The organism is Corynebacterium tuberculostearicum (assembly GCF_030229345.1).
GTDB classification, from domain to species: domain Bacteria; phylum Actinomycetota; class Actinomycetes; order Mycobacteriales; family Mycobacteriaceae; genus Corynebacterium; species Corynebacterium tuberculostearicum_G.
Genome location: NZ_JASPGP010000011.1, coordinates 56,271 through 98,278, shown reverse-complemented (window position 1 = coordinate 98,278; position 42,008 = coordinate 56,271). Strand labels below are relative to the sequence as shown.

General features: G+C 60.2%; 38 protein-coding genes (1 of these 38 only partly in view). 16 read left to right on the top strand and 22 right to left on the bottom strand.

The genetic code is table 11. From position 1 onward, the window contains the following. Positions 1-122 precede the first annotated feature (122 nt). From secA to QP884_RS08780, 8 genes are all read right to left on the bottom strand, one after another. Positions 123-2,708, bottom strand: coding sequence for a preprotein translocase subunit SecA (gene secA / locus QP884_RS08815; protein ID WP_225745817.1), 2,586 nt, complete (start codon positions 2,706-2,708; stop codon positions 123-125). Positions 2,709-2,933: 225 nt separating this feature from the next. After that, entirely contained in the window at positions 2,934-3,578 is a 645-nt protein-coding gene (gene hpf, locus QP884_RS08810; RefSeq protein ID WP_049378762.1) for a ribosome hibernation-promoting factor, HPF/YfiA family, read from the bottom strand. Positions 3,579-3,722: 144 nt separating this feature from the next. Beyond that, on the bottom strand, positions 3,723-4,349 hold the full coding sequence (locus QP884_RS08805; RefSeq protein WP_225745818.1) for a ComF family protein: 627 nt from the start codon (positions 4,347-4,349) through the stop codon (positions 3,723-3,725). 36 nt (positions 4,350-4,385) lie between these two features. Continuing rightward, entirely contained in the window at positions 4,386-6,119 is a 1,734-nt protein-coding gene (lpqB, locus tag QP884_RS08800) for an MtrAB system accessory lipoprotein LpqB (protein WP_269954198.1), read from the bottom strand. Positions 6,120-6,121: 2 nt separating this feature from the next. Further along, a complete protein-coding gene (gene mtrB / locus QP884_RS08795; protein ID WP_350309249.1) occupies positions 6,122-7,900 on the bottom strand; it encodes an MtrAB system histidine kinase MtrB in 1,779 nt (592 codons plus the stop codon). 68 nt (positions 7,901-7,968) lie between these two features. Further along, positions 7,969-8,661, bottom strand: a complete 693-nt coding sequence (gene mtrA, locus QP884_RS08790; RefSeq protein WP_284766737.1) for an MtrAB system response regulator MtrA — start codon at positions 8,659-8,661, stop codon at positions 7,969-7,971. A 3-nt stretch (positions 8,662-8,664) separates the two neighbouring features. Next, positions 8,665-9,279: a dTMP kinase gene (locus QP884_RS08785; RefSeq protein WP_284821750.1), complete on the bottom strand. Its 615-nt coding sequence runs from the start codon at positions 9,277-9,279 to the stop codon at positions 8,665-8,667. A 66-nt stretch (positions 9,280-9,345) separates the two neighbouring features. Further along, complete coding sequence (locus QP884_RS08780) at positions 9,346-9,699, bottom strand: DUF4259 domain-containing protein (protein ID WP_034667825.1); 354 nt, start codon at positions 9,697-9,699, stop codon at positions 9,346-9,348. Positions 9,700-9,947: 248 nt separating this feature from the next. On the opposite strand from QP884_RS08780, the gene QP884_RS08775 reads away from it, so the two are divergent. Further along, on the top strand, positions 9,948-10,736 hold the full coding sequence (locus QP884_RS08775; protein ID WP_284821749.1) for a hypothetical protein: 789 nt from the start codon (positions 9,948-9,950) through the stop codon (positions 10,734-10,736). A 251-nt stretch (positions 10,737-10,987) separates the two neighbouring features. Here QP884_RS08775 and manA read toward each other — a convergent pair whose 3' ends face one another. Both manA and QP884_RS08765 read right to left on the bottom strand, forming a co-directional pair. Then, positions 10,988-12,217 (bottom strand): mannose-6-phosphate isomerase, class I, encoded by a 1,230-nt coding sequence (manA, locus tag QP884_RS08770; RefSeq protein WP_284821748.1) that lies wholly within the window; start codon positions 12,215-12,217, stop codon positions 10,988-10,990. Positions 12,218-12,223: 6 nt separating this feature from the next. Then, a complete protein-coding gene (locus tag QP884_RS08765) occupies positions 12,224-13,246 on the bottom strand; it encodes an exopolyphosphatase (protein ID WP_284821746.1) in 1,023 nt (340 codons plus the stop codon). 41 nt (positions 13,247-13,287) lie between these two features. Here QP884_RS08765 and cobA point away from each other — a divergent pair, with 41 nt between their 5' ends. Beyond that, positions 13,288-14,025 carry a uroporphyrinogen-III C-methyltransferase gene (gene cobA, locus QP884_RS08760; RefSeq protein WP_284821745.1) on the top strand — a complete coding sequence of 246 codons (738 nt, stop codon included), beginning with the start codon at positions 13,288-13,290 and terminating at the stop codon, positions 14,023-14,025. 51 nt (positions 14,026-14,076) lie between these two features. On the opposite strand, the gene QP884_RS08755 is transcribed toward cobA, so the two are convergent. Genes QP884_RS08755 through QP884_RS08740 form a run of 4 tightly spaced genes read right to left on the bottom strand, consistent with a single transcriptional unit; the run spans position 14,077 to position 17,742 of the window. Next, positions 14,077-15,126, bottom strand: a complete 1,050-nt coding sequence (locus QP884_RS08755; RefSeq protein WP_284821744.1) for a sulfite exporter TauE/SafE family protein — start codon at positions 15,124-15,126, stop codon at positions 14,077-14,079. After that, the gene (locus QP884_RS08750; protein WP_284821742.1) at positions 15,120-15,806 is read right to left on the bottom strand and encodes a sirohydrochlorin chelatase; all 687 of its coding nucleotides are present in this window, start codon (positions 15,804-15,806) and stop codon (positions 15,120-15,122) included. The genes QP884_RS08755 and QP884_RS08750 overlap by 7 nt, the downstream gene beginning before the upstream one ends. Positions 15,807-15,817: 11 nt before the next feature. Beyond that, positions 15,818-16,069 carry a hypothetical protein gene (locus QP884_RS08745; RefSeq protein ID WP_284821741.1) on the bottom strand — a complete coding sequence of 84 codons (252 nt, stop codon included), beginning with the start codon at positions 16,067-16,069 and terminating at the stop codon, positions 15,818-15,820. After that, positions 16,066-17,742 carry a nitrite/sulfite reductase gene (locus tag QP884_RS08740; RefSeq protein WP_284821740.1) on the bottom strand — a complete coding sequence of 559 codons (1,677 nt, stop codon included), beginning with the start codon at positions 17,740-17,742 and terminating at the stop codon, positions 16,066-16,068. The genes QP884_RS08745 and QP884_RS08740 overlap by 4 nt, the downstream gene beginning before the upstream one ends. Positions 17,743-17,995: 253 nt before the next feature. Here QP884_RS08740 and QP884_RS08735 point away from each other — a divergent pair, with 253 nt between their 5' ends. After that, complete coding sequence (locus tag QP884_RS08735) at positions 17,996-19,351, top strand: FAD-dependent oxidoreductase (protein WP_284821739.1); 1,356 nt, start codon at positions 17,996-17,998, stop codon at positions 19,349-19,351. Here QP884_RS08735 and QP884_RS08730 read toward each other — a convergent pair. Further along, on the bottom strand, positions 19,348-20,715 hold the full coding sequence (locus QP884_RS08730; protein WP_284821737.1) for a phosphomannomutase/phosphoglucomutase: 1,368 nt from the start codon (positions 20,713-20,715) through the stop codon (positions 19,348-19,350). The two genes, QP884_RS08735 and QP884_RS08730, sit on opposite strands and share 4 nt — an antisense overlap. 54 nt (positions 20,716-20,769) lie before the next feature. Then, on the bottom strand, positions 20,770-21,237 hold the full coding sequence (locus QP884_RS08725) for a DUF3499 domain-containing protein (protein ID WP_284821735.1): 468 nt from the start codon (positions 21,235-21,237) through the stop codon (positions 20,770-20,772). A gap of 96 nt (positions 21,238-21,333) precedes the next feature. Here QP884_RS08725 and QP884_RS08720 point away from each other — a divergent pair, with 96 nt between their 5' ends. Further along, entirely contained in the window at positions 21,334-21,804 is a 471-nt protein-coding gene (locus QP884_RS08720; RefSeq protein WP_005322429.1) for a metallopeptidase family protein, read from the top strand. 82 nt (positions 21,805-21,886) lie between these two features. On the opposite strand, the gene QP884_RS08715 is transcribed toward QP884_RS08720, so the two are convergent. The 3 genes from QP884_RS08715 to QP884_RS08705 all read right to left on the bottom strand — a co-directional run bounded on the left by QP884_RS08715 (position 21,887) and on the right by QP884_RS08705 (position 24,796). Continuing rightward, on the bottom strand, positions 21,887-22,135 hold the full coding sequence (locus tag QP884_RS08715; protein WP_005528147.1) for a WhiB family transcriptional regulator: 249 nt from the start codon (positions 22,133-22,135) through the stop codon (positions 21,887-21,889). 565 nt (positions 22,136-22,700) lie between these two features. Beyond that, complete coding sequence (locus QP884_RS08710; protein WP_005326610.1) at positions 22,701-23,795, bottom strand: sugar phosphate nucleotidyltransferase; 1,095 nt, start codon at positions 23,793-23,795, stop codon at positions 22,701-22,703. Positions 23,796-23,896: 101 nt separating this feature from the next. Beyond that, positions 23,897-24,796 (bottom strand): glycosyltransferase family 2 protein, encoded by a 900-nt coding sequence (locus tag QP884_RS08705; RefSeq protein WP_284821734.1) that lies wholly within the window; start codon positions 24,794-24,796, stop codon positions 23,897-23,899. A gap of 124 nt (positions 24,797-24,920) precedes the next feature. Between QP884_RS08705 and QP884_RS08700 the strand changes: the two genes are divergently transcribed. From QP884_RS08700 to QP884_RS08670, 7 genes are all read left to right on the top strand, one after another. Beyond that, a complete protein-coding gene (locus QP884_RS08700) occupies positions 24,921-26,552 on the top strand; it encodes an LCP family protein (RefSeq protein ID WP_284821733.1) in 1,632 nt (543 codons plus the stop codon). A gap of 25 nt (positions 26,553-26,577) precedes the next feature. Next, on the top strand, positions 26,578-27,243 hold the full coding sequence (locus tag QP884_RS08695; RefSeq protein ID WP_284821732.1) for a TIGR03089 family protein: 666 nt from the start codon (positions 26,578-26,580) through the stop codon (positions 27,241-27,243). Between the two features lie 42 nt (positions 27,244-27,285). Further along, positions 27,286-28,023, top strand: coding sequence for a sulfite exporter TauE/SafE family protein (locus QP884_RS08690; RefSeq protein WP_284821731.1), 738 nt, complete (start codon positions 27,286-27,288; stop codon positions 28,021-28,023). Between the two features lie 502 nt (positions 28,024-28,525). Next, positions 28,526-29,917, top strand: coding sequence for a hypothetical protein (locus tag QP884_RS08685; RefSeq protein ID WP_284821730.1), 1,392 nt, complete (start codon positions 28,526-28,528; stop codon positions 29,915-29,917). A 147-nt stretch (positions 29,918-30,064) separates the two neighbouring features. After that, positions 30,065-30,226 carry a glycine betaine ABC transporter substrate-binding protein gene (locus QP884_RS08680; protein WP_350309250.1) on the top strand — a complete coding sequence of 54 codons (162 nt, stop codon included), beginning with the start codon at positions 30,065-30,067 and terminating at the stop codon, positions 30,224-30,226. Positions 30,227-30,387: 161 nt separating this feature from the next. Then, positions 30,388-31,707 (top strand): amino acid permease, encoded by a 1,320-nt coding sequence (locus QP884_RS08675; RefSeq protein WP_284821729.1) that lies wholly within the window; start codon positions 30,388-30,390, stop codon positions 31,705-31,707. Between the two features lie 57 nt (positions 31,708-31,764). Then, positions 31,765-32,055, top strand: a complete 291-nt coding sequence (locus QP884_RS08670) for a YrhK family protein (protein ID WP_234447434.1) — start codon at positions 31,765-31,767, stop codon at positions 32,053-32,055. A 266-nt stretch (positions 32,056-32,321) separates the two neighbouring features. On the opposite strand, the gene QP884_RS08665 is transcribed toward QP884_RS08670, so the two are convergent. From QP884_RS08665 to QP884_RS08655, 3 genes are all read right to left on the bottom strand, one after another. Continuing rightward, positions 32,322-33,641, bottom strand: coding sequence for an MFS transporter (locus QP884_RS08665; protein WP_284821728.1), 1,320 nt, complete (start codon positions 33,639-33,641; stop codon positions 32,322-32,324). Positions 33,642-34,040: 399 nt separating this feature from the next. Next, positions 34,041-35,351, bottom strand: a complete 1,311-nt coding sequence (locus QP884_RS08660) for a threonine/serine ThrE exporter family protein (RefSeq protein ID WP_284821727.1) — start codon at positions 35,349-35,351, stop codon at positions 34,041-34,043. Between the two features lie 510 nt (positions 35,352-35,861). Then, positions 35,862-37,079 (bottom strand): amidohydrolase, encoded by a 1,218-nt coding sequence (locus tag QP884_RS08655; RefSeq protein WP_284821726.1) that lies wholly within the window; start codon positions 37,077-37,079, stop codon positions 35,862-35,864. Positions 37,080-37,339: 260 nt separating this feature from the next. Between QP884_RS08655 and QP884_RS08650 the strand changes: the two genes are divergently transcribed. The 5 genes from QP884_RS08650 to QP884_RS08630 all read left to right on the top strand — a co-directional run. Continuing rightward, a complete protein-coding gene (locus QP884_RS08650; protein ID WP_284821725.1) occupies positions 37,340-38,320 on the top strand; it encodes a carbohydrate ABC transporter permease in 981 nt (326 codons plus the stop codon). A 27-nt stretch (positions 38,321-38,347) separates the two neighbouring features. Further along, a complete protein-coding gene (locus tag QP884_RS08645) occupies positions 38,348-39,193 on the top strand; it encodes a carbohydrate ABC transporter permease (RefSeq protein ID WP_049378801.1) in 846 nt (281 codons plus the stop codon). An 81-nt stretch (positions 39,194-39,274) separates the two neighbouring features. Then, a complete protein-coding gene (locus tag QP884_RS08640) occupies positions 39,275-40,597 on the top strand; it encodes an ABC transporter substrate-binding protein (RefSeq protein WP_284821723.1) in 1,323 nt (440 codons plus the stop codon). Between the two features lie 46 nt (positions 40,598-40,643). Further along, complete coding sequence (locus QP884_RS08635; protein ID WP_250408889.1) at positions 40,644-41,765, top strand: ABC transporter ATP-binding protein; 1,122 nt, start codon at positions 40,644-40,646, stop codon at positions 41,763-41,765. Positions 41,766-41,941: 176 nt separating this feature from the next. Continuing rightward, positions 41,942-42,008 carry the beginning of a M48 family metalloprotease gene (locus QP884_RS08630; RefSeq protein ID WP_284821721.1) on the top strand. The gene runs 551 nt beyond the window's last position, so only the first 67 of its 618 coding nucleotides appear in the window; the start codon lies at positions 41,942-41,944; its stop codon lies beyond the right edge, outside the window.

Here is a 42,008-nt window from a genome sequence, read left to right as displayed (position 1 = left end):
TACGTGCTCTCAAAGAAAATGCTCCCCACTAGTTGTTGGCAACTGATTTCTCAGTCCAACTAATGGGGAGCAGTTCATCACAAGCGGGGGCGGGGCGGGGTTGGGAAGAAGGACGCCGAAGCCTAGGCTTCTACGGTGCCCTCACCGGTGCCGGAAGCGGTAGCAGCGGATTCGCCGGCCTGCTCCTCTTCCTGCTGCTTGAACTGCTTGCGCAGCATAAACAGCTGGCGGACGGTCTCTTCCTTCACGCCATCGTTCATGGCGTTGAACATCTCGCCGCCCTCCTTCTGGTACTCCACCAGCGGATCGCGCTGCGCCATCGCACGCAGGCCAATGCCCTCCTTGAGGTAGTCCATCTCATAGAGGTGCTCGCGCCACTTCTGGTCAATAATCGGCAGAATGACCATGCGCTCGGTATTTCGCATCTGCTGCTCGCCGCCAATAGCGGTTACAGATTCTTCGAGCTTGTCGTACTCATTATTGGCGTCCTGCACCAGGGCGTCGCGAAGCTGCTCGGCAGAAAGCTCGCCTGGGGAACCATACTCGGAGCCTTCCACCAGCTCCTCATGGGAAATGGTGGGGCCGTAGAGGGAATCCAGCGCATTCCACAGTGCGTCTAGATCCCAGTCCTCGACGTAGCCGGTGGAAGTAGCACCGGCGACATAAGCGGACACGGTGTCATCAATCATGCCGCGAATATTGTCCTGAATATCGCCGGCATCAAGGATGTCGTGACGGGTAGCGTAGACCACCTTGCGCTGCTCGTTGAGCACCTCGTCGTACTTAAGGACGTTTTTACGCATCTCAAAGTTCTGGTTCTCCACCTGCGCCTGGGCGCCCTTGATGGAGTTGGAAACCATCTTGGCCTCGATGGGGACATCGTCCGGAACATTGAGGCGGTTCATCATGTTTTCCATGGACTGGCCCACGAAGCGCACCATCAGCTCATCGCGCATGGACAGGTAGAAGCGGGTCTCACCCGGGTCACCCTGGCGGCCGGTACGACCACGCAGCTGGTTATCAATGCGGCGGGACTCGTGACGCTCAGTACCCAGCACGTAGAGGCCACCGGCCTCGCGTACCTGGTCACCCAGCTTCTTGGAGCGCTCCCTCTCGGAATCGATTTCTGCTTCCCAGGCCTCCTGGTACTTCTCTTCATCCTCGAATGGATCGAGGCCGCGCTCGCGCAGCTTCTCATCGAGGATGACCTCAGGGTTGCCACCGAGCACGATATCGGTACCACGGCCGGCCATATTGGTAGCCACGGTGACGGTGCCGGGGCGGCCCGCACGGGCGATGATCTGGCCCTCTTCCTCGTGGTGCTTAGCGTTAAGCACGTTGTGCTTAACGCCGCGCTTAGACAGCAGCTGGGACAGGTACTCGGAGCGCTCCACGGAGGTGGTACCGACCAGAACTGGCTGGCCGGACTCGACGTGCTCGGCAATATCGTCCACTACGGCAGCAAACTTAGCTTCCTGCGTCTTGTAGATGCGGTCAGAGTGATCGGCACGCTGATTCGGCTTATTGGTAGGAATCGGCACCACATCCAGGCCATAGATGGAGTGCAGCTCGGCAGCCTCGGTTTCTGCCGTACCGGTCATTCCGGAGATCTTCTCGTACAGACGGAAGTAGTTCTGCAGGGTAACGGTAGCCAGAGTCTGGTTCTCGTTCTTGATCTCCACCTGCTCCTTGGCCTCAATGGCCTGGTGCATGCCCTCGTTGTAGCGGCGTCCGGCCAACACGCGGCCGGTGAAACCGTCCACGATCATGACTTCGCCATTGCGAACGATGTAGTCCTTGTCGCGGGTGAACAGCTCCTTGGCCTTCAGGGCGTTGTTCAGGTAGGACACCAGCTGGGAGTGCTCGGGGGCGTAGAGGTTATCGATACCGAGCTGATCCTCGACGTATTCCACGCCCTCTTCCAGCACGCCGATGGTGCGCTTCTTGTGGTCCACCTCGTAGTGGATACCCTCGCGCATGCGCGGGGCCAGCTGGGCGAAGACGCTATAGAACTGGGAGGAACCATCTACCGGGCCGGAGATGATGAGCGGGGTACGGGCTTCATCGATAAGAATCGAGTCAACCTCGTCCACGATGCAGAAGTTGTGACCACGCTGTACCACATCGTTGAGGGAGCGGACCATGTTATCGCGCAGGTAGTCAAAACCGAGCTCATTATTGGTGCCGTAGGTAATGTCGCAATCGTAGGCAGCCTTGCGCTCTGGTGGGCGCATCTCGGACAGAATGACGCCGACGGACAGGCCAAGCCAGCGGTGGACACGGCCCATCATCTCGGCGTCGCGCTTTGCCAAGTAATCGTTAACAGTGACGATGTGGACACCCTTGCCATCAAGGGCATTGAGGTAGGCCGGCAGCAGCGAGGTCAGGGTCTTGCCCTCACCGGTGCGCATCTCGGCGACGTTGCCGAAGTGCAGGGCCGCACCGCCCATGATCTGCACGCGGTAGTGCTTCTGATCGAGGACGCGCCAGGCAGCCTCGCGGACGGTGGCGAAAGCCTCGAGCAAGATGTCATTCATCTCTTCGCCGTCTCGCAGGCGAGTCTTAAACTCGTCGGTCTTTGCCTTAAGTTCGTCGTCCGAAAGCTCCGCGTACTTATCCTCAAGGGCAATTACATCGTCTGCCATTTTGCCCAGGCGCTTGACCGTACGGCCCTCGCCCGCGCGCAGCAGCTTGGAAAGTCCAAACACGGTTAGTTAGTCCTTCTAGTCGCGACAATAAAGTTAACTCGTCGCTATTGTACTCACTCGCTTTCACAAAGCATCTCCCGCCTAGCACATAGGGCGGGCGCGCAGCCTCCGTTCAGCCTGTATAAGCCCCGGCACCTGCTTGCCGACGCCCCCTCCCCTAACCACAAATTCGACCCCACTGCATACACGCAGCAGGGTCGTTAGCTAAGAGAAGTATAAGCTCCTTTAAGCTTCAGCGTCTTCCGATAGGGAGATAATGCCGTAGTCGTAGGCGTGGCGGCGATAAACCACGGACGGCTTATTGTTCTCCTCATTGATAAAAAGGAAGAAGTCGTGGCCCACCAGCTCCATCTCACTCAAGGCATCATCCACGCTCATCGGGGTAGCCGGGTGTTCCTTGGTACGCACGATCTGGCCGGGGCGAACGTCCTCTACAGTCTCAGCATAGGGGTCAACGTAGCGCTCTTCCTTTGCGCGCTCCGCTTCAGCCTGGGCCACCATCTCAGCGGCAATCTCGCCGGTGCCCTTCTGCGCGCGGTGACCGCTCTTGACGTTTTCGCGGCGCACCTTCACCTTGCGCAGGGAGCGCTCCATCTTGCCCAAGGCGGTTTCGAGCGCTGCGTAGAAGGAATCTTCCTTGGCTTCAGCGCGGGCAATGTGCCCCTTGCCCGTAGCGGTGATCTGAATGCGCTCCGCTTCGGAGTCACGGCGCGGATTGGGTTCGTGCTGTAGCTCCACATGGAAGAAGGTCAGGGTGGGGTCAAGGCGTTCAATCTTGGCCAGCTTGTCATTAACTCGCTCTTGGAAGTGTTCGGGAACCTCGACGTTGCGGCCCGTAATCGTTACCTGAGCTTTGTTTGGCTGGGACATTGAGATGCCTCCCTTGAGTAGTGGGGACTAGAATCAATCACAGTAACTATCTCTCTGTGACACTCCTCATGATAGCACTGGTTATGACCTTTGCGGGAAATTTTTTGGCGACTCCCCTACCTCGAGGGTGGGCACCACCCCTATCTAGGCATCCGCAAAGACCAATGCCCCGCAGACTTCTACACCCGTGGCCTGCAGGGCGGCGATGCTGGCGGCAAGGGTGGCGCCGGTGGTAATGACGTCGTCGGCAAGCAGCGCAGGCGCCCGAGCAATAGGCACGCGCACGCGGACTCGGCCCTGCAGGTTGGCCCACCTATCCTGCGCGTTGAGCTCGGACTGGTCCGCGGTGGACTGGCCCATAGTAAGCGCCGCGCACACGCCCACGCGCTGGTGCTGCGCCGCGGTGTGACACACAGCGGACACCGGATCTCCCCCGCGTGCCCGCGCCGAACGCGGCCGAGTAGGCGCGGGAACGAGGGTGAACTCGCGCGGGATATCGCCGCGGGCGCTCAAATGAGCCAGCCCGGCCGCGAAGACGGCCCCCACATACTCGCGCACCGGCCGATTGCCACGCTCCTTCATGCCAATGATGATGCGGCGGCGAATATCGGAATAGGGGCCGAGAGCATAGACAGGCGCGCCCAGCGGCCGGGGCCGCGCCACCATATAGGGCGGCTGCCGCAGGTGATCGCGGCACGGTGGGCACAAGACCTCACCCGGCGCGCCGCACCCAGCGCACGCACGCGGAAAAATAAGCTCCCCCAAGCCCATAATCGCCTCTCCCCAGCCGCGCAGGACCTCTCGCGGCTAATTAGAAACGATAGGGGAAGAACGCCGACCCTGCAGGCCGGAGACCTCGCGCCAATTGGTTTCGTCCATGACGGTGGAAGGAAGCTCCAGCATGGCGTGAGAATCAGTAATGAAGAGCTTGGTGGGCGAGGTTGCCACGGCCACCACGGGGGCGGTGATATTACCGGTAGGCATGGTCGACGCCGAAGAACCATCCTGCTCAATGCGCCAGACGGGCGACTGGCTCGAGGAAGTACCCACGATGAGCGAGCCATCCGCATTCCAGTCCAGCGATAGTGCCGAACCGGATACTTCGGGGCCAACCTCGCGGGCGTTGACGATGCGCTTATCGCCGCTGCTGGATTGAGCAACGGCCGCGATGTACACGTGGCCATCAATAATCATGGCCACGCGCGCACCGCTATGGGACAAGCGGATGACGGAGATTTCGCCCTCGATATCGTCGATGCTGCGGGCATCCACCTCGGATTCGGAGATGCGACCTGTAGTCTTGGAACGCACCACGCGCACGATGCGATCGCCATCAACCACGGTCCAGGCGGCTTGCCCGTTGTACTCGAAGGTCGGCCGTGCCAGTGTGGGGCCCTCCACCGAATCCTGCAGTTGGCCGTCAAGCTCGCCTATCTGCAGCGAGAAGTCATTATTGGATTTGCGGCGCACTGCCGCAACGAGGCCGCTATCGGCAACATCTACGGATTGCACGTCACCGCTGCTGCCCAGCGTGGATTTCACGGGCTCGGCCACACCATCGTCCACCTCGAGCAGGTTGCCCTCATTGAGGGCGTAGAGCTTAGACAAAGAGGTGCTGCTTTCCTCCGGGTTATAGTCCGCGAAGTCATCCACGCTGAGGCTATCCATGCCCTCCACCAAGTCACCGCCATCGGCCTTGACCTTGAAGGGGCCGGTATGGCCGGCTTCCGTGAGCGTCCACACTAGCTGGGCTGCAAAGAGCGTGCGATCTTGGGCGTCTAGGTCAGCAAGGCCCTCGAATTGGTAGCCCTGTTCGCGGTCATAGCCGGCGAAGGTGACATTCTCCCCCGCTGCCCGGCGGGTAGCGGGAGCAATGCTAGATGAAGGTCCCTCCATCAGCAGCGTAAGGAGCGTCGACTCCGATTGTTCGCCGCCCTTATACAGCCAGCGGCGGTCTGGAACCAACACATCGTTGCTCTGCTTAAAGAAGTACAGCGATTGTGGGGTGTAGTGATTGCGCATTTCATTGCGCTCCATTATTACCCCTGCCGGCAAGCCATCGACGCGCCACCTATCGTCTTGCTTCTTCATGTAGATGACGGCCTCGTAGCCCTCATTTTCCGGCACGTACGCACCGCCGGATTTAAGGCGGCCGATGATGGTGCCGCGCACCGTGAAGGCGCGCTCATTATCCCTCGAGCTTTGCTTACTAGCGGGCGCGGTAACGATGTCCAAGCTATCGACCACCATCACATCGCCGCTGGCGTCCCAGGCTTCGCGGGCGTTATCGGTCAGAAAGCCGCGCGCGACCTCATGATCGTTTCCCGGCACGGCGGAAGCCTGGTAGAAATCGCGCAACGTCAAGTCCGGGTCATCGCCGGGTTGCGGTGCAATGACTTCTTCCGGGCCTTCCGGTTGCTGCTGGTAGGTACCGACTACTTGCGGACCGGTGTTATTCGGCAGGGTGGAACAACCGCTGACGAACAGCACGGCCGCTGCGGTGCCGACAACCGCGGTCTTGCGATAGTTCGCTCTCAACACGCTTATTTCCTCCTACCCTCAAAGTCCGGGGCCTTATAGGCGCGCCTGTCCGGGGCGGCCGCGCCGCGGTTAAGCTCGCGTTCCGAAGGCCAGAGGATGCCATCGCCCTCCGCCTCGCCATCGGTGCCTTTTTCGCTCTTGTCGACGTGCGGCGAGCTCATGCCCGATGAAATGGCCGGCGTTGCAGCGGTAGGCCCTGCATCCAGCGCGGCGGCGCCGGTGTCCTGTGCTTCTGGAGCTTCAGCATCGGGTTCTGCCCGCTCACTACCATCCGCAGTGCTGGAGACGGGTGCGCCGGGAATCTCCACAGCGATGGGGGCCTCACCCACCTCGGTATTCGGAGTCCGCGGAATGATGAGGCGGAAGCGGGACCCAAAGCCCTCATAGCCGGTGGCATCTAGCGTGCCGCCGTGCAGGACGGCATCCTCGCGGGCGATAGCCAGGCCCAAACCGGTGCCGCCGGAATGGCGTTTGCGGGAGGAATCCGCACGCCAGAAGCGGTTGAATACCAGCTCTTCCTGGCCAGGCTTTAAGCCCACGCCATGGTCCGTAACGGTAACGCCTACCGCAGTGTCCGTGGCTGCGACGTCTACCGCCACTGGATTGCCTTCCGAGTGGTCAATGGCATTGGCCAGAAGGTTGCGCAAGATGCGCTCGAGGCGGCGGGAATCTGCCTCGACTCCGATGCGCTCCTCCGGCAGGTTGAGCTGGACCTCCACGTCGAGCTCGCGGGCCAAATGCTCCACCTGCCCGTAAGCCGCCTCCACACAGGAGCGCAGATCAATGGCAGCCGTGGAGAGATCCGCCACACCAGCATCGTGGCGAGAAATCTCCAGCAAGTCCGCGAGCAATTCCTCGAAGCGGTCGAGTTCGCTCGACATCAGGCGGGAAGCGCGCTGGGCACCTTGCGGCAGGCTATCGCTTTCGGCCTCAATCATGTCCGCGGCCATGCGCACGGTGGTCAATGGGGTACGCAACTCATGGGAGACGTCAGAGGTAAACTGCCGCTGCAAATCGCCGTACTCCTCCAGCTGCGCAATTTGGGAGGACAGCTTATCGGCCATGTTATTGAAGGACGCGGCCAAGCGACCCATCTCATCATCGCTATCGACGGCCATACGCTCCTTCAAGTGACCCGCCGCCAAGCGCTGCGCAATGCGCGAAGCCGAGCGAATCGGCGTAATAACCTGCTGGGTAGCCAGCCAGGCAATGCCCACCAGCAACACCACGACCACTACACCAGCCGCCGAGAGCAGGCCGCGCATCAGCGCCATAGTGGATTCTTCCGATTCCATGGACAACGCCAGGTAGACCTGCGTATGGGGAATATCGGTATCGGTAGGCGTGCCTACCAGCAAGGCGTTGTAGTGATCACCATTTTCGCGCGGAGCTGGGAAATACTGCTGCGCAATCTGGCCTTGATCCACCATCTCTCGCAGCTGATCCGGCACGGGGAAATCCTCGGGCGAAGTGGTAACAGAGCCATCCTGATTTTCCACCACGATGACTGGCTCATAGACCGCCTGGGCGTCGCCCTGCTGGGCGGAGAGCTGGCCCAACGCAGCACGCGCAGAGTTGATGCGCACCTGGACGGAGTTAGCAGAACTGGTGGCATCGATCTGCTGCTCCACGGCCGTGCGGGCGCGCTCCAGCTCCTGCTGAGCCACGTCCTCCTTCTGGCTGACCAGGCGCTGGGTAAGCACGGACACTAGCGCGTAGGCCAAGATGATCATGACCACCGAAGAGGCGACCAAAATCATGCCAATGACGCGCGCCTGCAAAGAGGTGCGCCACGTTGTAATGAAGGCGTCTCGAATGCGCCTTAGACGCTCTATGATGCCGATGGTCCTTACTCTCCGGCGCCGACCTTGCCGGTCTTATACCCCACGCCGCGCACGGTCAGCACAATCTGCGGGTCTTCCGGATCGTGCTCGATCTTGGCACGCAGGCGCTGGACGTGCACGTTAACCAGGCGGGTATCAGAAGCATTACGATAGCCCCACACGGATTCCAGCAGCGATTCACGCGTATGCACTTGGCCGGGGCGGCGCGCCATTTCCAGCAGCAGGTCAAACTCCAGCGGGGTCAGGTTCAGCTCGGTGCCATCGGTGCGGCGCACGGTATGTTCCGGCACGTCGATGACAAGGTCCGCAACCTCCAGGATTTCAGCTTCCGCAGAATCGGTCCGGCGCAGGCGCGCACGGATGCGGGCGATGAGCTCCTTGGGCTTGAATGGCTTGGTGATGTAATCATCCGCGCCGGATTCAAGGCCGAGCACCACATCAACCGTATCGGTCTTGGCGGTCAGCATAACGATGGGCACGGAGGATTCGCGGCGGATGGCACGGCAAATATCTACGCCATTCATGCCCGGAAGCATGAGGTCCAGCAGGATGAGGTCCGGCTCGTGCTGCTCAAAGGCAGGAACAGCGTCATTGCCGTCCATGACCGGAATGGGCTTGAGCCCCTCGGACTCGAGCACAATGGTCAGCATCTCTGAGATAGCCGGATCGTCATCGACAACCAAAATCTTGGGCGCCACGTTTTATTCTCCTACAAGGTCTTTTATCGCTGAAATAATAGTATCCGCATCGGCGGTAGCGATCCAGCGTCCACCCCAGCCCGCATCTGCCAGGCGCCGGTAGGCCGCGGCGGTGCGCTCCTGCAACCCGCCATCGCGTTCGTAGCGGTCGCGTTCCCGGCTGGCGTCTGCCTGGGCTCGTGCCTGCGCTCTTTCCGACGCCACCTCTACCGCAGTATCCAAATACACCTGCAGGTCCGCCTGCGGCAGGCCGAGGGTGCCAAATTCCAGGTCGCGCACCCACTCCATCACCGCATCGTCTTCGAGACGCGCGGCCGAGTACGCCGCATTGGAGGCCACGTAACGATCCAATAGCACTACGGCGTCGGATTCTTTGGCGCGCTGCAGCTGGTCCTTGACGCCATAGCGATCCAACGCGAATAGCGTCGCCATGGCATACGCCGAATCCGTGAGGTCGCCCATCTTTCCGTAGAGCGCCTTCTGCGCTAGCTGCGCGTGAATCGAGTCTGCATAGCGCGGAAAGGCGATAACCTCCACGGGCCGGTCCAACGACTCCTTGAGTGCGGAGACCAACGTATTTTTACCGGCACCGTCGATGCCTTCGATGCTAATCAGCATAGGTGTGGGCTATCTTCCCTTCTGTTATTTTCCCGCGGGGCCGCTGCCGCGGGCAGCAGGTTCGGATTAGGACAGGGCCTCGATGAAAGGCTCGAGGTCATATTCTTCCTCGACGTTTTCGAGCACCTCGAGGGCATTTTCCGTCAAGGTCTCGCTGCCAGAGCCCACCAGTTCCCTAATATAGGGGTAGTCTTCGACGACTTCGCCCGCGCTAAAGGGCGCACCGGCCCAAATGGCAGCAATGGTGGCCGCCGCTTGAGCATTCTGCTCCTCTTCTTCGCTGAGTTTTGGCTTGCTGTGTGCGACCTCGCAGGCATCCTCGACGGCGCGGATTACCCCTTCTTCATCGAGGTTTGCCATCTCATCCAAGAAATCGATGTTGAGGTCCGTGCTGAAAATATTTTCGTCCCAAGTACTCACTTTTTGACTCCTTCGGTGCTTTCAGCGCCATTTATACACGCTTTCTTGGTGAAAGAAAGCAAGCAATGAAAAGGTTTGCATGGCCTTCTACGCCCGTGAACTGCCTTTTTGTTTACTTATCACAGAAACGCGACGCCGTCGCAATGTTTCCTAAACATGATAGCCTCGTTACCAACTTGTTACCGGGGCGCCGTACCGCCCTCCCCATTTGGGCTTAAACGGCCCGCCTCATAGAAAGGACAGCCACGATGAAGCCAGATTCGCGCCGCGTCTACGTGTTCATTGTGGCCGGACTGATCGCCGCGGTCGTCGTCGGAGTCGCCGTCTGGCGCATGAGCTCGCCGAGCGCCAACTATTCCAATGCCGCGGATCAGTCCGCGACCACCTCCGTCTCCCCGACCCACACTGCGGCAGAGGAGACCACCACTTCTTCCACGGACCATTCCCCCTCGAAGAAGCACTCCTCGCGCACCACGAGTTCTACCGCCTCGTCCGGCGATGCCAAGCACCAGCAGCCGCACAACAACGATCCGTTTCTCGCCCCTAATGCGGTAGTGCGCCCACAGGCAGCAACCCAGCCCACCAAGGTCTACCGTCCAGAAAACATCTCCCCGCAGGGCACCGCCTCGCAGGGCAATACCACCACCCAAGGTGGTCAAGGTACCGGCCAGGGCAATCAGCGTCTGACACCCGATTACCCGAGCAACCAGAACGGCTCGCAGTCTACTGGCGCTCCACAGAACAACCGGGGCGGCACCACCCCGCCGGCCACCTCTGGTCCGTCCACTCCACAGCCCTCACCTGAGGCACCTGCCGCGCAAGATAACTCGGGCAAGGCTTCCGACGCACCGGCCCAGGAACCAGCTGGTACGGAGCGACCCGAGGCCGAGAAGGCGGAGCAGGAACAGCTCACCGGCCATGCCGCTGCAGAGCGACCCTCCGCCGATCAGAACCAGGAGCCTACCGACTTGGTGCCAACTAAGCAGGCACCGGCCACGGCCCAGCAGGCTCCGAGGGAAGCGGCGCCTACGCGCTAATTCGGAGCCGGTTCTCGGCGTAGACGAACAAAACAAGCACGTCACCTCGATCCTGAAGGCCCTGAAGGCAGAAATCGGGGAAACGTGCTTGTTTTGCATGTGCTGGAACGCGGAAGCTACTAAGCAGCCACAATGTGCGCCAAGAATTGGGCGGAGCTGGCCACAACGCGGCCGCAATGAAGACTGGAAAGCACGCTTCGCCTAAAACCGGAGGACGGCGGCGAAGCGTGCTGACGTAGACGAAGCGCGGACTAGGCGCGGGCAACGAAGAGGTCGGCGGCGTCGGATTCCGCAGTAGCGGTTACGAGGCCCTCGGAGGCTGGCAGCCAGACGGCCTGGCCTGGGGTCGCGGTGAGGGTCTTGCCCGCAGCATCGGTGAAGGTTACGGAACCTGCGGTGCACAGGGCGATGGTCGGGCCATCGTAATCGAGATCCACAGAAGACGAATCGGTGAGCTCCACTCGGTCCAGCAGGAATTCCTCGATGGGTACCGGGTAGGACCAAGCGGCGGCATCGTGGACATTGTCTTGGGCGGACTTATCTTTTTGTTGCACACGCGGCTCGTCGGCAGCGGCGTACGTCAAGACCTTGACCAGCTCTGGAACGTCCACGAACTTTGGCGTTAGGCCACCGCGCAACACGTTATCGGAGTTCGCCATGATCTCCACGCCGAGTCCGGAGACATAGGCGTGAAGCTGACCTGCGTCTAGGTAGACGGCCTCGCCGGGCGAGAGCTCGATGTGGTTGAGCAACAGTGCGCCCAGCACGCCGATATCGCCTGGGTAGCGCTGGTTGAGATCCAGCACCGTAGACATGACGCGGGACTTCCAATCGGCTGGGTCGGCGGCGATCAGGCGCTCGCCGGCGGCAACAATGGCGGAAATGAGCTCCTTGCGCTTGGCAGACGGAATGGTAATCCACGTGGTGAATAGGACGCGCAGGTTGGCGGACTCGGTGGTTGCCGAGGGGTCGTCGTCAAGCATGGCAACGTAGTGGTCCAGCTCAGGGCACTCAAGGGCGGCAAAAAGCTCGCGGGTGCGCGCCAAGGGGCGGAAGCCGGCCATGGCATAGAAATCCGTGAGCGCGACGATGAGCTCGGGCTTGTGGTTATCGTCCTTGTAATTGCGATTGGACGCGGTGAGCTCGATGCCGGCGGCGTTTTCGCGAGCAAAGCCCTCTTCGGCCTGCGCCTTTGACGGGTGAGCCTGCAAGGACAGCGGCTCCTCGGCCGCAAGCACCTTGAGCAGGAAGGGCAGGCGCTCGCCGTACTCGGCAGAAACGCGGCTGCCTAGCTGCCCTGCCGGATCCTCTGCAATGACCACATTGAGCAGGCGGCCATCCACCGTGGAAGGGTCGCCCGGGTGGGCGCCGAACCACAGCTCGGCGACGGGCTTATCGGCATCGGGCTGCCCCTTGAGGTGTGGGATGAGGGTACGCGAGCCCCAGGAATAGTTGCGGGTAGCGCTGTGCAACAGCTGCATGTGTTTCTATCCTTTAGAAATCTCGTAGGCGGTCGCGGCAAAACTCCGCGTAATAAGCTGCAGTGAGCGGGCAAGATGCCCCAGGCCCGGTTCCGGGTCGATGCTGCGGACTGCAAGCGAGTTGGGCAGGTTCGCCTCTTCCTGCCCCCAGAAAATCACCTTCAAGGGTACCAAAGCGCCCCCGGTACCATCGCCATCAATGAAGGGGTCAAAGAAGAGATCTTCGACCGGGGAACTATCAGAATCCCGGTCGAGCGCGCGGCGCAATTCGGCTGGGTCCACATAAGCGCTCGGCAGGCCGTGTACGGCCCAGATGGTGGCGGCCATGCGGGCCACGAGGGCGTCGAGCTGCACGTGCTCGCGACGCTCCGAATAGGAGTACGGGTCGAGCACGCAGGAGTGGATGATGCGAGCGCCGTCAATAAACTCGCGCAATTGACGGCCCGGATTGGTGGTGTCATCGCGCTCGGGAGAAAGCTGCGCGAGCTCGCGGTCCACGGCCGCGGCGAGGTCCTCAAGGGTCTCCTTCACCGCGGTCGGGCCCTGATAGAGCAGGCAGCACAGCGCATGCAGGGCGGCAATGCTGCGCGCGGGCGAGCTACCCTCGGCCGTCGGCAAGCAAGGTGCGACGAGCGTATCCTCCGGGCAGTCCTCCACCAGCGGGCCCTTGGCCGGACCGATGAGAACCGTGGTAGCGCCGCGCTGGCTGGCAGTAATGAGGGCGCGCGACGCCCAATCACATTCGCCGGGCTCGCCGACGACCACGACCAGGTCCAGCGCCCCCACGTAACGCGGCAGCGATTCGGTCACCACAATCGGGATCCGCAGCGGCTCTGCCAGGCCAACTCCCAGGTGGGCGGCTTGGCGGGCAATCGCATCGGTGGGGATAATGACCAGCGAGCGGGGATTGAGCCCGCTGAGCGCCTCGCCCCAGCGCTCCACTTCTCCGGCCACAAGGCGGATTTGGGCGCCTTCGTGCGCCACATCAAAAAAGCGCACGGTTTCGGCATCATAATTACCGGTATCCATGTGGCCCAAGCATAGTCGGGCGCCCACTAAGATGAAGTCCTATGACTTCCGCACAGATTCATCCCGTAACCCTGATTGGCGGCGGCCCCGGCGCGTGGGACCTCATTACCGTGCGCGGCATGCGTGCCCTACAGGATGCAGAGGTTATTCTTGCCGATCACCTGGGACCTACGGCGCAACTCGATAAGCTGTGTGATATTTCTTCCAAAGAGCTTATTGACGTCTCTAAGCTCCCCTATAAGAAGTCAATCTCGCAGGACAAGATCAACGAGCTGCTCATCGAGCACGCCCGTGCTGGCCGCAAGGTGGCCCGCCTTAAGGGGGGCGATCCCTTCGTCTTTGGGCGCGGCTTTGAAGAGGTGCAAGCGCTGGCGGAAGCGTCTATTCCCACCACGGTCATTCCGGGCGTGACCTCAGCCATTTCCGTTCCCGCGGCCGTCGGAATCCCGGTAACCCAGCGCGGCATTGTCCACGGGTTCACGGTGGTCTCCGGCCACCTGCCGCCCGGCCATGAAAAGTCCTTGGTGGACTGGGCAGCGCTCGCCCGCTCTGGCGCCACGCTCGCGGTCATCATGGGCGTGAAAAATGCCCCGGCGATTGCTAGTGCGCTAATCGACGCCTCCCTCTCCCCCTCCACTCCCTGCGCCATCATCCAAGAGGGCACGCTTTCTACCGAGCGCGCCTATCGCTGCACCTTGGGTACCTTGGCGCAGACGATGGCCGAGCACGAGATCTCCGCGCCGGCGGTCTACGTGATCGGCGAGGTGGCCGGGCTGTAGCACCCCTCGAGGCCTTCAGGGTCCACGAGGCCAAAGGTCGCGGCGGAAGGGCTACGCGCGGTCAGCGGCGGGGCTTTCGGGTGCTTTATCCTGCACGATGGTCACGCCGGACTTGTGCGAACCATGGACTCGGTGGGCGGCAGCGACGCGCTCCGGATAATCCGGGGCATGGAAATCCGCGTGGGCGGCTTCCTCAGCGTTTTCGGCTTCCAATTCCGCCGCACGCGCACGCCTGGTGCGCAACGCGCCACGAATAGTGGCTGCCACGCCAGCCGCGACCACGACAGCGATGACAACCGGGGTAACTGCTGCAGGCACTGCCCAGCCAAAGTACGTCTCGGCACCACCGATGACTTTGCTGATATTCAGGCCCACGATGGCCGTGCCCACCAGTCCGCCGAGCAGCACGGGGTTGATGCGGGAGATAAGCCACGCTGCGATGGGCGCGGTGATAGCGCCACCGATAAGCAGGGCAATGACTGCGGCCAAGTTGGCGACGATATCGTGCCAAAGCCCGACGACAAAGCCTGCGGTAGCGCCGAAGGTCACTAGGAACTCAGCGGCGTTGACCGTGCCGACGATGCGGCGCGGCTGCTCGCGGCCGATGGCCATGAGCGTGGAAGTCGACACCGGGCCCCAGCCGCCACCACCGGTGGAATCGACGAATCCGCCCACAAGACCCAGTCCGGCCAGAAACGGCGTGGAGTGGGTGCGCTTATAGGCGGAGCCACGGCGACGCGGTTGGGAGAAGCGCCAAATGAGGTTGGCGCCGATGCCGACCAAGATGAGTGCGGTCACCGGCGCGGCCGCCGCGGTGGAGATATTCGACAGCAGCGTGGCGCCCAAAAAGGCGGCGATCCCGCCCGGTACGCCGAGTCGGACCACGGTTTTCCAATCCACGTTGCCGAAGCGCGCGTGGCTCAATCCGGAGATGGCCGTGGTACCAAGCTCAGCGGTATGCACGACGGCCGAGGCCTGCGCGGGGCCAAGGCCTGCAAGAAGCAGCATCGTGGTGGACGTGACGCCAAAGCCCATGCCGATTCCGCCGTCCACGAGGTTGGCGGCCGCACCGGCGAGCGCGATGAGGATGAGAGTTAGCATGGCGCGAACACCTCCTGTGCGGCGCGGCGGGCGTGGTGAAAGCGATCTGCGACGAGGCCCGCGAGATCAGTGCCGAGAGGGCGGTCGACGGTGGCGGGAACGCCTGACAGCCGGTCTAGGAGCAGGCCCTCGGTCACGAAGAGCGGGATCACGCGTACGCGAGAGGGGTTTTGATGCTCGCGGCACAGGGACACGATCCCTTCGCGACCACCGCGGGTGGCGAATTCCACCGTCGTGGGCACGCCGGTGAGCGCGAAGGTGCGGTGGGCGAGCTCACGGATGGAATCATTGGCCGCCGGATCGGAGGAACCGACGGAGTAGATGACCACATGGGCATCGCCAGGCCGGGTACGGGAGGCGAGCACGCGGGCGAGGTCCTCGCCGGTGCCGAGCCCTGGAGCGAGGTGGAGGGAAAGGTGGGAGGCTTGGGCGGCGTCGGCAAGCGCGCGTGGGACATCCACGCGCTGGTGGTAGCCCTGGGTAAAAAGCAGAGGAACCACAACAGCCTCGGCCTCCCCTAGCTGGGCGAGCTCGAGCGCCGCCGTGGTGAGGTCGGGCTCGTTGAATTCCAGGTGCGCCGCGCGGGCTGGTCGCAGACCCGCGGCCTGGGTCAAACGCTCAATGCCGGCCGCGGCGCCCGGATGCCGCGAACCGTGGGACAGCGTAATAAGTGCGGGCATGGGGCGCATCCTTAAGCCTGCGGTGCCGTGGAGTGTCCGCGGCGGGCAAGCGAGCGCTTCAATGCCTCGTTGGAGGACACGGCCGGAGCGGGGGCTACCGGGGCATCGTCTTGGCCGTGGAAGCGCACGGAGAAAATCCGCAGGCATTCCTGGCACTTCCAGGCAAAATCATCTTCATCATCTGGGAAGAGGTCGGTGCCGGCGCAATACGGGCAGAAGCTGGGATGGTTGCGGTTGGGGTTGGGCTGGCGGCGAAAATTCACTGCAAGTCCTCCTCCTTGGCACGCAAGACCCAGTGGCGGAATTGCTCGCCTTCTTCGCGCTGCTCTTTGTATTTATTGACCAAGCGAATGACGTACTCGGGCACCTCATCGGCGACGACCTTGTGGCCGCGCAGCTTGCGGCCCCAGTCCGGCGACAGGCCAAGGGCGCCGCCCAGGTGGACCTGGAAGCCTTCGACGCGGTTACCCTCGGAATCGGTAACAATCTGGCCCTTCAGGCCGATGTCCGATACCTGCGAACGCGCACAGGCGTTGGGGCAGCCGTTGAGCGCGATGGAAATCGGCACGTCCAGATCGCCCAAGGTGTCTTCCAGGATGTCTACCAACTCGATGGCGCGGGCCTTGGTGGTCACGTGCGCGAGCTTGCAGAACTCCAGGCCGGTGCAGGAGATAACGCCGCGGCGGAATTCGGACGGCTGGGAGTACAGGCCGGTCTCATCGAGCGCGCGGGAGAGCGCCGGAATGTCTTCTTCCTCTACGTCGAGGAAGAGCAATTCCTTCATCGGAGTGGTGCGGATGCGGCTGATGCCGAACTTTTCGGCCACGTCCGCAATGGCGATGAGCTGCTCGCCGGTGGCATGTCCCACGGTGGGCTTTACGCCAACGTAGAACTTACCGTCTTTCTGGCGGTGCACGCCCAAGTGATCGCGAGAGCCAGGCTCTACCTCTAGCGGAATGCCATCCAGCAGCGGCTTGTCTAGGTATTCTTCCTCCAGCACTTGGCGGAACTTTTCGATGCCCCACTTGGCTACCAAGAACTTCAGGCGGGCACGATTGCGATTGCGGCGGAAGCCGTAGTCACGGAAGATGCCGACCACCCCGGCCCAGACCTCCGGCACGCGCTCTAGGGGAACCCAGGCGCCGAGGGACTGCGAGAGCATCGGGTTGGTGGACAGGCCGCCGCCGACGAAGCAGTCGAATCCCGGGCCGTACTCGGGGTGGTTCACGCCCACGAAAGCAACGTCTTGAATCTCGTGTGTGACGTCCTGGCGGGAGTTGCCGGAGATAGCGGTCTTGAATTTGCGCGGCAGGTTATGGAATTCTTCGCGCGGCAGGTAATTATTCTTAATCTCTTCGATGGCTGGGGTGGCATCGATAATCTCGTCCTCGGCCACACCTGCAACCGGAGAGCCCAAGATAACGCGCGGCACATCGCCGCAGCCCATCAGCGTGCTCAGCCCCACTGACTCGAGCTTGTCCCAAATGGTGGGCACATCCTCGATTTGAATCCAGTGCAGCTGGATATTCTGGCGGTCCGTAAAGTCCGCCGTGGAGCGGGCATAATCGCGCGAGATCTCACCGACGGCGCGCAGCTTGGCAGGATCGGCACGGCCGCCGTCGAAGCGCACGCGCATCATGAAGTACTCGTCTTGCAGCTCGGCGTTGGACAGCTTGGAGGTCATCTCGCCGCCCAAGTTCTGGTTGCGCTGAGTATAAAGGCCCAGCCACTTGAAGCGAGGGGCTAGGTCATCGGCTGGGATAGAGGAAAATCCCTGCTTGGAGTAGATATCGATGACGCGCTGCTTGGCAGAAAGCCCGCCGTCTTCCTGCTTAATTACCTCATCGTTATTGAGGGGCTCGGTGCCGTCAATCTTCCATTGGCCTTCGGGCTTTTTGGCGCGGGACGTGCGCTTGGTATTAGTCGCGGTGGTCATGGTGTAGATCTCAACCTGCCTTTCCAAAGTATTGAAAGACAACGTACCCGTCTAAAATGAGCAGACAAAGCGGTCTTTTTTATTTTCAAGTAAAAAATCGCCCTGAACTGCATGAAAGAAAGACTATTTTTAGAATCTAATTCAACGCCTTGCCGCAACCTAGACTAAACGGTTCAATTGCCAGAAAGATAAGCCACAAAAAATGAACCTAGCGGTCTAGACCCCGCGATAGAGAGAAAGGCATTCACTCAGCATGAATCAGCCCTTGAAGGTAGCCGTCATCGGTGCTGGCCCGGCCGGCATTTACGCCTCCGATATCCTGGTGAAAAAGACCGGCGGCGAGGTACAGATTGACCTCATCGAGCAGATGCCCGCGCCCTTCGGCCTCATCCGCTACGGCGTGGCGCCGGACCATCCGCGCATTAAGGGCATCATCAAGTCTCTGCACCGCGTGCTCGATACCGAGCAGATTCGCCTGTTGACCAACGTGCACATCGGCCGTGACATCACCGTCGACGAGCTGCAGCAGCACTACGATGCCGTGGTCTTTGCCACCGGCGCCGTGGGCGACCGCCACCGCGAAATCCCTGGCGCAGACTTGGACGGCGTGCATGGCGCCGGAGAGTTCGTGGGCTTCTACGATGGCAACCCGCGCTTCGAGCGCGACTGGGACCTGTCCGCCAAGGAGGTGGCGGTCATTGGCGTGGGCAATGTGGGCCTGGACGTCTCCCGTATCTTGGCCAAGACCGGCGATGAGCTCAAGGTCACCGAGATCCCCGATAATGTCTACGAGTCCCTGGCCAAGAACCAGGCAGAGACGGTGCGCGTTTTCGGCCGCCGCGGCCCGGCGCAGGCCAAGTTCACCCCGCAGGAACTCAAGGAACTGGACCATTCCGAGTCCATTGATGTTGTGGTCTCCCCCGAGGACATCGACTATGACGAGGCCTCGCTAGCCGCGCGCCAGGAGAGCAAGTCCACCGACTTGGTGTGCCAAGTGCTCGAGCAGTATGCCATCCGCGATCCTAAGGAGGCGCCACACACCCTGCAGATCCACCTCTTTGAGCAGCCGGTAGAGATTTTGGGCGAGGACGGCAAGGTCAGCGGCATCAAGACCGAGCGCACCGCCCTTAACGGCGATGGCAGCGTGCACGGCACTGGCAAATTCACCGAATGGCCCGTGCAGGCGGTCTACTTCGCCACCGGTTACCGCTCCGATGCGGTCGATGGCGTGCCCTTTAACCAGGACAAAAACGTCATCAATAACGATGGCGGCCATGTCATCGATGCGGCCGGCGCGGTGGTGCCGGGCCTCTACACCACCGGGTGGATTAAGCGCGGCCCGGTGGGCCTGATTGGCAATACCAAGTCCGATGCCACGGAGACGATTGGCATGCTGCTTGCCGACGCCGCCTCTGGCGCCCTCCCCTCCCCCTCCAGCGCCGCGGACATCACCGAGGTCTTTGCCGAGCGCGGTATCGACTACCTGACGTGGCAGGATTGGCAGCGCTTGGACGCGGCCGAGCGCGCCCTAGGCGAGCGCGAGGGCCGCGAGCGTAAGAAGTTTGTGGAGTGGGAGGACATGGTCTCCCACTCGCGCGCCGAGGTTTAGCGGCGAATGATGGCAAGGACCTCGTCGACGATGGACTGCACCTCGTCGGCGGTCTTTGCCTCTACGTTGAGGCGCAGCAGCGGCTCCGTATTGGACGCGCGCACGTTGAACCATGCCTCGGTTCCCTTGAGCTCTACGGTCACGCCATCGAGCTCATCGACGGACTCAATCTTATCCGTCAGCTCATCCAGCACCGCTTGGGTAGCGGCCTTCTGGTCCTCCACGGTGGAGTTGATCTCACCGGAGGCCTCGTAGCGGGAGTATTCCGCCATGAGCTCGCTCAGCGGCTTATCGGACTGGCCCAGAGCGGCCAGCACGTGCATCGCAGCAAGCATGCCGGAATCGGCGTTCCAGAATTCCTGGAAGTAGTAGTGCGCGGAGTGCTCGCCACCGAAGGCGGCCTGGTGCTCGGCCATCTGGGCCTTGATGAAGGAGTGGCCCACGCGGGTGCGCACCGGGGTGCCGCCCTTTTCCTTAATGAGCTCCGGCACGGTCTTGGAGGTAATCAGGTTGTGAATGATGGTAGCGCCGGGGAACTTCTCCAGGTAGCGCTCAGCCACCAGCGCACAGATGGCAGACGGAGAAACCGGCTGGCCCTTTTCATCCACCACGAAGCAGCGGTCCGCATCGCCATCGAAGGCCAAACCAATATCAGCCTTCTGATCCACGGTGAACTTCTGCAGATCCACCAGGTTCTTTGGATCCAAGGGGTTCGCCTCGTGGTTCGGGAAAGTGCCATCGAGCTCGAAGTACAAATCGCGGACGTCGAAAGGCAAGCCATTGAAGACGGCCGGCACGGTGTGGCCACCCATGCCGTTGGCGGCATCGACAGCCACGACGAGCGGCTTGGAATCCTCCAGCGGTACCAGCTTGCGCAGGAAGTCGGCGTAGCCGGCCAGAATCTCCTGCTCGGCAATTGCGCCCTCGGTGCCGGTGAACTCCGGGGTGCCGTCGATAAGCATCTGCTTAATCTGCTCCAAGCCGGTCTCCTGGCCCACCGGTACCGCGCCGGCGCGGCAGAGTTTAATGCCGTTGTACTTGGCTGGGTTATGGGAGGCGGTAAACATAGCGCCCGCACACTCCAGGGAACCGGCGGCGTAGTAGAGCTCGTCGGTAGAGGTTAGCCCCAGCAGGGTCACGTTGAGGCCCTGCGAGGTCACACCCTCAGCAAAAGCGCGCGCCAGAGACGGCGAGGACGGGCGCATATCGTGGCCGACAGCCACGGTATTTTCGCCTTCTTCCCGCAGGATGGCGGCAAACGCGGCGCCCGTATCGCGCACGAAGTTCTCATCGATATCTTCGCCCACCACGCCACGGACGTCATAGGCCTTAATTACTGCATCAAGATGCTCACGAGTTCGCATAACCTGCAATAGTACCCCCGCCCGCTGGGAAACTACCGCACCACGGGGTTCGTGTCAGTCCTGTTCCGGCTCCGCGGGCGCCGATTCATCGGGCACGACCGAAAGGTGGGCGCGGCGCGCCTTTTTGGCATAAGCCACGCGACGGGTGCGAAAGACCGGGTGATTCGAATTGGCAGGGTCCGCCCCATCAAAGGTGGCGGAGTAGTCGATTGGGTCGGCACCGGAGCCGGCGCTGCGGTCATCGACCAAGCCAGTGGTCACGCGGCCGTCTTCCTTGACCGCCTCCGCCAAGGCCATCAGGTCATCTTCTTCGTCCAGCTCAATGCGGTCCACGCGCACCAGTTCCCAGCCCACTGGGGCGGAGATGCGGTCACGGTGGGTGGCACACAGATCCCAGCTGTGTGGGTTCTCCTCTTCCGCCAGCGGTCCGACGACGGCCGTCTGGTCCGCGTAAGCGTAGGTCAATGTCGCCACGGCGGGGCGGCCGCAGCCTGGGCGGGAGCAATGGCGAGAAATAGTCACAGCGCATAAGTCTAAACCCTTGGTTGAGATTTAGATAGTCCTCGCCCCGGCGTGGCTCCGCTAAATGCAGCCCACCAGCGCCTTAGAATCAGGGTCATGACCGCCGCTCGCCCGCATATCCGCCCCGCCCGCGACCGCCACGGCCACGGCATGCGCGGACCTCTCCTCCCCCAGCAGACCCCGCGCTACCGCAGCGCGCGCGAGCACTTCGACATGGCCGTGCTAGAGGCCTATGCCCCCATCCAAAACGCCTTCGCGCCACAATTGCGGGGCCTCGACTTGGCCGTAGACACCATCCCGCGCATGCGACTTTCGCCCGATATGACCGTGCTACCGGATGAGATTATCGCCGATGGCCCAGTTCCCCTCGGCCGCGTGGTTCCTGCCGGCGTAGATTCCGAGGGCCAGCCCACCCGCGCACGCTTGGTCATCTTCCGCATGCCCATTGAGCAACGTGCTTCTACCCCGTCCGAGCGCTCCGAGCTCCTAGGCACCGTTATTACCGCGCTGGTGGCCAACTACCTCAACTTGGATCCAGAAGAAGTGGACCCGCGCTATAGCTGGTAGCCCCCACGGTAAGTTTCGCGGCAGCAGAAAAGCCCCTGGCCGCACATTGCGTGTTAGCCAGGGGCCTTACTGGACACCTTAATTATCCAATCTCGCGCTTGAGGCGGCGGCGCTCACGGTCCGATAGCCCGCCCCAAATACCGAAGCGCTCATCGTGCTCCAGCGCGTACTCCAAGCATTCATCGCGTACCGCACAGGCCTGGCAGATGCGCTTGGCCTCACGGGTAGAGCCTCCCTTTTCAGGGAAGAATGCTTCAGGGTCGGTCTGCGCGCACAGCGCCTGGTCCTGCCACTCCTGCTCGACGGCACCGAAGAGTTCATCGAGCGACATCTCTGCAGCAGCACCGCCACGGAGAATGGCGTTGTTATTAGCCATTTTGTCCACGCCTTTTCCTTTCTCCGAGGTTGGGTAATTCTCATCAGTGCGACCGACTGTACACCACATTCCCCTTGGGTAACCCCGCCGGGATGGTGTGGGAGTAACGGCGCCGGCCGCTGTTTCTTTCACTGATGTAATTTCACACCGGATCACTAAATATCGTCAACCCGAATTGGCGGCTTCTTCGCGCTTTCCGGCAAAAACGCAGCACACGATCCCCATCTGTCACATCTGTAACAACTGATCCCCTATGGGGGTGTAGGTAGGGGGTACTACATGTAGTGGTGTCCCGTTTTTCTGTCAACAATTTTCAGGAAATTCCGGCGTGTCGCGCGCACAACGCCGCAAAGAAGGGATCCACGCCCTCCACGCTCGCACTAATTCCGCACCATGCCGGCCGGTGCGGGCAGGTGGGCACGGTGGCCCCATAAAAGAAAGGCCGAACCGAGGCTCTAATTTCCTCAGTTCGGCCTATGTCAGCTGGACCTAGTGCAGTGCCCAGACCACGGCGCAAGCGTTAAGCATCGGAGCTAAAACGCACGCCGGCATCGGGGATGGAAACGCCGGGGAAGACACGCATGCCGTCGAGAAGCTCGCAGCGTGCGCCAATGTGGGCGCCTTCACCAATGACGCAGTTCTCAATGACCGCGTTGGCGCCAATGTGGGCGCCGGAGGCAATGATCGAGTTGTGGATGATGGCGCCTGGCTCAATGCGCACGCCGTCGAAGACAACGGTGCCCTCCAGGCGGGAACCTGCGCCTACCTCGGAGCCACGGCCCACGGCGGTACCGGACAGCAGCAGCACGCCACCGGCGATGCCGGCAGAGGGATCCACCAGGGATTCACCAGTCTTGCCTTCAATCAGCGGGGACGGCGCGATGCCGCGTACCAAGTCGGAGGAACCACGGGTGAAGTCATCCGGGCGGCCCATATCGCGCCAGTAGGAATTGTCTACGTGGCCTACAACCAGGCGGCCTTCCTCCAGGAGCCCTGGGAAGGTTTCGCGTTCTACGGAAACAACGCGGTTGGCCGGGATGGACTCGATGACGGAACGCTTGAATACATAGCAACCGGCGTTGATCTGGTTGGTTGGCGGATCCTCGGTCTTTTCTAGGAACGCGGTTACTCGGCCGTTGGAGTCGGTGGGCACGCAACCAAACGCACGCGGGTCAGCCACGTTGAGCAGGTGCATGGTGACATCGGCGTCCTTGTCATGGTGTGTGGTGAGGATGCCTTCCAGATCCATGCCGGAGAGCACGTCGCCATTGAAGACCATGACCGTGTCATTGCGCAGCTTGTCGTAGACGTTGCGGATGCCGCCGCCGGTGCCCAGCGCAGTCTCTTCCACCACGTACTCGATCTCCAGGCCCAGCTCGGAGCCATCACCGAAGTACTCCTCAAAGACCTCGGCCTTATAGGAGGTAGACATGACGACGTGCTCGATGCCGGCGGCCTTGATGCGGGCGAGCAGGTGCTGCAGGAACGGGTAGTTTGCCGTCGGCAGCATCGGCTTCGGCGTGCCAATGGTTAGTGGGCGCAGGCGGGTGCCGCGGCCGCCGACGAGAATCACTGCATCCGTGCTGGCACCGTGGGTGGTGGCTGCTTCAGTCATAGTCTTCCTTATGTATGCGGACAGTTTTATTCTGTGATTTTCTGAGGGACAGTGTAGAGCGTATGGCGCGCAATCCAGGTCAACGGCACGCGCACCGGGCCTTAAGAACGTGCCGAGGCTGAGGCAATCAGCCCGCGGACTCGCAGCCCCAGCCACAACGCGCCGCGCAGCGGGGCCTGCCACCATGCGGGGTGGCGGTCTGCCTGAAAGCGATAGGCGGAGTTGTGGTGGGCGCGCAGCATCGCGCCGGCGTGCGCTTGGGTGGAATGCCCCTTAGCGTGGCTGATGACGGCCTCCGGGCAGAAGATGTTCTGGTAGCCGGCGCGCGTGAAGCGATCTCCTAGATCCACGTCTTCGAGGTACATGAAATAGCGCTCATCAAACCCGCCGATGGTTTCGAAGGCCTCCCAGCGCACAAGAAGGCAGGAACCGGATAACCATCCGGCCGGGCGCTGGGCGGTCATATCGGCTTCATCGCGGTAAGCGCGCGACCATGGATTGGAGGGCCAGATCGAAGAAAAGAGTGCGTGCCCAATGCCGGTCGCCACGGTGGGCACGGCGCGGGCCGAGGGATAATTGCTGCCATCCGGTTCCACGATGCGCGGGCCCACGGCCGCAGCATCCGGCCACTGGCGAGCGCACTCGATGAGCCGGTCAATAGATCCCGGGGTAAAGGTGACATCGGGATTAGAGATAAGGAAAAATTCCTCATCCACGCCACCGCGCTCGCGGGCGAAGCGGGCACCCGCATTCATGCCAGCGCCGTAGCCGATATTTCCGCCGGTATCGAGAAAGTCCACCTCAGCGCGCTCGCGGGCAGCGGCCTCGGGCACGCCGTCGGTGGAGCCATTATCCGCAAGCACGACCTTGGTGCCGCGAGCGCAGGCGCCCTGCAGGGAGTCCAAAAAACTACCGAGGTACTCGCCGGGACTATAGGTCACGGTGATCACGGCCAGCGGGGATTGATTTGGTGTAGTCACAATGGCCCCGAGCTTAGTCACTGGCGCTCCTCGCACGGGGCAGGGACACTACCCGAACACGCGAAATCGGACACGGATCACTAATTTTTGCCCGTTCTGCCCTAAACTGTCTCCAGATCCCCACCAATCTAGAAAGCCTCCACTTGTGACTTCTGAGAACACTCGCCGGGCGCGCACCATCCAGCCGGCGCCCTCTGCCGCTAGTGCGGTAAAGCAAAAAGGTTCCACGGCCATCAAGGCGGTCGTGGCACTCCTGTCTGCCTTGATCCTGGTGGTATCTGGCGTGGGTTATGCCACCGTGGGCCGGCTGGATAATGGCATGTCTTCGGCCACGGACTTGTCCCTGGACGGCCAGGGCTTGTCGGGTAACTCGCTCGATGGCGCAGTGGATATCTTGCTGGTGGGCAAGGATTCGCGTACCGACGCCAAAGGCGATCCCCTCTCTGAGAAGGAATTGGCGGACCTGCACGCCGGCGTGGCCGATGGTGAGGAAAATACCGACACCATGATGCTCATCCGCGTTCCGGAGGACGGTTCCCGCGCTACCGCCGTATCCATTCCGCGCGATACCTATGTCAAGGATCCGGACTACGGCAATATGAAGATGAATGCTGTCTTCGCCTCCCATAAGAACGCCAAGGTGGAAGAGCTCGAGCAGGAAAATGCCGAGGCGGAGGCTAAGGGTAAAAAGAAGCCGCACTCGGATAAGGACATCGAAAAGCAGGGCGTCGAAGCCGGCCGCGAAGGATTGCTGGCCATGGTGCGCACCTTGACTGGTGTGTCCATCGATCATTACGCGGAGGTGGGCCTGTTGGGCTTTACCCTGCTGACTGACGCCGTCGATGGCGTAGATGTCTGCCTCAACGATGATGTTGATGATGACATGTCTGGCGCTAAGTTCAGCAAGGGCAAGCAGACCCTCGACGGCGCCAAGGCCCTGGCTTTCGTGCGCCAGCGCTATAACCTCCCGCGCGGCGACCTCGACCGCATCGTGCGCCAGCAGGCCTACATGGCGTCCCTGGTCAATAAGATCCTGGACAATGACACCCTGGCTAATCCGTCCAAGCTGTCTAAGATTGCCAAGGCGGTAGAGCGCTCCGTAGTCATCGATGAGGGCTGGGACATCATGGGCTTTGTCACCCAGCTAGCCGGTCTGGCCGGCGGCAATGTCACCTTCACTACTATCCCGGTAACCTCCATCGACGGCCAGGGCGATTATGGCGAGTCCATCGTCACCATCGATGCCGCCGAGGTCCACCGCTTCATGGATGACCTGGCCAAGACCCACGATGAGGCCACCGATGAGTCCAAGGCCGAGGATAAGGACAAGCAGGACAAGGCGGAGAAGGACAAGGACGTCGATCCGAATATCAATATTCACGTCCTCAACGCCGGCAATATTGATGGTTTGGCCTCCGGCATCGGCTCCTGGCTGGAGGGCAAGGGCTACACGGTGGAGCGCTCCGCCAATGCGCAGCCGGGCATCTACAGCGAGTCGCAGGTCGTCGCCGCCGATCCATCGAGCAAGGAAGCTAAGGCCCTGGCCAAGAAGCTGGGTGGGCTGCCGGTGGCAGAGAATCCGCAGCTCGATGATGACACCCTCATCGTGGTTGCTACCGATGACTACCAGGGACCTTCCGATGAAGAGGCCAGCGCCCAGCAGCCGGAGGAAGATAAGTCCAGCCAGCCGGTTGGCACCCCGGGCAATGACTTCGGTACCGCCAAGGTTTCCCCGGAGATTGACGCCGGCGGCGACGGCCCGCGCTGCGTGAACTAGCACTTCTCCCCTACGATGGGCGGGTATGGAACTACTCGCCCATCTTTTGCGTGCCGACGCCGCCTCCCCGCGGCTTACCGTATATAACGAGGCCACCGGCGCGCGCATGGATTTTTCCGCGCAAACGCTCGACAATTGGGTGGCCAAGATCGCCAATATGCTGGAAGAAGAGCTCGACCTAGAGGCGGATTCCACCATCGCCATCGATCTTCCTTCCTCGTGGCAGGCGGCCGTTGTGGCCTTGGGCGCGCTCGCCTCTGGCCCTTCCTATAACTTTGGCGAGTCTGCCGCGCTTGCCGACGTCGTCTTCACCTCCCCTTCCCGCTACTCGGCCGCCCACGAGCGCCAGCCGCAGGCTGACATTGTGCTCATTAGCGAGGACCCCTTTGGCCGCGGCGTCGTAGAGTCCGGCGGGGAACTGCCCACCGGCGCCATCGATTTTGGCCCCACCGTGCGCTTCTACGGTGATCAGTACTTCGGCGAAACCCAACCGCTGCCCCAGCTTGTCGATGCCCCCGCATCCGCCGAGCGCCTGCTTTCTACCGGTTGGTCCGATAATGAGTCTTTCTCCCGCGCCGTGCTCGAGCCCCTAGCCGCTGGCGGTTCCGCGGTCATCGTTGCCGGCATGTGCCCGGCCGAGCGCTTAGAGGAAATCGCCGCCAATGAGAAGGCCACCGCCCGCCTCTCATAGTTTCAGAATGCAGCCTGATCCCGGTTACACTTAGCCCTCGTTATGTTTCTGGGAATCTCTGTGGACGCATGGTCCTCTATCTTCATCGGCGTCCTCATCCTCGCCGGCACCATTACTCAGGGCACCATCGGCTTTGGCTTAGGCACCATTGCCACGCCCATTATCGCGCTCATTCGACCTGAGCTCGTGCCCACGCTCATTCTGCTGCTGGCACTGTGCATTTCCAGCTATACGCTCGCGCGCACATTCCGCGAGACGTCGTGGCGCGTTGTGGGCATTTCCTCCCTCGCCCGCATTCCCGGTTCCCTGGTGGGCGCGTGGGCCATCGCTAGCCTCTCTCCCGATGGGCTGTCCATCTTCATCGGTTCCGCCGTGCTCCTTGCTATGACGCTATCCAGCTTGGGCTGGAGCCCGCGCCCTACCACCGCCAACACGCTCATCGCCGGCGTAGCCTCCGGCATCCTGGGCACCTCGACCTCCATCGGCGGACCGCCCATGGCGCTCATCATGAAGCGCTTCGACCCAAACCGCACCCGCGGCACCTTGGCGGGCACCTTTGTCCTTGGAACCTTAATTTCTCTTATAATTCTGGCGTTTAATGGGCAGATCACCAGCACTCAGGTGACCGCAGCGGCGGCCTACTTCCCCCTTGTTGTCGTGGGTCTCATTGCCGCCAACTACCTCAATCGTTTTATAGATAGGCACCTCCTCAACCGCATCGTCATCATCGTGGCCATCTGCGCGGCGCTCATGCTTATTGCCGAAGCCGCCCTTTTCTAGCCCTACTCGCTGCCCCTCAGCGGAAGGCCCCAGCAGGTTCCTGTTGCGAAACACACCGACGTCTGCCACGTAAACGCCTATAACTTATGTCACGTAACATTCACGCTCAGGTATTTTATAACCCCTTTCCACCCGCTTAAATGCAGCGTACGGCGCATATTGTGACATGTCCACAACTTTCCAACAGGGTTCCAAACCGCCTCCAGCAACTGCCTAAATACCCCCATATAGGGGGCCGCTAAATTCACCCTGAAACGCTATTGTATAGACAACTATCCATCAATATTTTTTCACGCACCATCAGCTACCTAGTGGGAATAAACCCCAATAAACAGATTGGTCTATATAAACAATACCCACCCTCCTCTCCGGTAAATATATAGACATCTAAGAGATGAATTAATTCTGAGCCTGTTTTAGCGTTCTCTTAGCGCAACATTGTGAGTTGCTGGATTTCATTCATAAGTTCATTCATTTTCTACCTGCCTAGGAGAAGTTCTAAATGTCGATTCGTCGTCGCATGACCGGCCTGACCGCCGGCCTCATCGTCGCCGGCACCGCATTCGCGGCACCGCTGGCTGGCGCAGCTACCCAGACCGAGTCCTACCCGGAGACCCCGGCCCTGAACCCGGATCTGCCAATCATCCACACCACCCACGGTTCCGACCACATGAAGGCGAACATCTTGAACCCTCGCCCGGTTTGTAACCCGTGGGAGGACCACCGCACCGTGGTCTACAAGGTTTCCGATCGCTTCCTGCCGGCCGGCACCATCTCCACCACCAACCAGACCAAGAAGGACATCCCGCTGCAGCAGGATCTGTCCAAGTCTCAGTCCATCTCCCTTTCCGTCAACGGTGACCGCACCGAGACCACGTCCATGAACTTGGGCGGCAAGGGCTCCGGCAAGAAGGGTGAGGGCTCCTTCGGTATCTCCCACGAGATCGCTACCAAGATTGGCGCTAGCGCTTCCTACTCCCTGTCCTGGGATGCTGGCCAGTCCATCGGACCATACGATGTTCCGCCAAACCACACCGGTGAAGCTACCTACGGCTTCCGCGTGCTGAACATGACCGGTACCCAGCAGTACTGCAAGCCGAACGGCACCTGGTCCACCCCGACCGCATGGAACGCAATGCAGCCGGTAAAGAACGAAGTTCGCGTCAAGCTGTACGACAAGCTGTCTGACTCCTACGCTCCTAACAAGGACGCTCAGAACACCACCGACGTCAACGACCCGAAGGTTGTTGAAGAGGACAAGAACCTCGAGGCTGATGCAGAGGTAATCAAGGACTCCGAGGGCAACGCCAAGGAAGCAACCGAGAAGGTCTCCGAGGCAGAGGGCAAGAACGAAGAGGCTGCTGACAAGAAGAAGCAGGAAGAGGTTGATGCCAAGGAGGACAAGAAGGACTCCAAGCACAAGCTCGACCTCGAGCCTTACCTGACCGTTTCCGGCGCTAAGCACGCTGGCTTCGCAGGCACCGTTGCTCTGCGCGCTAAGAACGTTGGCTCCGAGCGCTACTACGGCGAGTTCCCAGCTACCCAGTTCCGCGTTGACGTGAAGACCGCTAAGGGCCCGAAGGGCGTTGACCGCCTCATCACCCCGCGTTCCTCCAACGGCGCTCACATCCGTGACCTGGGCTTCAACGAGAAGACCTCCACCCGCTCCTTCGAGGTAACCCTGGCTAACCCGATTAACGCTGGCGAAGAGGCTCGCATCGCAAACCTGGACTTCGGCGATGGCAACACCAAGGAAGGCCGCATCATCAACAACATCGAGGTAACCCAGACCTCCCGCATCAAGGGTGATGACTCCAAGCACAACGACCAGAACGTTGACTCCCGCGAGCACACCATGAAGGACACCGGCAAGAAGGCTGAGGGCCTGTTCTAAGAACTCCCCACTTCTGTCCTAGGGACACAGTTTCCTAGCCAGTCACTTCAAAAGGCCGCTGCACCATCAAACGGTGCAGCGGCCTTCCTTCATGTTCCCCCTCCCCATACACGTCATCACTCCGCTCCAGATGCTCCCACCGAGACCCTGGACGAGCACCCAGAAATTGCAGAGCTCTTCGCTCCCCTTTCGCAGTTGCTTACCGACGAAAAGATGCAGGAACTCAACGCCCGCGTCGACGTCGATGGCGAGGACTACACCACCGTGGCGCTGGACTTCTTGAAGGAAGAAAACCTGATAGCGGACTAGCTGCGGCACCTTAACAAGATTCCCAAAGACCGCTGCACCACCCTCGGTGCGGCGGTCTTTAACATTTATTTAACTTAGATCACAAATTTGCTTTCGTTCGCCAAAACCTTCAGATAGATTGTGTATGTTACCCCATTCACAAACACTGGAGGATGAATTCTATGTCTCACACGACTGCGAATGCGCCCGCTTCACCAGCCAGCCCACCCACCACTGGCGGTGCAGGTACTTCACCCAGCGGCCAGGTGACCACTAATAAGGCCGTCAATAGCCAATGGACCATCACGCTCTTCGGCACCGCCGTGGGTGCAGGCATCCTCTTCCTGCCGATTTCGGCCGGCAGCTTCGGTTTTATCCCGCTACTGGTGGCTACCCTGCTCATCTTCCCAATGACCTACCTGGCCCACCGCGCGTTTTCTTGGATCATCAGCTATTCCCCGCTACACGGCGAAGATGTCCTCGCGGTACTCACTCACTTCTTCGGCCGCGGCAATGGAATCATCCTGGCAATCATCTACTGGTTCACCATTTTCCCGGTGGTGCTTATCTACGGCGTATCGATTACGAATACGGTCGATAGCTTCATCGTCAACCAACTGGGCGGCCCGGAAATCTCCCGCTACATCCTGGCGCCACTGTGCGTGGGCCTCATGACACTCGCGCTCGCCTTTGGCAACGCCATCATGCTCAAGATTGCCCAGTTCGTGGTCTACCCGCTCATCGTGGCGCTCGCAGCGGTATCGCTCTACCTCATCCCGCAATGGGACTTGGGCTCCTTCCTGGAAGCTGGCGACCACAGCGCCGGCGGCGTCCTCAAGGCCATCATCCTCATCCTTCCAGTATTGGTCTTCTCCTTCTCCTTCGTTGCCGCCATCTCCCAGTTCTCCCTGGGCATGGAGAAGGAATACGGCGCGGACCACCACGCGCAGTCCGATAAGGTCATCCGCAACTCCGCCATCCTGCTGACCATTTTCACCATGTTCTTCGTCTGGTCCTGCGCCCTGGCCATGGGCGCGGACGGCATGCAGGAGGCTAATGACAAGAACCTGCCGGTACTCTCCTACTTCGCCAACGAAACCGGCACGCCGTTTATGGCCTACATGGCGCCCATTGTCGTTATTTGCGCGGTGGCCTCCTCCTACTTCGGCCACGCCCTTGGCACCATCGAGGGCACCCAGTACCTCTTCCACCTGGCCGCGCCGAAGGCCACGAAGAAGATGTCTACGCGCACGCTCGACCTGTGGACCTACCTCTTCATCTTTGTTTCAACCTCCCTGGTGGGTATTTTCAACCCCTCCATCCTGGATATGATTTCCGTCGTGGGCGGTGTCTTCTTCGCCTTCATGACCTACCTGCTACCCATCTGGGTCATCTACCGCGTGGAGGCACTGGCGCGCTTCCGGGGCAACAAGACCAACTTCTTCGTGGCGATCATGGGTCTTATCGTGCTTTTCGCCACCATCTGGGGAATGTTCCAATAATCCCACAAAAACATGGTTCGACAAGGCCTTTTCCTCTCTGGCAGGGTGGGAGACATCATGTCAGAACAGGAAAAGGATCCCGACCTAAAGATTAAGCTCGGGCAGAACAACGAAATCAAAATTAAAAACAAGTACGAGACGTTTTCCATCGCCAATGACATCGCCATCTCCGTGGTCTTCATCCTTGGCTCAGTGCTGACACTGGCCGGCATGTCAATGGTCGCCACCGTCTTCTACCTTCTCGGCAGCCTGGGCATGGCAGCCCGCCCAGCCATCCGCTTGAAGCGGCGCACGCACCTGCAGCGCATTGGAGCGGATGCCAATACCGCCGAAAGCTACGACTACTAGGCGCAATGGGCAGACGCGGCTAACAGTAAACTTTCAGCAACTCGCAGCGACCTATCAGGCGCAACCCATTGCAGTAGCAGCCCCGTACCCCATACTTAAATCATGCGTTTGAGAGAGCGCATACGAGAGAGATAGAGAGAACCCCTCAGTTTCCAGAGGGCGGCTTTAAGCCGATACATGGGAACACCTTGTAGAGAGAGACGCCTGCGGCCCTCGGCTCCTTTTAGGTTCCGAGGGCCGCAGGCGTTTTACACGGCTCCACGGTACTACTCGTGCAGCTTATTCTTCTTCGACGCGAAGAGAACTGCGATGCCGGTCACCAGCGCCGCGGCCACCAAGTAGAAGGCGGGGGCGAGCTGCAGGCCCGTGACGTCAATAAGCCACGTGGCAATCATCGGTGCGGTACCGCCAAATACAGCGTTGGCGGTATTAAACGTCAACGCGAAACCGGACAGGCGCACGTGGGTGGGGAATTGTTCGGAAAGGAAGGAGGGCAGGACGCCGTCGTTAAGCGCCAGCACGCCGCCCAAGCAGACCTGAATGATAATGACGAGGAGGAGCCCGGCGCCATCGAGAAGCATGAAGGCCGGAATGATGGTCGCGCCCATGAAGGCGGCCGCGCACAGCATCGTCGTGCGGCGACCAAGACGATCCGAAAGCATGCCGGTGAGCAAGGCAAAGCCCACATAGAATGCGGACGCCACCGAGGACGCGATAAACGCCGGCGTCGCGGCCATGCCCAACTCCTCCGACAGGTAAGTGGGCAGGTAGGTCAAAATGACGTAGAAGCCAATGGCGTTGAGCACCGCGCCCGCAAAGGCAATGGCTAGGGCCTTAGGGTACTTCAGAACCTCGCGCAGCGGGGACTCCTCCGGCTCATCCTGGTCCTCAAAGTGGGAAGACTCTTCCGTGTTGCGGCGAATCCACAGGCCGTATAGACCCAAAGGCAGCGCAATCAGGAATGGCACACGCCAACCCCAGGAATCCAGGGCGGCATCATCAAGGACTCCAGTCAGCAGCGCCGCAATGAGCGAGCCCAAGAGCAAGCCCGAGGCCGTCGCGGAGGGCACCACCGCCGAATAGATGCCACGCTTGCCGGCTGGGGCAATCTCAGCCAGGTGCGTGGCCGCGCCCGCATACTCGCCGGCTGCAGAAAAGCCCTGCACCATGCGGCACAGCAATAGCAAGATGGAGGCGGCAAAGCCAATGGTGGCATAGCCCGGCAGGAATCCGATACACGCGGTTGCCACCGACATCATCACAATAGACACCGTCAGCGTATGGATGCGCCCGTATTTATCACCAAAGTGACCCCACACGATGCCGCCCAAGGGCCGCACCAGGAACGACAGCGCGAAGAGCGCAAACGTCATAATCAGCGCGCGGCGGCCTTCCATCTCCGGAAAGAACACACGGGAGATAATCGCGGACATATAGATATAGGCCGCATAGTCGAACCACTCGATGAAGGTGCCAATAAACGCCGCCTTAATGGCCGAGCGATGCTGGCGCCTGGTTCCCTCCGTATCCTCGACCTGCGCCGCCGCGGCGTCCTTGGCTGGGGGTTGGGCTGTGAGAGGAGACATGCTCCTCACCTCGATTCTGTAGCTCTACAAGCAGGTGAAGCGGCGCAGCTTAACTGCGCGCATATCTTCCACCCTACAGAAACCAACTATGCTCTACGTCACTTTAACGCGCCAATGTTGCGCACCTCCACCTCTACCCCGCTTTCCGACGCCCTCCCCACCCCTTTCCCAGCCACTAACAGCAACCCAACAGCCAGACCCCATGACCGCTACAGCCCAGTGCCCCATACTGAGATTGTGCGCTTGAGAAAGCGCATATGAGAGAGATAGAGAGAACCCCTGGCAGTTTCCACAGGGCGGCCGATGCCGATACATGGAAACGACATGAGAGACGCCTGTGGCCTCCAGCTCCGAAAGGAACTGGGGGCCACGGGCGTTTCCCTAGCTAGAGTCTAGGCATCATGCGGAAGAAGGCCGTTGCGGAAGCTTTTTATCAAAATCAATTAGGCGACCCAAGGCCCAATCCCTATCAGTAAGCAAGCGAGAAAACACCAAACCGGCACCAATAGATCCAACTACCATCATTCCAGTTGCCACATTGGCCAACGCTTGATCCATCTGACCATCGTTCAAATAAAACACCGCCCGGAACATTGTCACCCCTGGGATCATAATCACCGCGGCCGGAACGGTGGTTGTAATACGAGGAAGACGCGCCCTTTTAGAAGCTACTGCCCCCAGCAACCCGATGATTAATCCACCCACAAAGGCTGCAAAGAAAATGGTTGTTCCCGCGTGAATGAGAATCAAACGAAGCTCATTTGCCACGGTTCCAACGCACGCCGCTACTAAGACCATGCGGCGAGAAGAGTTAAAAAGAAAAGCAAACCCAGCAATGCCCAGAAAACTTGCCAGCGGCGCCAACAGAAACCATTGCATATCCTGCACAGGTGCAGGTGGGTCAGGACTAAGTTTTGTCAGCCAGCTAACCATAGAGACCGTGAAAGCCGCCGTGAATATGACGGTAAAGGCGTACCCCAATCTGACAATCCCCGCATCAAGATCAAAGCGGGCTATGTCGATCAAAGCAGAGAAAAGTGGAAACCCGGGAATCAGGAATAAAACGGCCGCCACAAACCCCGAGGACAGTTCACTGGGTTCCACCGAGCCTATAGCCCCGAAGAATTCCGTCAACAAGAAGAAAACTATGCTTGCCGTCGCACCACCAGCAATCACTCCTCCAATTTGATGAACGTGACGGTGGAGAACTGTATAACGAACAAACTGGCCTGCAAACGCCGCCAAAGCAACCAACCCCACTGCTTCCAGCGGGAAAAAATTAAGATACGCAAACGCCGCACATGCGATCGCGGCAGCGAAAGAAAGAGTTAGACCGCCCCAGCGCTTTTTGACATTATGCTCGATAGTATCCAGCATCGCCGCTAATTCCTGAGCGGTGATCCCTGCGTAGAGGCGATTGTGGGTTAAATCTTCCAAGGCTTCAATCCGAGAGGCATCAACTGCAGGCGAATGTTGCCGAGCAATGACCGTCCGGAAGTATTCGCCGCGGTGAAACGTACAGGTAATCTGCGTCAGACCCACTGTGGCATCTAGATGGTCAAACCCCAATGCTCGCGCACTCCGTTTCATCCCTCTAAGTACGCGATAACCAGAGGTGCCGGCCCCCATTAGGAGCATTCCCACCCGCAATACAACGTCCGCCTCGACACCCATTTGCCGATGCATCTCCGGATCAAATTGTTGTGCCATCTCTCCTCCTCTGACACTGCTCTTGGCGCACAATTAAAGACTTGTCGACCCCAACCCGATAGCGCGCTTGTAGTTTCCCTAGAATCTTACGCAAAAGAAGCCTCTTGTGAATCAGGCTCATCGATCCAAAAGCCTCCACCTTGATACCCGTAAGCTGATTGAGCTATTTTTTATCCTCCGCCAAATGATTGCCACTATATTCACAGGAAAATACCAGACCTATGGCAGCCTAGCGCGTTATCTTTAATTTACGTGTTCGAGAGAACGCAAGAGAGATAGAGAGAACCAGTTCCAGCGCCCTGTGGCCCCAAGCGAGGCCCGGGCGTTGGAGCTGTTTTAGGGGTCTGCAGGTTGGGGCGTGGGGGAAGGAGAAGGCGTCGGAAAGCGGTGCATGGCTCAAATTCGCGGTTATAGATCCTACGGGCTACCCCCGCCACCTCATACAGCGCGCATTCCAAAAGGCATGGCCGCAAACACCATGGGACCGTGCGGCCGAATGCTGCGTGTCGGTTAGTTGTTTCCTAGGTAGCTCATCGCAGCGGCGATAAGGGCTTCGGTGCCGGTTCGTAAAGTGGGCTGGAGCAGCGGAGCGAAGTGCGGACTGTGGTTGGGGACATCCTTTTCTTCTTCGCGGCCGGAAAATACCCAGAAGCAGCAGGGAACGCCGAAAGCGCGGGCGATGGGGGAAAAATCTTCCGAGGCGGTGAGGGACTCGGTATCAAGGACGCGGTCGGTGCCGAAGTAGGACACAAAGGCTTCCTTAAGGCGTTCCGTGGTGTCCTCATCGTTGCTGGTAAGCGGGTAGGAATCGTGATAAGTGAACTCGGCCGGCTGCGGACTGCCGGCAGCCTGACACTCGGCATTGACAATGCGCTCGATGGCGCCGGTGATTTTATCGCGTACCTGCTCGCTATAAGCGCGCACGTTGATTTTTAGGTTGGCCTCGAAGGGGATGATATTGGCCTTCGAGCCGGCGTTGATGGCTCCCACGGTCAGCACGCCGAATTCGGAGGGGTTGAGTTCGCGGGAGATGACCGTCTGTAAACGCATGACGATGGCGCTGGCCAGTACCACGGGGTCAACGCTGAGGTGCGGCATGGAGCCGTGCGAGCCTTGGCCATAAACCTTGACGTCCATACTTACCGCGGTGGACATGAATGGGCCGGAGGCCAGCGCCACGGTGCCGGCGGGAAAGTTGCTGGCAAAGACGTGCTGGCCGAGTACTACGTCCGGCGTGGCAACCTTGTCCACAAGTCCGCCATCCACCATGGACTGGGCACCGGCGGCAATCTCCTCGCCCGGCTGGAAAATGAGCTGTAGGGTGCCGGACCACTGGTCGGTAGCCTGCGCCATGAGCGCGCCCATGCCAAGCAGGCTGGCCACGTGAGAATCGTGGCCGCAGGCGTGCATGACGGGGACCGTGTTTCCTTCCTGGTCAACGGCGCTATCGGTGGAGGCGTAATCCAGGCCGGTGTCTTCCTTAACCGGTAGGCCATCGAAATCCGCGCGCAGCATGACGCTTGGCCCGGCACCGTTTTCTAAGACACCGACCACGCCGCCGCCTACTTCAATTTGGTAAAAGCCAAGGTCGGAAAGCTTGTCCTTAATGATGCCCAGCGTGCGCTCTTCCTGCATGGATAGCTCCGGGTGCTGGTGCAGATCCTTATACAGCGGCTCCTGCCACACCTTGACGGAGTCATAGTTGCTGCAAACGGTAGGGACAGACATTGCTTCCTCCTAGTGGGCTCGCGGTGGATTGTGGGGGCCAGTGTAGTGGGGTGGGAGGAAGGTGGGCGTCGGCAAGCGGGGCATCTTTGTAATGCCGGACATAGTTTGGCGGTGGAGCGACCAGTGCCATAGGGGGTTGCGCTGCGGCTTTATAGAATATTCGATGACACGTCTACCTTTAACCCATTGGCCTTTTATTATTCATCAATTGTTTGTTTTCTGTGTAGCTAGGAGTCACCTGCCCGCCCTAGATTGACCGAGTGACTTTTCAGGAAGACTCTCCCGGTGCCGGTGGCGCCGGCACTACAACCGCATCTCCCGCACGAGCGGAAAGCCCCGGTGATTCCGCGGCGCTTGTCCGCAAGGCCAAGCGCAACCGCCACAAGGAATGGCTGCTGGCAGCAGCACTGCTTGCTCCCAACCTGATCCTGCTGGCCGTATTTACCTACCGGCCCCTGCTGGACAATATCCGCCTCTCCTTTTTCAATTGGAATATCTCCAGCCCCACCTCCACCTTCGTGGGCTTGGATAACTATGTGGAGTGGTTTAGCCGCGATGACACGAAGACCATCGTGCTCAACACCCTGGTTTTTACCTTCTTCGCGGTGATTGGCTCCATGGTTATCGGCCTAGCGCTGGCCTTGCTGCTGAACCAAAACATTAAGGGCCGCAACTTTGCGCGCTCGGTGGTCTTTGCCCCCTATGCCATCTCCGGCGCAGCCATTGGCATTGCCTTCCAATTCGTCTTCGACCCCAATTTTGGCCTCATCCAGGAACTCTTGGGCTGGTTCGGCGTGGACTCCCCCAACTTCTACGCTGTACCCGGCTGGGCCATGTTCATGGTGACCTTCACCTTTGTGTGGAAAAACCTGGGTTATACCTTCGTCATCTACTTGGCGGCGCTGCAGGGCCTGGACAAGGAATTGGATGAAGCTGCCGCTATCGACGGCACCGGCCGCTGGCGCAAATTCTGGCGCGTGACCATGCCGCAGCTGCGCAATACCACCTTCTTCCTATCTATTACGGTGCTGCTCAATTCCGTGCAGGTCTTCGACATCATCAACGTCATGACCCGTGGCGGCCCGCAGGGCAATGGCACGCAGACGCTGGTCTTCCAGATCTACAACGAGACCTTCGTCAACTTCCGTGCTGGCTACGGTGCGACTGCCGCCACCATCTTGTTCCTCATCCTGCTCATCATCACCCTGATCCAGGTCCGCATCATGGATAAGCGAGGTTAACCCAACATGGCTACTTCTACCCTTCACATGGTCACGGATGAATCCCCCGCTACCCGCCGCGCCAAGCTCATCGGCGGCTACCTGGGCATCCTGGCGGTTCTGCTGCTCATTGGCCTGCCGCTGTTTTGGATTCTGATGACCTCGTTTAAGGCCAAGGGCGATATTTATACCGACCCGGTCAATTGGCTCCCGCCAGTGTGGGAGACCGAGAACTACTCCGATGCCACCACACGTGTGCCGTTCTGGACCTACCTGCGCAACTCGGTGCTCATTACCGCGGTGCTGTCCATCATCAAGATTGTACTGGGAGTCATCTCCGCCTATGCGCTGGCCATCCTGCGCTTCCCAGGCCGCCACCTGGTATTCCTGCTGGTCATTTCCTCGCTCATGGTGCCGAGCGAAATCACCGTCATTTCCAACTACGCCCTGGTCAATTCCTTGGGCTGGCGCAATACCTTCGTGGGCATTATCGTGCCGCTGGCCGGTGTGGCCTTCGGCACCTTCTTGATGCGCAACCACTTCTTGTCCCTGCCCTATGAGCTGGTGGAAGCCGCCCGCATGGACGGCGCCGGCCCCATCCGCCTGCTGACCAAGGTGTTACTTCCGGTTTCGTGGCCCACGCTGACTGCATTTTCCGTCATCACCATGGTCAATGAATGGAATACCTACCTGTGGCCCTTCCTCATGGCGGATACCGAGGACGTCGCCCCGCTGCAGGTCGGCCTGACCATGCTGCAAAACAACGATGGCGTGACCAACTGGGGTCCGGTTATGGCCGCCACCATCCTCACCATCATCCCGATGGTGATCATCTTCCTAGCCTTGCAAAAGTACATGATTCAAGGCCTCACCACTGGCGCCGTGAAGGGTTAGAAGGCTTCTTCCCCACCCACGCTCGCCGTTTCCGCTTGCTTTATTTTCCGCCCCTTAACCACGCTTATTAAGGAGAACTACATGCTACGCCGCAAATTCCTCGCTCTGGCCTCCACGGCCGCTTCTGCTACCGCACTCGCCGCTTGTGCCGGCACCTCGTCCACCAATCCGCAGGGTGGCAACGACAAGGGCGGCGACGGTGAAGTCACCGAGCTGACCTGGTGGTCCAACCACCCGGGCACCTCCAAGGACATTGAGAAGGAGATCATCTCCCGCTTTGAAAAGGAAAACCCGGACATCAAGGTCAACCTCGTTGATGCCGGCAAGAACTACGAAGAAGCAGCGCAGAAGTTCAACGCCGCGCTCACCGGCCAGGACCTGCCGGACATCGTGGTGCTTTCTGACGTCTGGTGGTACAACTTTGCCATCAATGGCCAGATTGCCAACGTGGACGACCTTGCCAAGGAAGCAGGCATCGACCTGTCTACCTACGTACAGCCGCTCTACGAGGACTACAAGTACGACGGCGGCCACTTTGCCCTCCCCTTCGCCCGTTCTACGCCGCTGTTCTTCTACAACAAGGACGCGTGGAAGAAGGCTGGACTGCCGGACCGTGGCCCCAAGTCCTGGGATGAGATGGATGAGTGGTCCAAGAAGCTGGCTGAGGCCGATTCCAAGATGAAGCCTTTTGGCTGGGGCGATGCCGTGGATTACCTGGGCTGGATCTTCCAGGGCCCGCTGTGGTCCAAGGGCGGCGCTTACTCCGATGAGTGGGACCTGAAATTCACCGATGACAAGACCATCAAGGCCGTCGAGTGGCTCAAGGACATCACTGATGAGAAGAAGGGCTACTCCTACGTGGGCAATGACATGGCCATGGAGTTCGGCACCGGCCGCGCCGCCGCCACCGTCCTGTCCACCGGTGACCTGGCGGGTCTGACCGATACCGCCAAGTTCGAGCTCGGCACCGCCTTCTTGCCTAACCCGACTGGCGACGGCGCCTGCCCCACCGGTGGTGCCGGCCTTGCCATCCCGGCTGGCATCAGCAAGAACCGCCAGCTGGCTGCTATCAAGCTCATTGACTTCATTACCAATGAGGAAAACACCTGCTACTGGTCTCAGAACGTGGGCTACATGCCGGTGCGCTCCACCGCGGTAGACAACGAGGACCAGAAGAAGTTCATGGAAGAAAACCCGAACTTCGAAACGGCTATCAAGCAGCTGCCAGAAACTCGCCCGCAGGACAATGCCCGCGTATTCCTGCCCGGCGCGGACCAGGAAATCGGCGGCGCCTTCGAAAAGATCGTCACCAACCGCGATGACGTCACCAAGGTGCTGACCGATCTACAAAAGACCCTGCAGTCCATCTACGACAACCAGGTTAAGACCGTCATCAATAAGTAGGCTCTCGCAGCCCCTCCCCTTCCCCACTAGTTTTTGAAAGGTAACCATGGCTACTGTCACCTTCGATGGCGCAAGCCGCATCTACTCTAAGGACGCGGAACGCCCCGCCGTTGACCGCCTCAACCTGGATATTGCCGATGGCGAATTCTTGGTCCTCGTCGGCCCATCCGGCTGCGGCAAGTCCACCAGCCTGCGTATGCTGGCAGGCCTCGAGCCCACCGACCGCGGCTCCATCCGCATCGGTGGCAAGGATGTCACCGGGGTTAGCCCATCGGACCGCGACGTGGCCATGGTCTTTCAGAACTATGCCCTCTACCCCAATATGTCCGTGGCGCAGAATATGTCCTTCGCGCTAGAAAACCGCAAGGTTCCGAAGAACGAGATTCAATCCCGCGTGCACGAGGCGGCGAAGATCCTGCAGATGGAAGACCTGTTGGACCGCAAGCCAGCAAACCTCTCCGGCGGCCAGCGCCAGCGCGTGGCCATGGGCCGCGCCATCGTCCGCGAACCGGCCGTATTCTGCATGGACGAGCCGCTGTCCAACCTGGATGCCAAGTTGCGCGTTTCCACCCGCGCGCAGATCTCTAACCTGCAGCGCCGCCTTGGTACCACCACCGTATATGTCACCCACGACCAGACCGAGGCGATGACCATGGGTGACCGCGTCGCCGTTCTCAATGCCGGAGTCTTGCAGCAGGTGGATACCACCCGCACCATTTATGACCGCCCGCAGAACGTCTTCGTCGCCGGTTTCATTGGCTCCCCGGCGATGAATATCTACGACCTCACCCATAACTCCTCTGAGCTCACCATCGGCTCTACCCGCATCAATCTGGCCAACTACAACTTTGAGGGCGTGGAGACCGTTACCGTGGGCATCCGCCCGGAAGACTGGCAGCTAAGCGATACCGGCAACGGCGGGGCAAAGTTCACCGTCGCGCACGTCGAGGAGCTGGGCAACCAGACCTATGTCTATGGCGAGCTTAACGACGCCGCCGGCAACAGCTCCACCGACGGCGTCCTCAAATCCTCGACCCGGATGGGCGGACAGACCGGCATCCTGGTTGATGCCCGCGGCCGCTATGCGGTGGGCGATACTTTCTACGTTTCCCCCGACCCAGACCGCGTACATTTGTTTAGCACCACCACTGGGCAGCGATTGAACTAGAAGGCGGTAAAGAGGCAGTAAGTTCCTCAGTTTCTTATTTTTCCCTTTGCAGACAATAAGAAACTGATATATGCTCACACGCATAAGAGACCCGCATAATACCGTTTACCACGGATATTGCTGGGAAACATGCACTCTGCGAACCTTAAAATCAACCGAAAGGTAACTCACTGCCTATGCCTTCTTTCAAGAAGCTTTCTGCCGCCACCCTGGCCGCTTCCGCCATCCTTGGCACCGTCGCCA

Bases quoted from the DNA above. Each gene is read 5' to 3' on its own strand.
- hpf (WP_049378762.1), bottom strand. From the start codon at position 3,578: ATGTCCCAGCCAAACAAAGCTCAGGTAACGATTACGGGCCGCAACGTC.
- QP884_RS08805 (WP_225745818.1), bottom strand. From the start codon at position 4,349: ATGGGCTTGGGGGAGCTTATTTTTCCGCGTGCGTGCGCTGGGTGCGGC.
- QP884_RS08785 (WP_284821750.1), bottom strand. From the start codon at position 9,279: ATGCTGATTAGCATCGAAGGCATCGACGGTGCCGGTAAAAATACGTTG.
- QP884_RS08775 (WP_284821749.1), top strand. From the start codon at position 9,948: ATGAAGCCAGATTCGCGCCGCGTCTACGTGTTCATTGTGGCCGGACTG.
- manA (WP_284821748.1), bottom strand. From the start codon at position 12,217: ATGCAGCTGTTGCACAGCGCTACCCGCAACTATTCCTGGGGCTCGCGT.
- QP884_RS08765 (WP_284821746.1), bottom strand. From the start codon at position 13,246: ATGGATACCGGTAATTATGATGCCGAAACCGTGCGCTTTTTTGATGTG.
- cobA (WP_284821745.1), top strand. From the start codon at position 13,288: ATGACTTCCGCACAGATTCATCCCGTAACCCTGATTGGCGGCGGCCCC.
- QP884_RS08755 (WP_284821744.1), bottom strand. From the start codon at position 15,126: ATGCTAACTCTCATCCTCATCGCGCTCGCCGGTGCGGCCGCCAACCTC.
- QP884_RS08750 (WP_284821742.1), bottom strand. From the start codon at position 15,806: ATGCCCGCACTTATTACGCTGTCCCACGGTTCGCGGCATCCGGGCGCC.
- QP884_RS08740 (WP_284821740.1), bottom strand. From the start codon at position 17,742: ATGACCACCGCGACTAATACCAAGCGCACGTCCCGCGCCAAAAAGCCC.
- QP884_RS08735 (WP_284821739.1), top strand. From the start codon at position 17,996: ATGAATCAGCCCTTGAAGGTAGCCGTCATCGGTGCTGGCCCGGCCGGC.
- QP884_RS08730 (WP_284821737.1), bottom strand. From the start codon at position 20,715: ATGCGAACTCGTGAGCATCTTGATGCAGTAATTAAGGCCTATGACGTC.
- QP884_RS08720 (WP_005322429.1), top strand. From the start codon at position 21,334: ATGACCGCCGCTCGCCCGCATATCCGCCCCGCCCGCGACCGCCACGGC.
- QP884_RS08715 (WP_005528147.1), bottom strand. From the start codon at position 22,135: ATGTCGCTCGATGAACTCTTCGGTGCCGTCGAGCAGGAGTGGCAGGAC.
- QP884_RS08710 (WP_005326610.1), bottom strand. From the start codon at position 23,795: ATGACTGAAGCAGCCACCACCCACGGTGCCAGCACGGATGCAGTGATT.
- QP884_RS08695 (WP_284821732.1), top strand. From the start codon at position 26,578: ATGGAACTACTCGCCCATCTTTTGCGTGCCGACGCCGCCTCCCCGCGG.
- QP884_RS08690 (WP_284821731.1), top strand. From the start codon at position 27,286: ATGTTTCTGGGAATCTCTGTGGACGCATGGTCCTCTATCTTCATCGGC.
- QP884_RS08685 (WP_284821730.1), top strand. From the start codon at position 28,526: ATGTCGATTCGTCGTCGCATGACCGGCCTGACCGCCGGCCTCATCGTC.
- QP884_RS08675 (WP_284821729.1), top strand. From the start codon at position 30,388: ATGTCTCACACGACTGCGAATGCGCCCGCTTCACCAGCCAGCCCACCC.
- QP884_RS08670 (WP_234447434.1), top strand. From the start codon at position 31,765: ATGTCAGAACAGGAAAAGGATCCCGACCTAAAGATTAAGCTCGGGCAG.
- QP884_RS08665 (WP_284821728.1), bottom strand. From the start codon at position 33,641: ATGTCTCCTCTCACAGCCCAACCCCCAGCCAAGGACGCCGCGGCGGCG.
- QP884_RS08660 (WP_284821727.1), bottom strand. From the start codon at position 35,351: ATGGCACAACAATTTGATCCGGAGATGCATCGGCAAATGGGTGTCGAG.
- QP884_RS08655 (WP_284821726.1), bottom strand. From the start codon at position 37,079: ATGTCTGTCCCTACCGTTTGCAGCAACTATGACTCCGTCAAGGTGTGG.
- QP884_RS08645 (WP_049378801.1), top strand. From the start codon at position 38,348: ATGGTCACGGATGAATCCCCCGCTACCCGCCGCGCCAAGCTCATCGGC.
- QP884_RS08640 (WP_284821723.1), top strand. From the start codon at position 39,275: ATGCTACGCCGCAAATTCCTCGCTCTGGCCTCCACGGCCGCTTCTGCT.
- QP884_RS08635 (WP_250408889.1), top strand. From the start codon at position 40,644: ATGGCTACTGTCACCTTCGATGGCGCAAGCCGCATCTACTCTAAGGAC.